The organism is Alloalcanivorax marinus (assembly GCF_016785095.1).
Lineage (GTDB): Bacteria > Pseudomonadota > Gammaproteobacteria > Pseudomonadales > Alcanivoracaceae > Alloalcanivorax > Alloalcanivorax marinus_A.
The window spans coordinates 228,180-284,189 of sequence record NZ_JAEKJB010000015.1 but is presented as its reverse complement, the minus strand read 5'-3'; the positions used below and the strand labels follow the sequence as shown (position 1 = coordinate 284,189).

The 56,010-nt window shown below is 63.3% G+C and carries 60 protein-coding genes (2 of these 60 running past the window's edge); 39 read left to right on the top strand and 21 right to left on the bottom strand.

The window, feature by feature from the left end:
• Nucleotides 1–541, bottom strand: the 5' portion of a protein-coding gene (locus tag JF515_RS18845; RefSeq protein ID WP_203105980.1) for a gamma-glutamylcyclotransferase. It extends 29 nt beyond the left edge of the window; 541 of the gene's 570 nt are visible here — the first part of the coding sequence; its start codon is at nt 539–541; its stop codon lies beyond the left edge, outside the window.
• Between the two features lie 204 nt (nt 542–745).
• Here JF515_RS18845 and pdxH point away from each other — a divergent pair, with 204 nt between their 5' ends.
• The 11 genes from pdxH to JF515_RS18790 all read left to right on the top strand — a co-directional run bounded on the left by pdxH (nt 746) and on the right by JF515_RS18790 (nt 7,953).
• Nucleotides 746–1,375, top strand: a complete 630-nt coding sequence (pdxH, locus tag JF515_RS18840; RefSeq protein WP_203105979.1) for a pyridoxamine 5'-phosphate oxidase — start codon at nt 746–748, stop codon at nt 1,373–1,375.
• Nucleotides 1,376–1,919: 544 nt separating this feature from the next.
• Nucleotides 1,920–2,162 carry a hypothetical protein gene (locus JF515_RS18835; protein WP_203105978.1) on the top strand — a complete coding sequence of 81 codons (243 nt, stop codon included), beginning with the start codon at nt 1,920–1,922 and terminating at the stop codon, nt 2,160–2,162.
• On the top strand, nt 2,155–2,664 hold the full coding sequence (locus tag JF515_RS18830) for a hypothetical protein (protein ID WP_203105977.1): 510 nt from the start codon (nt 2,155–2,157) through the stop codon (nt 2,662–2,664). The genes JF515_RS18835 and JF515_RS18830 overlap by 8 nt, the downstream gene beginning before the upstream one ends.
• Nucleotides 2,664–2,870, top strand: coding sequence for a hypothetical protein (locus tag JF515_RS18825; RefSeq protein WP_203105976.1), 207 nt, complete (start codon nt 2,664–2,666; stop codon nt 2,868–2,870). The genes JF515_RS18830 and JF515_RS18825 overlap by 1 nt, the downstream gene beginning before the upstream one ends.
• A gap of 137 nt (nt 2,871–3,007) precedes the next feature.
• Nucleotides 3,008–4,621, top strand: a complete 1,614-nt coding sequence (locus JF515_RS18820) for an AAA family ATPase (RefSeq protein ID WP_203105975.1) — start codon at nt 3,008–3,010, stop codon at nt 4,619–4,621.
• Nucleotides 4,622–4,780: 159 nt separating this feature from the next.
• Nucleotides 4,781–5,254, top strand: coding sequence for a hypothetical protein (locus tag JF515_RS18815; protein ID WP_203105974.1), 474 nt, complete (start codon nt 4,781–4,783; stop codon nt 5,252–5,254).
• Nucleotides 5,255–5,347: 93 nt separating this feature from the next.
• Complete coding sequence (locus tag JF515_RS18810; RefSeq protein WP_203105973.1) at nt 5,348–5,656, top strand: transposase; 309 nt, start codon at nt 5,348–5,350, stop codon at nt 5,654–5,656.
• A gap of 8 nt (nt 5,657–5,664) precedes the next feature.
• Nucleotides 5,665–6,261: an IS3 family transposase gene (locus JF515_RS18805; protein ID WP_338015253.1), complete on the top strand. Its 597-nt coding sequence runs from the start codon at nt 5,665–5,667 to the stop codon at nt 6,259–6,261.
• Between the two features lie 6 nt (nt 6,262–6,267).
• The gene (locus JF515_RS18800; RefSeq protein ID WP_203105972.1) at nt 6,268–6,510 is read left to right on the top strand and encodes an IS3 family transposase; all 243 of its coding nucleotides are present in this window, start codon (nt 6,268–6,270) and stop codon (nt 6,508–6,510) included.
• A 521-nt stretch (nt 6,511–7,031) separates the two neighbouring features.
• Nucleotides 7,032–7,550, top strand: coding sequence for a hypothetical protein (locus JF515_RS18795; protein ID WP_203105971.1), 519 nt, complete (start codon nt 7,032–7,034; stop codon nt 7,548–7,550).
• A gap of 115 nt (nt 7,551–7,665) precedes the next feature.
• The gene (locus tag JF515_RS18790; RefSeq protein ID WP_203105970.1) at nt 7,666–7,953 is read left to right on the top strand and encodes an antibiotic biosynthesis monooxygenase; all 288 of its coding nucleotides are present in this window, start codon (nt 7,666–7,668) and stop codon (nt 7,951–7,953) included.
• Between the two features lie 110 nt (nt 7,954–8,063).
• Here JF515_RS18790 and JF515_RS18785 read toward each other — a convergent pair whose 3' ends face one another.
• Together JF515_RS18785 and JF515_RS19525 are read right to left on the bottom strand one after the other, a co-directional pair.
• Nucleotides 8,064–8,264, bottom strand: coding sequence for a SymE family type I addiction module toxin (locus JF515_RS18785; protein WP_203105969.1), 201 nt, complete (start codon nt 8,262–8,264; stop codon nt 8,064–8,066).
• Between the two features lie 335 nt (nt 8,265–8,599).
• Nucleotides 8,600–9,061, bottom strand: coding sequence for a helix-turn-helix domain-containing protein (locus JF515_RS19525; RefSeq protein ID WP_203105968.1), 462 nt, complete (start codon nt 9,059–9,061; stop codon nt 8,600–8,602).
• A gap of 174 nt (nt 9,062–9,235) precedes the next feature.
• On the opposite strand from JF515_RS19525, the gene JF515_RS19715 reads away from it, so the two are divergent.
• From JF515_RS19715 to map, 7 genes are all read left to right on the top strand, one after another.
• Entirely contained in the window at nt 9,236–9,532 is a 297-nt protein-coding gene (locus JF515_RS19715) for an antibiotic biosynthesis monooxygenase (RefSeq protein WP_203105967.1), read from the top strand.
• A gap of 85 nt (nt 9,533–9,617) precedes the next feature.
• Nucleotides 9,618–10,100 (top strand): hypothetical protein, encoded by a 483-nt coding sequence (locus tag JF515_RS18770; protein ID WP_203105966.1) that lies wholly within the window; start codon nt 9,618–9,620, stop codon nt 10,098–10,100.
• 10 nt (nt 10,101–10,110) lie between these two features.
• Complete coding sequence (locus JF515_RS18765) at nt 10,111–10,599, top strand: YcxB family protein (RefSeq protein WP_238401208.1); 489 nt, start codon at nt 10,111–10,113, stop codon at nt 10,597–10,599.
• A gap of 44 nt (nt 10,600–10,643) precedes the next feature.
• Nucleotides 10,644–11,177: an AAA family ATPase gene (locus JF515_RS18760; RefSeq protein ID WP_203105964.1), complete on the top strand. Its 534-nt coding sequence runs from the start codon at nt 10,644–10,646 to the stop codon at nt 11,175–11,177.
• Between the two features lie 337 nt (nt 11,178–11,514).
• Nucleotides 11,515–11,991: a GNAT family N-acetyltransferase gene (locus JF515_RS18755; protein WP_203105963.1), complete on the top strand. Its 477-nt coding sequence runs from the start codon at nt 11,515–11,517 to the stop codon at nt 11,989–11,991.
• A gap of 47 nt (nt 11,992–12,038) precedes the next feature.
• The gene (locus JF515_RS18750) at nt 12,039–12,245 is read left to right on the top strand and encodes a ParD-like family protein (RefSeq protein ID WP_194296896.1); all 207 of its coding nucleotides are present in this window, start codon (nt 12,039–12,041) and stop codon (nt 12,243–12,245) included.
• Nucleotides 12,238–13,011 (top strand): type I methionyl aminopeptidase, encoded by a 774-nt coding sequence (gene map, locus JF515_RS18745; RefSeq protein WP_203105962.1) that lies wholly within the window; start codon nt 12,238–12,240, stop codon nt 13,009–13,011. The genes JF515_RS18750 and map overlap by 8 nt, the downstream gene beginning before the upstream one ends.
• Before the next feature lie 18 nt (nt 13,012–13,029).
• Here map and urtE read toward each other — a convergent pair whose 3' ends face one another.
• From urtE to JF515_RS18700, 9 genes are all read right to left on the bottom strand, one after another.
• Entirely contained in the window at nt 13,030–13,725 is a 696-nt protein-coding gene (urtE, locus tag JF515_RS18740; protein ID WP_203105961.1) for an urea ABC transporter ATP-binding subunit UrtE, read from the bottom strand.
• A 128-nt stretch (nt 13,726–13,853) separates the two neighbouring features.
• A complete protein-coding gene (gene urtD, locus JF515_RS18735) occupies nt 13,854–14,714 on the bottom strand; it encodes an urea ABC transporter ATP-binding protein UrtD (RefSeq protein WP_203105960.1) in 861 nt (286 codons plus the stop codon).
• On the bottom strand, nt 14,701–15,831 hold the full coding sequence (gene urtC, locus JF515_RS18730; protein WP_161385454.1) for an urea ABC transporter permease subunit UrtC: 1,131 nt from the start codon (nt 15,829–15,831) through the stop codon (nt 14,701–14,703). Before urtC ends, urtD begins: the two co-directional genes overlap by 14 nt.
• Nucleotides 15,828–17,462, bottom strand: a complete 1,635-nt coding sequence (gene urtB / locus JF515_RS18725; RefSeq protein WP_194865623.1) for an urea ABC transporter permease subunit UrtB — start codon at nt 17,460–17,462, stop codon at nt 15,828–15,830. The genes urtC and urtB overlap by 4 nt, the downstream gene beginning before the upstream one ends.
• Before the next feature lie 77 nt (nt 17,463–17,539).
• Nucleotides 17,540–18,838, bottom strand: a complete 1,299-nt coding sequence (gene urtA / locus JF515_RS18720) for an urea ABC transporter substrate-binding protein (RefSeq protein WP_203105959.1) — start codon at nt 18,836–18,838, stop codon at nt 17,540–17,542.
• A gap of 19 nt (nt 18,839–18,857) precedes the next feature.
• Entirely contained in the window at nt 18,858–19,568 is a 711-nt protein-coding gene (locus tag JF515_RS18715) for a GntR family transcriptional regulator (protein WP_194865642.1), read from the bottom strand.
• Nucleotides 19,569–19,585: 17 nt separating this feature from the next.
• On the bottom strand, nt 19,586–23,236 hold the full coding sequence (uca, locus tag JF515_RS18710; protein ID WP_203105958.1) for an urea carboxylase: 3,651 nt from the start codon (nt 23,234–23,236) through the stop codon (nt 19,586–19,588).
• A gap of 1 nt (nt 23,237) precedes the next feature.
• Complete coding sequence (gene atzF, locus JF515_RS18705; RefSeq protein ID WP_203105957.1) at nt 23,238–25,007, bottom strand: allophanate hydrolase; 1,770 nt, start codon at nt 25,005–25,007, stop codon at nt 23,238–23,240.
• 578 nt (nt 25,008–25,585) lie between these two features.
• Entirely contained in the window at nt 25,586–26,488 is a 903-nt protein-coding gene (locus JF515_RS18700; protein ID WP_194296905.1) for a LysR family transcriptional regulator, read from the bottom strand.
• Nucleotides 26,489–26,638: 150 nt separating this feature from the next.
• Here JF515_RS18700 and JF515_RS18695 point away from each other — a divergent pair, with 150 nt between their 5' ends.
• From JF515_RS18695 to JF515_RS18640, 12 genes are all read left to right on the top strand, one after another.
• Complete coding sequence (locus tag JF515_RS18695; protein ID WP_203105956.1) at nt 26,639–27,697, top strand: ABC transporter substrate-binding protein; 1,059 nt, start codon at nt 26,639–26,641, stop codon at nt 27,695–27,697.
• On the top strand, nt 27,694–28,764 hold the full coding sequence (locus JF515_RS18690; protein WP_203105955.1) for a ring-opening amidohydrolase: 1,071 nt from the start codon (nt 27,694–27,696) through the stop codon (nt 28,762–28,764). The genes JF515_RS18695 and JF515_RS18690 overlap by 4 nt, the downstream gene beginning before the upstream one ends.
• Nucleotides 28,764–29,015 carry a hypothetical protein gene (locus JF515_RS18685; RefSeq protein WP_203105954.1) on the top strand — a complete coding sequence of 84 codons (252 nt, stop codon included), beginning with the start codon at nt 28,764–28,766 and terminating at the stop codon, nt 29,013–29,015. The genes JF515_RS18690 and JF515_RS18685 overlap by 1 nt, the downstream gene beginning before the upstream one ends.
• 220 nt (nt 29,016–29,235) lie before the next feature.
• Nucleotides 29,236–30,348: a BMP family ABC transporter substrate-binding protein gene (locus JF515_RS18680; protein WP_161385446.1), complete on the top strand. Its 1,113-nt coding sequence runs from the start codon at nt 29,236–29,238 to the stop codon at nt 30,346–30,348.
• Between the two features lie 27 nt (nt 30,349–30,375).
• A complete protein-coding gene (locus JF515_RS18675) occupies nt 30,376–31,500 on the top strand; it encodes an ABC transporter permease (protein WP_194296909.1) in 1,125 nt (374 codons plus the stop codon).
• Nucleotides 31,493–32,413, top strand: coding sequence for an ABC transporter permease (locus JF515_RS18670; RefSeq protein WP_203105953.1), 921 nt, complete (start codon nt 31,493–31,495; stop codon nt 32,411–32,413). Before JF515_RS18675 ends, JF515_RS18670 begins: the two co-directional genes overlap by 8 nt.
• A 22-nt stretch (nt 32,414–32,435) precedes the next feature.
• Entirely contained in the window at nt 32,436–33,440 is a 1,005-nt protein-coding gene (locus JF515_RS18665; RefSeq protein ID WP_203105952.1) for a formamidase, read from the top strand.
• A 1-nt stretch (nt 33,441) separates the two neighbouring features.
• Entirely contained in the window at nt 33,442–34,131 is a 690-nt protein-coding gene (locus tag JF515_RS18660; RefSeq protein WP_161385442.1) for a cysteine hydrolase family protein, read from the top strand.
• A 2-nt stretch (nt 34,132–34,133) separates the two neighbouring features.
• Nucleotides 34,134–35,666 (top strand): ABC transporter ATP-binding protein, encoded by a 1,533-nt coding sequence (locus JF515_RS18655; RefSeq protein ID WP_203105951.1) that lies wholly within the window; start codon nt 34,134–34,136, stop codon nt 35,664–35,666.
• The gene (locus JF515_RS18650) at nt 35,663–36,346 is read left to right on the top strand and encodes a cysteine hydrolase family protein (protein ID WP_203105950.1); all 684 of its coding nucleotides are present in this window, start codon (nt 35,663–35,665) and stop codon (nt 36,344–36,346) included. The genes JF515_RS18655 and JF515_RS18650 overlap by 4 nt, the downstream gene beginning before the upstream one ends.
• A 1-nt stretch (nt 36,347) precedes the next feature.
• A complete protein-coding gene (gene hpxZ / locus JF515_RS18645; protein ID WP_203105949.1) occupies nt 36,348–36,743 on the top strand; it encodes an oxalurate catabolism protein HpxZ in 396 nt (131 codons plus the stop codon).
• Between the two features lie 91 nt (nt 36,744–36,834).
• Entirely contained in the window at nt 36,835–38,115 is a 1,281-nt protein-coding gene (locus JF515_RS18640; protein ID WP_203105948.1) for a peptidoglycan DD-metalloendopeptidase family protein, read from the top strand.
• Between the two features lie 32 nt (nt 38,116–38,147).
• On the opposite strand, the gene JF515_RS18635 is transcribed toward JF515_RS18640, so the two are convergent.
• Nucleotides 38,148–39,152, bottom strand: coding sequence for an alpha/beta fold hydrolase (locus JF515_RS18635; RefSeq protein WP_203105947.1), 1,005 nt, complete (start codon nt 39,150–39,152; stop codon nt 38,148–38,150).
• A 93-nt stretch (nt 39,153–39,245) separates the two neighbouring features.
• Between JF515_RS18635 and glnT the strand changes: the two genes are divergently transcribed.
• Together glnT and JF515_RS18625 are read left to right on the top strand one after the other, a co-directional pair.
• Nucleotides 39,246–40,631, top strand: a complete 1,386-nt coding sequence (gene glnT / locus JF515_RS18630) for a type III glutamate--ammonia ligase (protein WP_238401176.1) — start codon at nt 39,246–39,248, stop codon at nt 40,629–40,631.
• A gap of 97 nt (nt 40,632–40,728) precedes the next feature.
• Nucleotides 40,729–41,337, top strand: coding sequence for a TetR family transcriptional regulator (locus tag JF515_RS18625; RefSeq protein WP_203105946.1), 609 nt, complete (start codon nt 40,729–40,731; stop codon nt 41,335–41,337).
• Nucleotides 41,338–41,406: 69 nt separating this feature from the next.
• Here JF515_RS18625 and JF515_RS18620 read toward each other — a convergent pair whose 3' ends face one another.
• The 6 genes from JF515_RS18620 to JF515_RS18595 form a co-directional block, all read right to left on the bottom strand.
• Entirely contained in the window at nt 41,407–42,231 is an 825-nt protein-coding gene (locus tag JF515_RS18620; protein WP_203105945.1) for an ABC transporter ATP-binding protein, read from the bottom strand.
• Between the two features lie 44 nt (nt 42,232–42,275).
• Nucleotides 42,276–43,304, bottom strand: coding sequence for an ABC transporter substrate-binding protein (locus JF515_RS18615; RefSeq protein ID WP_203105944.1), 1,029 nt, complete (start codon nt 43,302–43,304; stop codon nt 42,276–42,278).
• Between the two features lie 31 nt (nt 43,305–43,335).
• The gene (locus JF515_RS18610; RefSeq protein ID WP_203105943.1) at nt 43,336–44,202 is read right to left on the bottom strand and encodes an ABC transporter permease; all 867 of its coding nucleotides are present in this window, start codon (nt 44,200–44,202) and stop codon (nt 43,336–43,338) included.
• Nucleotides 44,203–44,213: 11 nt separating this feature from the next.
• Nucleotides 44,214–45,257, bottom strand: coding sequence for a fatty acid desaturase family protein (locus JF515_RS18605; RefSeq protein WP_203105942.1), 1,044 nt, complete (start codon nt 45,255–45,257; stop codon nt 44,214–44,216).
• Between the two features lie 10 nt (nt 45,258–45,267).
• Nucleotides 45,268–46,134 (bottom strand): sugar phosphate isomerase/epimerase family protein, encoded by an 867-nt coding sequence (locus JF515_RS18600; protein WP_203105941.1) that lies wholly within the window; start codon nt 46,132–46,134, stop codon nt 45,268–45,270.
• Nucleotides 46,135–46,385: 251 nt separating this feature from the next.
• Nucleotides 46,386–46,769 (bottom strand): hypothetical protein, encoded by a 384-nt coding sequence (locus tag JF515_RS18595; RefSeq protein ID WP_203105940.1) that lies wholly within the window; start codon nt 46,767–46,769, stop codon nt 46,386–46,388.
• A gap of 360 nt (nt 46,770–47,129) precedes the next feature.
• On the opposite strand from JF515_RS18595, the gene JF515_RS18590 reads away from it, so the two are divergent.
• The 7 genes from JF515_RS18590 to JF515_RS18560 all read left to right on the top strand — a co-directional run bounded on the left by JF515_RS18590 (nt 47,130) and on the right by JF515_RS18560 (nt 54,834).
• Complete coding sequence (locus JF515_RS18590; protein ID WP_203105939.1) at nt 47,130–48,725, top strand: ShlB/FhaC/HecB family hemolysin secretion/activation protein; 1,596 nt, start codon at nt 47,130–47,132, stop codon at nt 48,723–48,725.
• A gap of 63 nt (nt 48,726–48,788) precedes the next feature.
• Nucleotides 48,789–50,726 (top strand): DUF2341 domain-containing protein, encoded by a 1,938-nt coding sequence (locus JF515_RS18585; protein ID WP_203105938.1) that lies wholly within the window; start codon nt 48,789–48,791, stop codon nt 50,724–50,726.
• A 17-nt stretch (nt 50,727–50,743) separates the two neighbouring features.
• On the top strand, nt 50,744–51,169 hold the full coding sequence (locus tag JF515_RS18580; protein WP_161385425.1) for an ExbD/TolR family protein: 426 nt from the start codon (nt 50,744–50,746) through the stop codon (nt 51,167–51,169).
• A 19-nt stretch (nt 51,170–51,188) separates the two neighbouring features.
• Nucleotides 51,189–51,905: an energy transducer TonB family protein gene (locus JF515_RS18575; RefSeq protein ID WP_203105937.1), complete on the top strand. Its 717-nt coding sequence runs from the start codon at nt 51,189–51,191 to the stop codon at nt 51,903–51,905.
• Between the two features lie 64 nt (nt 51,906–51,969).
• The gene (locus JF515_RS18570; RefSeq protein WP_203105936.1) at nt 51,970–53,658 is read left to right on the top strand and encodes a putative porin; all 1,689 of its coding nucleotides are present in this window, start codon (nt 51,970–51,972) and stop codon (nt 53,656–53,658) included.
• Between the two features lie 20 nt (nt 53,659–53,678).
• Nucleotides 53,679–54,377, top strand: a complete 699-nt coding sequence (locus JF515_RS18565) for a DNA repair protein (protein ID WP_203105935.1) — start codon at nt 53,679–53,681, stop codon at nt 54,375–54,377.
• Nucleotides 54,370–54,834 carry a YbjN domain-containing protein gene (locus tag JF515_RS18560; protein ID WP_203105934.1) on the top strand — a complete coding sequence of 155 codons (465 nt, stop codon included), beginning with the start codon at nt 54,370–54,372 and terminating at the stop codon, nt 54,832–54,834. The genes JF515_RS18565 and JF515_RS18560 overlap by 8 nt, the downstream gene beginning before the upstream one ends.
• On the opposite strand, the gene JF515_RS18555 is transcribed toward JF515_RS18560, so the two are convergent.
• Entirely contained in the window at nt 54,827–55,801 is a 975-nt protein-coding gene (locus tag JF515_RS18555; RefSeq protein WP_203105933.1) for a FecR family protein, read from the bottom strand. The two genes, JF515_RS18560 and JF515_RS18555, sit on opposite strands and share 8 nt — an antisense overlap.
• Nucleotides 55,802–55,803: 2 nt before the next feature.
• On the bottom strand, nt 55,804–56,010 hold the end of the coding sequence (locus tag JF515_RS18550; protein ID WP_256245747.1) for an RNA polymerase sigma factor. It continues 339 nt past the right edge of the window; 207 of the gene's 546 nt are visible here — the last part of the coding sequence; the start codon falls outside the window, past its right edge; its stop codon occupies nt 55,804–55,806.

Genomic DNA, 56,010 nt, shown 5'->3' with positions numbered 1-56,010 from the left:
GCTCCAACGCAAACACATGCTCATCCTCCGCCCCCAACTCCCGCAACGCCTCCGCCAGATTCAACAAATAATCCCGATTCGGCCCACTAGGCCCATGACTCCCCGCAATCTGCCGCGCGATCGCCGCCTCGGACGCCGGCCCCAAAAACGCCGCGTTGTCCTCCGTGGCGATGTACACCAGCCCTTCCTCATGCCCGCCATCGGAAAACGTCATCGGCGTGGAAAACCGCAAATAGCCGTTCTTTTCCCGCACATCCAGATGATCGAACACCGCCGGCGCCACCCGGTACGCCATCCCCGCGCACACCGTCCCCGGGCTCTCCACCAGCGTCAGCACCCGCCCCGGGGACTCAGGCGTCCCCCGGTGATCGTGGGAGCCCTGCCAGAACCGCCGCGCCCACCCGCGAATGCTCGCCGGCCGCCGCTCCAGATACGGAAAATCCGCCTTGAAAATCAGCGACCCGTAACCGAACAACCAAACGCTCTCGCGCCCGCTCAAATCCTGCCGCTGCTTATTGATCTCGATGGTATTGAATGACATGCGCCCAGGATAACGAATCCCACCCCAACCCGCCGCCGCCCAAGCGCGCTTCGTTCACTCCATGCCCAATCGAACCCCCCGTAGGAGCGGCTTCAGCCGCGATCCCCCCGGCACATACCCACCACCCTTGACCCCAAACAACCAAAACCCCCGACCATTTCCGCTACAATCCCCAACACCACGAACAAACCAACAAGGGCCCCCATGAAAGACGTACGCCAGGAATACCACGCCCCCGGCCTCACCGAAGCCGACCTGCTGGCGGACCCGGTCGAGCAGGCCCGCCGCTGGGTCGACGAAGCCATCGACGCCAACCTCCCCCTGGCCAACGCCATGACCCTCGCCACCGTCTCCGCCCACGGCCGCCCCTCCAGCCGCGTGGTCCTGCTCAAAGGCATCGAGGACGGCGGCTTCGTCTTCTTCACCCACTACGACAGCCGCAAAGGCGACGACATCGCCGCCAACCCCAACGTCTCCTTCGTCATGTTCTGGGGCCCCTTCGACCGCCAGCTCATCGTCAACGGCCGCGCCGAAAAACTCGACCCCCAACAATCCCGCGACTACTTCGCCAGCCGCCCCCGCGACAGCCAGCTCAGCGCCGCCATCTCCCCGCAAAGCCGCCCCGCCACCCGCGAACAACTGGAAGCGGACATGGCCAGCCTCGCCCAGCAATACCCGGAAGGCGAGCCCATCCCCATGCCCGAAACCTGGGGCGGCTACCGCATCACCCCCGAGGAAATCCAGTTCTGGCACGGCCGCCCCAGCCGCCTCCACGACCGCTTCCGCTACCTCAAACAAGGCACCACCTGGACCCGAGAACGCCTCGCCCCCTAAGGCGTTCCCCGCCCGGCGGCCCCCGCCCGCACGCCCCCACACGCCCCTGTAGGAGCGGCTTCAGCCGCGATCAGCCCCTAAATCAACCACCAACCTCTCCACTTCAAAGCAGCGGTCCGGCCTTTCGCCTCTGGCCTATAACGACGCCCTAAAACGCCACCACGAACCGACGCCGTAACCCGCAACCCAGCGCCATGGACCAGATCAACGATGACCTTAGGGCCTTCCCGGTCCGCAGGCTGTAATGGCGCACCCGAATGGCATCGCGAAACCGATCACGGAGCCTTGGGCGTCTTTCACTATCCGTGTGCATGGCTACACTCTTGGGGCTGTTTATATGAACGGTGTCATGGCAATTCGGAACTGAAGAAATCAAGCGAACAGGGACAGACAACGCGGCAGCGTTTGTAACCCGTTGAGTTTTCTGGTTTTATTTCATGAAGCTAAAAACTATAACGTGATATGACGCCCGCGCGTTCATTGGATATTCGAGACGGCGTCCTAATACCTGTTATGAATTCATTGGGAGCAAGGATAGGTCCATATGGAAAGATATAAGGTAACGTTCTGCGCGCCGAAAAATGACAAAGAGAAAATTTTCATTGCAAGGGCTGTGGTGGGTGCAGAATCATCTGGCGATGCAGCAAAAACTGCTTACGAATTTTTGAAGGGAAAATACCCAGAGATTAATCGCGGTGACTGGCTTGCTGTTCATTCTGACCAACCCTTGTTGGTGCCTGAAACTCCGGTGGAATCACCCTTTGGCGTGGAGCAGCAGAATGATTGAATGCTATCCTTTAAGAAGATATATAAAGCTAATGATTATAATTTTAATTGTTTTCTTTTTTTCATCCACATTGGCGGCCGAAGTTTACGTTGCTAATAAAAAAATAGGATTAAATGAACGGGTTCTTGTTCGAGGTGGCGATTATATTCGAATGTGTTCAAACACAGTGGTCGGAATTGAATCGGGTGAACTCCCAGAAATTGATGGCTGCCTCCTTTATACTGAGGGCTTGAGAACTGGGTATGGGAAAGCTACGACAGAGGTCATCACTAAGGCTGCCCTTCTAAATATCTCTAAAGATCATGATGATTGGGAAAAAGCTCTTTCTTCTGATTTTTATCAATCTTTAAAAAGTGAGATGGGGCGATGCAACTTAGGTGTGTCTACGCCAAAGACGGCTAGGGCGCTTTCAAAATATATAAAAGCTAATGGTCTGGAGAGCGACTTTCTTGCCTCTATTTTCTTTAATTTTTTAAAAGATAGATACAAGGAGTGTGAGTAATGGCAAAGTTGCTTTCTGTATTGGCAAAGATTCTCTGGGTTCTGCTTTTTCTGTTTATTATGGTTTACGTTCTTAATTTTATTTTTGTGGGGGAGGCGCTTGCAAAGTGGGGGATGTATACCTGGATAGCTCATGCCATTGTTATTGGCGCTTGGAGTGCTTTAGCTTTTGGTATAGGTCGCTTAGCCGTTCGGATCAGGTCATAGATTCATAACAAGTAGTTCAAGTTCGCTACGGCCCTGACGGGCCTCCGCCGGACCGCCTTTCCGTTGCACTCCAAGGCGGCCGCTTAACATTGGCGTTATATGCCGGAACCCGCTGCACTTTAAACTAAGGAATATCTGTGAAGATAAAAGAAGTAAAATTAAATCGATTCAAGCGTTTTACCAACCTTACGTTAACGAACATTCCTGAGACCGCAAAGCTCATAGTGCTTGTTGGACCGAATGGAAGCGGAAAAACCTCTCTTTTTGAGGCTTTGAACCATTGGTATAAATTCAAAGGTTTCAATGATCGAGGTGTCCAGGATTACTTGGAAAAGAACGATGGAGAGATATCAAATCCACAAGCATGGCGACAAACTTCACAGAATAAGGTGGAAATATCCTTCCATAATGACCAGCAGCTTAATCAAGAGCAGATAAAAGGAAAGTTCTATTTTCGTACTGCGTACAGAAATGAACCGGACTTTACGGTTTCTAATCTAAATAAGCAGAACAATCCTGCGGAAACTATCAAACTGCAGAATTTAATGCAGAATGACCAGACTGTTTCTGAAAACTACCAGCGTCTCGTGGCTCAAACGTTAGCGGGTGTTTATGAATCATCTAACAATACCAAAACTGTTGAGCAGCTCAGAGATGAACTGATAGGCAAGATAAAGAATTCTCTATCTAAGATATTTGATGATCTAAATTTAAGTTCCATTGGCGATCCGCTATCAAATGGCAGTTTTTACTTTGAAAAAGGTACGGCAAAAGACTTCCACTACAAAAATCTATCCGCTGGTGAAAAATCAGTATTCGATCTTGTTTTAGATATGATTATCAAGTCTAGCTTTTACTCTGATGCTGTTTTCTGTATTGATGAGCCAGAAGCGCACATGCATACAAGGCTTCAATCTAAAGTTCTCAGAGAGCTTTATGATTTAACCCCTGACAACTCTCAGCTTTGGGTTTCGACTCACTCGATAGGGATGCTTAAAGAAGCTGAGGATATTGAAGAACAAAATCCAGGAACGGTTGTTTTTCTAGATTTTGACAATAGAGATTTCGACTTGGCTGAGATAATCCAACCAACTAAAATTAGCAGGGCTATTTGGGATCGGTTCTTTGACTTGGCGTTTGCCGATTTTTCTAAACTTATATCTCCTCAGAGAATTGTGTTTTGCGAAGGGACTAGCCAGGGAAGAAAGTATCGAGATTTCGACTCGTTGATTTACGGAAAAATATTGGGTGAAAAGCATCATGGCACTACGTTCGTATCTGTCGGGTCATGCTCAGAAATAGAAGATATCGAAAATCAATCTGTCAAAATTATATCCAATATATTGAAGTCTTCGGAAATTATAAAGTTCGTCGATAGGGATGACAAAAGTGATGAAGAGGTTGCTGAACTCTTGGATAAGGGTATAAAGACTTCTGTCAGAAGGCACATTGAATGTTATCTACTTGACGATGAAATTATTAAGAAATTATGTACAGCAACAGGAAAAGAGGGTCTCATAGATCAGTGCCTTCAGGCAAAAATACTGGCTATTCAAGAGAGTGTTGGTAGGGGCAACCCCGAAGACGATATAAAATCAGCAAGCGGAAAAATTTTTACTGAAACAAAAAGAATCCTAGGATTGACGCAATGTGGTAACAATAAGTGCGCCTTTCTTAGGGATACTATGGCGCCACTGGTTACTCAGGAAACGCAGGTATATCAAGAAATCGAAAATGAGATACTCGGTTAGCGATAGGGAAGCATATAGCAAGCGCATGTTGCCGGACTGGTTTTCCGCTGCGCTCCAAACCAGCCGCAAATGCGGGCGTTAGGGCTACAAATGAAATTTCGATCAATATTCATAATAGCAGTAGCGTTTCTACTTTGTGGCTGCCCTCCTAAAGGAGCAATGTTGAAACAAAGAGAGCTTCAGCATATTGATGCGGGCCTAGGAGTAGATGGCACAAAACGAATCATCACCAGCGACGAAGAAGTTGATCTGTTAGCTGGCGAGGTAATAAATTTATTAAAAAATGAAGGTTTTGAATTCCTAGGCTCAAGTATGTCATGGGGGCTTCAGCCATTAACGGGCCACACACAGAATTTGAGTTTTAGATATCCAGGTACAAATGCCTTGCATTGTTATGTGCAAATCTCGAAAAAAGAGTTTCAGGTAAAGTTTGTTGAGCTTGAATCAAAGCCGCAACCAAATGAGTTCGCAACAAACGAGGTTGATCTTCAAGCTATGAAGCAAGCGGCAGAACGTCTAAATGAGTTGGCAAAACACAAAATACCAGGGCGTTCTATACGTATTTCAACCTTTAATCGCGCAGAAAGCCCTAACAAAGTAAATCAGCAAGGGCCTGCGGCCGGGACGCGCTAACGCGCGCCCCTGTTTGCGGCGTTAAGGTGCCGAGTTACCCACAAGGAGTAGACACCCTTTATAGTTAGGGTTGCCCCTACACGGAGGTGTGTCATGGCCAAGAAACAACGCCACGCCTATACGGAGGAATTTTGCAGGGAGGCAGTACGTCGACCGGATCAGCCCGGCAATACGGCAGCATCGGTTGCCAAGGAACTTGGGCTGCATCCCGGCCAGATCTACAACTGGCGCCGCCAGTTCTCCCGGCTTTCGGAAAAGCAGTTCAATAGCCTGTCCGGCGTCGATTATTCGCAACAGGAATCCGAGGAGGAGCGCCGCCTCAAGCGTGAGCTGCATGCAGCCCGGAAGGAGAACGAGTTTTTAAAAAAGGCTGCTGCGTACTTTGCGAAGCTCCAGGAGTGAAGTACGCAGTGATTGCGGAGCATCTGGGGCAGTACACGGTAACGCTGATGTGCCGGGTGCTGGAGGTATCCCGCTCCGGGTTCTACAAGTGGAGGGGGCCCCCACCGTGTGCCGCCCAGCTACGCAGGGAGAGGGTCGAGAACAAGGTGGTCGAGTCGTTCGGCGAGTTCAAGGCGCGCTACGGCGCGCCCAGGTTGGCGCTGGAACTGAAGGCGGCGGGGCTGCCCTGCTCGAAGAACTTTGTGGCCAATATCATGCGTTTACGCGGCATTCGAGCTCGCAATGGCAAAGGCTTCCATTATCGTCCGGCCAGCCCGACGATGATCAACGTCGAAGACAACCTCCTGCGTCGCCGCTTCCGTGCAGAGGGCCCGAACCAGAAGTGGGTCACGGATATCGCCTATATCTGGGTCAATGGGCGCTGGCTGTACCTGGCCACGGTAATGGATCTCTATTCCAGAACCATCGTCGGATGGAAGCTCGACACTTCGACGGCGGAGAAGCTCGCAATGGACGCGCTCAGCATGGCATTCGCAAACCGGAATGTTCAGCCCGGGTTGATCATCCACTCGGATCGCGGGGTCCAGTTCCGCACTGTGAAGTAGCTGGACATGATTCGCTCGCGCGACTTTTTGCCCAGCATGAGCCGACAGGGTAACTGCTGGGATAATGCGGTAATGGAATCATTCTACAGCCGGCTCAAGGTTGAGCTGATCTATGCCGAGCAATATCCTTCCATTGAAGCGGTTCAATCCGGTATCTTCGAATACATTGAAAATTTTTATAACCGCAAACGAAGACACTCTGCCCTCGGCAATATCAGTCCGGCAGAATTTGAGCGCAGATGCGCATAATAGTGTCTACTTTTTGTGGGTAGGACCAGAATCAATGGTTGATGCTCCGGATCTAACAAAGCTATCAATAACACTAGAGATATTCGGATTGGCCCTCGCCTGGGGCGAAACCAGAAAACCTATTTGGTTTATCAATTTCGATAAGAAATTAAGCCAAATCGCAGAAGCCGACCTCGGTGACGCCCTATCATTGATGCCAATGATAATTGAGTACGTGCTTATTGCATTTCTGGTTGGAGGGGGGGCTTATGTTCGGCCTCAACTTTCAGTCCGAGGATTTTAAGTATCTTTATGGAGTCGCATTCCTGTTGGTCTTATGTGCGCCGTTCGCAGTGAAGAGGATGAAAGTGTTCTCAGGCGGTAATGCTATGGCCTCGTTGGGTCTTATAGTTGCAGGAGCAGGTGTGGCGATCCAGGCTGTGCAGTGGCTATAACAAGTAGGGGCAGTTCTTGGCCCCTCTCGCTCGGGGCCGGACGCTCGTACCTCGCGCCGCTGCGTATAGACTTATACGGAGAAAAAAGTGGGTTTAGCTTTAGATGTCATTGTCGCAACAGCAGCACTAATTGGTGCCGCATTGGGTATTTTCAACTATGTCGAAGCCCGAAAATTGGCCAAAGTGCGGCTGAATATCGAACCCAGAGCAATGTTTCCGATGGGCTTCAATGGCGAAAACTCCGGGCACTATCTTTCTCAATCCAAAGAGTTTCTTCGAGAAAATCAGCCACCTGAGACAATCGGATTTAAGATTACAAACCTCAGTTCATTCCCGGTGGTATTGGATGAGCTCGGCTTTCTTCATCACGGAAGTAAGAGGCATGCAGTCATTCCATGTCCGATAACCGATAACGATGTTAAGTGGCCAAACAAACTCAACCCGCGAGAATCCGTTACTGTGCGGACACGTCTGGTTTATATGCTTGAGACAAGTAATTTGCAAAAATTGCGCTGCTGCTATGTTAAAACCGCGTGCGGCAGTACTGCAAAGGTTCAGGGGCCAGTACTTAAGGGCTTGGTGGCGTATGTTCGAGATGCCGTGTAACCAATAGTTCCTGTACGTTACGGGCCCGATGGCTGCTCCACCGGACGCCCTTTTCTCCACTTCTCTGCAAAAATGTCGCCGCTTAACAAAAGGGTTATATGTTGAGGAATACACTGTGCCCAAGGTGATTTTGGAAGGCTACATTGTTGTTCCAGAAGATGATCTCAACGCTGTATCGGCGGCTCTCCAAACACATATTGAGCTAACCCGGGAAGAAAACGGCTGCTTACGGTTTGAGGTCACGCAGAATCCAGAATCGCTAAATATTTTCAACGTGTATGAGGAATTTGTTGACCGCACTGCATTCGAGCTACACCAGTTTCGTGCCATAGCTTCGGTTTGGGGAGCTGTTACTGCCAACGTGGAAAGGTACTACGATGTCTATGAATCACACATACAGTAGTGCGCGGCCCTGTTGTCGAATAAATCATTCGAGACGGCGCCTCTTCGCGGTGCGGCTTGTATCAGACGTTAAGAGGCCCCGAGATATTTCGGGGCCTCTTCTTGTCGGTCTTAGCGGCTGAAATCTCGAACGATAGAAAGCCGGCCATCCTCAACCGTGATGGATACCGGCGTATCCACGGCAAAGCCGGCTTGCTCCAGCCAGATGCCTTTTAGAAGAATGAACGGGGCGACGCGATTTCCGCCGGATGGGGTGCTTTTTAGGATATAGTCCCAGTGGCCTCGGCGGACCTTGAGGGTGCGCTTATTCATGGTGGTGCTCCTGTTGTGCAATTTCTAGGTTGCGTAGGTAGGGCGGTCGGGAGGCTAGAAACAGCAACAGGTACTGCTCCGACTATTTCCTGCAAGCAGGTGTTGTATTCGCCGGACCTCCCGGCCATTACATCCCGGATTTCGGGTACAAAAAAGCCGCAATCGTTCCGGGGTGCGGCTTCGCCCGCCTGTTGGAGTTTCTAGGCTCCAGACAAAAAGTCTACTTGGATTTTGCGTACTGTCAATATGGACAGTGTGGTCCGCGCGGCCTTTGAGAAAGAGCGCGCAGTGAGGGTTGAAAGAAGCGTCGGCGGAGCGGGTAGCACACCCGGTGTTCAATAGGGCGCGGTACTGATCTGCGTCGGGCTGGCTGCCTGGTCGCGCAGGCGCCGTGCGTCGGCGGAGGGGGCTTGGCCGAACAGGCGGCTGTATTCCCGGCTGAGTTGCGACGGGCTTTCGTAGCCCACGGTGTAGGCGGTGTCGCTGACGTCGGCGCCGGAGAGCAGCTTGATGCGGGCTTCCTGCAGGCGCAGGCGTTTCTGGTATTGCAGTGGCGTGATGCCGGTGGCGGATTTGAAGTGCCGGTGCAGGGATGCCTGGCTCATGCCGGCGTATTCCGCCAGGGCCTGCACGGTGAGGCGTTCTGTGTGGTGGTTGCGGATCCAGTTGATGGCCCGGCGTACCCGGGCGATGCGGTTGTCGTTGCCGACCAGCTGCCGGACGATGTCCCGGTGGGGGCCGGTGAGCAGGCGGTACAGGAGCTCCCGCTCGAATGGCTCAATTCCCCAATGCCCCACGCATTCCCCGAGAGATGCATCAAGCTTCGCGCATCCGCCCCCGCTGATCGCTCGACGGAAAGAGGCGAATCGGGCATTTTAGGCCCTGCTGATTCAAAGCGGTTGTCACGCACGCAATGCCGTCATTGCCTTGGTGCAAGAGCGGCGGCTCATCATTGTGATAGGGAGACGGATGTGATTCGGGTGGTATACCGGTGGCGGGTGGCGGAAGAGGACTTCCCGCGCTTTCAGGAAGCGTGGGCTCACACCACGAACAGGATTCATGAAACCATGCCCGGAGCGCTGGGCAGCTTCATGCTCCGCGGCCCCGAGGACAAGACCGAGGTGCTGACGGTCGCCAAGTGGTACGCCATGGAGAGCTGGAAGGCGTTCTGGGGCGCGGAGAACCCGTCGCAGATGGTGGGGATGCGTGAGATCGGCGAGCGGCTTTCCGTCACCGTTTACGACGAAATTGAGGATTTCACGCGCTGAAGCGATAAATCGGTCGCTTACCTTGGTTGATGGCCGGTCCGGTTGGGCACCCTGGCGGGATAAATGCAATGAAAGAGAACCTGGAATGATGGAAGAGCGATACCCCTATAAGCCAAAGCTGCTCGCGGCGATCGTCACCGTTGTCTTTTTCGGCGTGCTTGCCGGCTTCATGGGCTTCTTTTCCTTGGATAACGATCGGGGGCTGGTGTTGAACGGCATCATCCATTTTTCGCGAATGGGCGCGACGATCTTCTACTGGGTGATCACGTTCGTGCTCGCGGCTTTCTCGGTGTTGGGCTTGCTGCTGATCTTCAAGAGCCTCACATCAAAGGGAGAGCTCATCATCACCGATCAGTATGTTCGGGCACCGAAGAGCGGCATTAGCAAAAAGATCATCACGGTGCCGTTTAATGACGTGGAAAAAGTCTCGGTCCAGGAAGTAAAAGGAACGGTCTTCTTCAAGATTATTCACCGCAAAGGGAAGCTCACTATCGTATCCAGCGTACTGCCGAAGCGGGAGGATTTCGAGTACGTGAAGAAACATATCCTGGCCCATGTGAGGTGCTGACAAGGTGACGATGAAGGCGAAATACCGCATCTCGAAAAAGGACTATGTGGCTTCGGGCCGACTGTACGCCAGGCCCACGGTGAAAGTCGTGATTGTCTCGGTAATGGTGTTCGCTGTCCTTCTGGTCGTGGCGGTTTATGCGCCGCCAGCCGTCAGTGCACCCATCGTCGGTGGTTTGATCGGTTGGATTGTCTTTTTCCTGGTGGTCCAGCTTTTCGTATCGCCGTATTTACTTGGGCGGCACTACGATAAATATAAGGCGATGCACGAGGAGTTCACCGTTGAGTTGAGAGAGGAGGGCGTCTCCTTCTCCTCCCGGGATGGCGAGGGGCTGCTTCGCTGGGATGCGATCCATAAGTGGCGCCAGAATGACCGCTACGTGATCATTTTTTCCATGCCAAGACTCTACTATGTGGTGCCGAAATCAATCAGCGAAAGTGGTTTCGACATTCCGGCCCTTGTGGCTGCCTTGAATCAAACAATGCCGGAAAGCAAATAGGCGGAGTGCCTTTGTTTCCCGGCGGAAGGGAGCTTGTCGTTCCTATGAGTAAACGGTTCGTGGTCACCGGTGGTCCTGGTGGCGGCAAAACCACCTTGCTGGATGCTCTCGCGGCGCGGGGCCATCGCGTGGCCCCGGAGGCCGCGCGGCGGATCATAAAGACGAGGTTGGCGGCGGGGCTGTCGCCGCGACCGGATGCCTCCTCCTTCGCCAGGGAGATCCTGGATTCGGACATCGAACAGTATCGGGCCGCGACAGCCCACCACGGCGTGACCTTCTTTGACCGGGGTGTGCTGGACGCGTTGTACATGCTGGACCTGGCGTCCGCTATCACGGAAGACGAAGCGGCCGGTCTGGTTCAGCGGTTCCCGTACCAAAATCCCGTATTTCTGCTGCCGCCCTGGCAGGAAATCTACGGCACGGACTCGGAGCGGGACCAGACCTTCGAGGAGTCCGTGGAGGTATTCGAAGGGATGAAGCGGTGGTATGAGCGGCGGGGCTACCAAACCGTGGAAGTGCCTCGCGTCGGCATTGAGGAGCGGGTTGCCTTCATTATGGCAACGGCGGGATTAGAGTAATAGAAGTGATTGGCTGCGTTGTACAGGAAGAAGTCTCCGGTTTCGGCATTGCCTCCGTGGCCAACATTTTCGGCAAGAGCTACGGGGAGATGAAGGCCATCGCCAACGGCATGGGCATACAGGCGGAGGATGAGCGCCCCTGGCTTTTGACAAAGGCATCGATTTCGACAGCTATACCCTCCGAAAAGACGGCCAGGAACTGGTGATGGAGTGGACCAACTGGTTCGAGTGGGAGATCCGGGGTGATGAGTCGGCGCTGGTGGCCATAGCGGACCACCATGGTTTGACGATCCGTGAGGAGGGTTCCGGAAGCGCTAGCGGAGGTCGATAGTCTGATATGAGCAACCTGGAACTGGTTGATCTTACCCGGGTGGATTCAAAGGACCTTCTGGCGGTATTGAACGAGGCGCCGCTGAGAAAGCACCTGGTGGGTCACGCCTGCTTCGACAAGGACAGCGTCCAGGAGTGGGTAAGGGAGAAGCGTCGGCTGGACACGCTGCCCGGCTGCCGGGTTCGCGGGATTCTCGTGGGTGGGAAGCTGGCGGGGTGGTGCGGGATTCAGCCGGATGATCATGGCTTCGAACTTGCGATCGTGCTGTCACAAAGGGCCTGGGGGCTTGGCATCGCCGTATTCAGAATCCTGATGGGCTGGGCCAGCGAGTTCGGCCATGAGGAAGTTGTCTTCCATCTTCTCGGCAGTCGACCGGAATACCGGTCGCTGGCCAGAATGGCGCGCGAGGTGCACCAGAGCCAGCTGCTGGGCCGGCGTTTCACCACCTACCATTTGCTGGTGGCGCGCCCTGTTGCGAGCTGAGGGCTCAGTATATATGATTCGTATACGTTTCATATATAGGTCGTGCCATGGGCATCGTAAAGATCAACGATGATCTCCACGAGGAGATCCGCAAAGCCAGTTCGGTAATGGTGCGTTCCATCAACGCCCAGGCCGAGTTCTGGATCAAAATCGGTATGTTGGCGGAGGCCAATCCTGAGCTGTCCTTTTCCGAGATCGTGCGCGAGCAGCTGAAGCTGGCCGAGGTGGATATACGGCGGGTGGCCGGTGGCTGAGGCGGTCTTGAAGACGGAGGCGGAGCTGGCGCTGATGCGCGAGTCCGGGCGGCTGCTGGCGTCGGTGTTCGCGTACCTGGATGGTTGGGTGGCGGCCGGTCTTTCCACCCTGGAGATCAACGATCGGGTGGAGCGCTACATCGTCGATGAGCTGGGCTCGCGTCCGGCCAGCAAGGGCCAGTATGGCTTCGAGTATGTGCTCAATACCTCGGTGAACCAGGTGGTGTGCCATGGCGTGCCGTCGGCGAAGAAGATCCTGAAGTCCGGCGATATCATCAATGTGGACATCACCCTGGAGAAAGGCGGCTTTATCGCCGATTCCAGCAAGATGTACATGATCGGCAAGGTGGCTCCCCATGCGCGGCGGTTGGTGGAGAAGACCTACGAGGCCATGTGGGAAGGCATCCGCGTGGTCAAACCGGGCGCTACTTTGGGCGATGTCGGCGCCGCGATTCAGCGCTACGCCGAGCGGCAGGGGTACTCCGTGGTACGCGAATACTGCGGCCACGGCATCGGGCGCGAGATGCACGAAGCCCCGCAGGTGTTGCACTACGGCCAGCCCGGCGCCGGTACCGTGCTGCGCGAGGGCATGACCTTTACCATCGAGCCGATGATCAATCAGGGTAAGGCGGCGGTGCGCACCAAGCCGGACGGCTGGACCGTGGTCACCCGCGACAAGCGCCTTTCCGCCCAGTGGGAGCACACCATCGCGGTTACCCCGGATGGCTTCGAGGTGCTGACGCTGCGAGATGAAGAGCGTGCCTGACCCGGGGCAGACGACGCCTCAAACGGTCAGATACTTCTTCACCAGCTCATCGTCGAGCTCGTTCACGCCGCCTTCCGCCACCTTGCTGCCCCGGTCCAGAATCGCGAAGTGGTCCGCCACGGCGCGGGTGAAGGGCAGCTTCTGTTCCACCAGCAGAATGGTGAGGCCTTCTTCCTGGTTCAGGGTTTTGATGACCCGGGCGATCATGTCGACGATGTTGGGCTGAATGCCTTCGGTGGGCTCGTCCAGGATCAGCAGTTTGGGGTCCAGGGCCAGGGCGCGGCCGATGGCGAGCTGCTGTTGCTGGCCGCCGGAGAGGTCGCCGCCCCGGCGGTGGCGCATGTCGTGGAGCACCGGGAACAGCTCATGGATGCGCTCGGGGATTTTGCGGCTGCGGTCGGCGCGGGCCTGGAGGCCGGTTTCCAGGTTTTCTTCCACGGTGAGCAGGGGGAAGATTTCCCGGCCCTGGGGAACGTAGCCGATGCCGGCGCGGGCCCGTTCCTCGGCGGGCTTTTTGGCCAGGTCGCGGCCTTGGAATTCAATGCTGCCGGAGGCCACGGGGAGCAGCCCCATGATGGCCTTGAGCAGGGTGGTCTTGCCGACACCGTTGCGGCCCATGACGCACAGGCATTCGCCTTCGGCGACGGTGAGGTCGAGATCCCAGAGGGTGTGGGATTCGCCGTAGTATTGGTTGAGGCCTTGTAGTTTCAGCATGTTCCTTTCTCATAAAAGCGGCGCCGGGCGGCCTGTGGCCGCGATACAGGATTCAGGATGCAGGATACAGGTGCGGGGCAAGGGCCTGTCTTTCATCCTGTATCCTGCACCCTGTATCGAGCGTAGCGTCACATGGATTCGCCGAGGTAGACCTCGATCACCCTGGGGTCGTTTTGCACCTGCTGCATGCTGCCCTCGGCGAGGACGCTGCCCTGGTGCAGCACGGTGACGGTGTTGGCGATGGAGCGGATGAACTCCATGTCGTGCTCCACCACCATCACCGAGTGTCCGCCGGCCAGGCCCTGCAGGAGCTCGGTGGTGCGTTCCACTTCCTGGCGGGTCATGCCGGCGATGGGTTCGTCCACCAGCAGCAGCTCCGGTTTCTGCATCAGCACCATGGCGATTTCCAGCCATTGTTTCTGGCCGTGGGAGAGGGCGCCGGCGGGCCGGTCGCGATCATTGAGCAGGCCCACGGTATCCAGAGTGCTCGCCATCCAGTCGCGTTGTTCGCCGGTGACCGGTTTCAGCAGGGCGTGCCAGGTGCCCTTGGGGCCGGCCATGGCCAGCTCCAGGTTTTCCAGGGCGGTGTGTTCCGGGAACACGGTGGGTTTCTGGAACTTGCGGCCGATGCCGGCGGTGGCGATTTCCGTGTCCGACATGCGGGTCAGGTCCAGGGTCTGGCCAAAGTAGCAAACGCCGCTGTCCGGGCGGGTCTTGCCGGTGATCACGTCCATCATGGTGGATTTACCGGCGCCGTTGGGGCCGATGATGCAGCGCAGCTCGCCGGGTTCGATGTAGAGCGTCAGGTCGTTGAGGGCCTTGAAGCCGTCGAAGCTGACGGTGACGTCCTCCATGTAGAGGATGTGCTTGCCGCCGGTGTCCAGGTGGCCCGCCGATACCGGGCGGGTGCCCGGGCGCAGGGGCCCGAACACCTGGTCACGGCGGAAGGTTTCGCGGAGGCTGGTGGCGAAGGAATCAGGCTGGCTCATGGTGGGCCTCCTGGTCCGGTTGTTTCTTCTTGCGGGCCAGGTTCCTGGCCAGACCGACGAGCCCTTGCGGCAGGAATACGGTGACCGCCACGAACAGGCCCCCCAAGGCGAACAGCCAGGCTTCCGGCATCACGCCGGTGAACACGGTCTTGGCGTAGTTCACCAGGATGGCGCCGATCACCGCGCCGTACAGGGTGGCGCGGCCACCCACGGCCACCCACACCACCAGCTCGATGGAGTTGAGCGGCGAGAATTCCCCCGGGTTGATGATGCCCACCTGGGGCACATAAAGGGCCCCGGCGATGCCGGCCAGCACCGCGCTCAAGGTGAATACCCACAGTTTGTAGTGTTCGGTGCGGTAGCCCAGGAAGCGGGCGCGGGATTCCGCGTCGCGTACCGCCATGACGGTGCGGCCCAGGCGGGTGCCGGTGATCCAGCGGCACAGCACGAAGGCACCGCCCAGGGCGAGTGCCGAGGCCAGCAGCAGGGCCACCCGGGTGCCATCCGCCTGCAGCGAGAAGCCGAGCAGGTCCTTGAAGTCGGTGAGGCCGTTGTTGCCGCCAAAGCCCAGCTCGTTGCGGAAGAACGCCAGCATCAGCGCGTAGGTGAGCGCCTGGGTGATGATCGACAGGTAAACGCCGGTGACCCGGGAGCGGAACGCCAGCCAGCCGAACACGAAAGCCAGCACGCCGGGTACCAGACCCACCATCAGCAGGGCGAAGCCGAAATGGTCGAAGCCGTGCCAGTACCAGGGCAATTGATCCCAGTTCAGGAATACCATGAAGTCCGGGAGTTCCGGGTTGCCGTAGACGCCCCGGTCGCCGATCTGGCGCATCAGGTACATGCCCATGGCGTAGCCGCCCAGGGCGAAGAAAGCGCCGTGGCCGAGGCTGAGGATGCCGCAGTAGCCCCACACCAGATCCAGGGCCAGGGCGAGCAGGGCGTAGCACAGGTACTTGCCCAGCAGGGTGACGGTGTAGCTGCTCACGTGCAGGGCGGAGTCCGCCGGTACCAGCAGGTTGAGCAGGGCGACGATGATCACCGCGCCGAACAGCACGCCCAGGAACAGCTTGGCGGCGTGGTCGGTGAGCGCGGTCTTGAAGTCGGAATGTCTCATGAATCCTCCGCGGCCCGACCGCGCTGCGGGAACAGCCCGCGCGGTTTGCGCTGAATGAACAGGATGATGAACACCAGCACCATGATCTTGGCGAGCACGGCGCCGGCCAGCGGTTCGATGAACTTGTTGGCGATGCCCAGGCCGAAGGCGGCGGTGAGCGTGCCCCACAGGTTTCCGACGCCGCCGAACACCACCACCATGAAGGAGTCGATGATGTAGGCCTGGCCCAGGTTGGGGCCCACGTTGGTGAGCTGGGCCAGGGCCACGCCGGCGATACCGGCGATGCCGGAACCGAGGCCGAAGGTGAGGGCGTTGACCCGTTCGCTGCGGATGCCCATGGCCCGGGCGGTGATGCGGTTCTGGCTCACGGCCCGCACCTGCAGGCCGAGTCGGGTTTTCTTGAGCACGGTGAGCAGGGTGAGGAACACCGCCAGGGCGAAGAAGATGATGTAGAGCCGGTTGTAGGTGAGCGAGAACACCGGGTTGATTTGCAGGGCACCGCTCATCCAGTCCGGGGTCACCACGCTGCGGTTCAGCGGCGAGAAGATCAGCCGCACCGCCTGCTGCAGAATCAGGCTGACGCCGAAGGTAGCGAGCAGGGTTTCCAGGGGGCGGCCGTAGAGAAAGCGGATCACGCAGCGTTCGATGACGATGCCGACCAGGGCGGAGACAAGAAAGGCGGCGGGGATCGCTATCAGCAGGGACCATTCATGGCCCTGGGGAAAAACCTGTTGCACCACATAGGTGGTGTAGGCGCCCAACATGATCAGCTCGCCATGGGCCATGTTGATCACGCCCATGACGCCGAAGGTGATGGCCAGGCCGATGGCGGCCAGCAGCAGCACCGAGCCCAGGCTCAGGCCGAAGAAAATGGTATCGGCGGTTTCGTAACGGGCGGCGCGCGCGTCGATGGCCTTGAGCGCTTTCTCCGCCGCGTTGCGTTCGGCGGCGGCGTCGGTTTGCGTGGCGCGGTCGCGCAGCACGTTTTTCACCGCCGGCTCCAGGCTGCCGGCCACCGCGTCGATGGCCGCCAGGCGGGTGTGCAGGTCACTGCCGGGATCGCGCAACAGCGCGATGTTCAAGGCAGTGTCGATGGCTCCGTTGACCAGGGGGTTGCTTTCCTCGGCCTGACGTTCGCGCAGGGCACGCAGCATCGTCGGGTCGGTGGTGCCAACCAGACGCTGCGCCGCTTCCCGGCGCGCCAACGGGTTGGCGTTGGAGAGCGCGGCCACGGCCTGCAGGTTGCGAATCCTCTCGCGCAGCCGGTTGTTGATGATCACCGGGCGGGCGGCACGGGCGTCCACCTGGCCCAGGGATTCACCGGTGAGCGGGTCGGTGAGGGCCCAGCCGCCGTCGGCCTGTTCGCCCAGGACGATACGGTCGTGGGCGCGGTCGTGGACCAGCTTGCGGTCCAGCAGTGCCTGTAGCAGGGCCTCGGCTTGTTCGTGGCCGGAGCGGGCGATGGTTTCAATGGCCCTGCCCTTGACGTCGAAGTCGCGGCTTTTCAGGTCGGCGAGCGCGTCGCTCACCGAGGGCGGGTCCGTCGCCACCGGGTCGTCGGTGGGCGTCTGCGCGCCCGCCACGCCGGTGGCGCCGAGCCACAGCAATACAATCAGCAGAACCCTTCGCATCGTGGTTCCTCGAAATCCGTCCGTTAAAGGCGGGCCGGCCAGCGCCGGCCCGCGGGTCGCGAATCGTGGGCGTTCGCTTATTGGGCGGTCTGGCCGCCGCAGGTCTTGGTCTTGGTGTTGTAGTTGCCGCAGTTGATCGGGGCGGTCCAGTCGGCGATCAGGTTCTTGGAATCCGGCAGGTAGTCGGACCAGGCATCGCCGGCCACCAGGCCGTCGGTTTGCCAGACCACGGCGAACTGGCCGTCGTCCTGGATTTCACCGATCAGCACCGGCTTGGAGAGGTGGTGGTTCTTGTTCATCACCGCGGTGCCGCCGGTCAGGTTCGGAGTCTCCACGCCGATCATGGCCTTGGCGACTTTGTCGGTGTCGGTGGATTTGGCTTTCTCAACCGCTTTCACCCACATGTTGAAGCCGATGTAGGTGGCTTCCATGGGATCGTTGGTGACGCGGCTGTCATCGCCGATGTAGTCGTGCCACTGGTCGATGAACTTGTTGTTCTCCGGCGTGTAAACGCTTTCGAAGTAGTTCCAGGCGGCCAGGTGACCCACCAGCGGACCGGTGTCGATGCCGGACAGCTCCTGCTCGCCCACGGAGAAGGCCACCACCGGGATGTCGGCGGCGTCGATGCCCTGGTTGCCCAGCTCTTTATAGAACGGCACGTTGGCGTCGCCGTTGATGGTGGAGACCACGGCGGTCTTCTTGCCTTCGCTGCCGAATTCCTTGATGCGGGAGACGATGGACTGCCAGTCGGAATGACCGAACGGGGTGTAGTTGATCATGATGTCATCGTCGGCGATGCCCTTGGACTTCAGGTAGGCCTCCAGGATCTTGTTAGTAGTGCGCGGGTACACATAGTCGGTGCCGGCCAGCACGAAGCGCTTCACGCCCAGGTCGTTGATAAGATAGTCAACCGCTGGAATCGCCTGCTGGTTAGGCGCGGCGCCGGTGTAGAAAACGTTCTTGGAGGATTCCTCGCCTTCATACTGAACCGGATAGAACAGCAGGCCGTTGAGCTCTTCCACCACCGGCAGCACGGACTTGCGCGACACCGAGGTCCAGCAACCGAAGATCACGTCGACCTTATCCTGGGTAAGAAGCTGGCGGGCTTTCTCGGCGAACAGCGGCCAGTCCGAGGCCGGGTCCACCACCACGGGTTCGAGCTTCTTGCCCATCACGCCGCCTTTTTCGTTCTGTTGCTCGATCATCATCAGGACGGTGTCCTTGAGCGTGGATTCGCTGATCGCCATGGTGCCGGAGAGCGAATGCAGCACGCCCACCTTGATGGTGTCCGCGGCGCTGACCAGACCACTGTAGGTGATGGCGCCGGCGGCGATCCCTACCTGGGCGATGCGTTTCAGGTTCCGTTTCATGCTCATGATGTTCCCCTTGTTGTAGTTACCGATCCGTACCGAACTCCCGGGCGTCGCCTTGGGCGCGCGCTTCGTGGAGCATATGCAGGGTGATTTTTCTTACTTCATTGCGGCTGGCCTCGATGTGGGCCTTGAGCATCATCTGCGCCTGTTCCACCCGCCGGTGCGCGATCGCCTCGAGAATCGCGGCGTGCTCCTGGTAGGTGGCGTCGATGCGTGGCGGCTTGGTGAAATCGAGCCGACGGATGATGCGCAGCCGTTCCGTGAGGTCATGATGGATACGCGCCATTTCCTGATTACCGGCGGCTTCCACCAGGACTTCATGGAATCGTTCGTCCAGCGCCGACACCGGGCCCACCTGGGTCGGTCGCTGGTCCGGGGGCGTGGTCCACAACCGCGTCAGTGCCTCGAGCTGCGGCGATGGACCTTCCTGTTCGCAAAGGCGACGCACGGCGGCGCATTCCAGCACCGTGCGCACGTCGTAGAGTTCCTCGAAGTATTTGAAGTCGAAGGGTTTGACCTGCCAGCCACTGCGCGCCAGCACTTCCACATAGCCTTCCCGCTCCAGGCGGAACAACGCCTCGCGCACCGGCGTGCGGGAAGCGCCCATGCGCTCGGCGACCTCGTTCTCGCTGAACCGGTCGCCGGGCAGCAGGCGGAAATCGAAGATGTCCTGCTTGAGCTGTCGGTAGATGCGTTCGGCCAGGTTCTCGCGTGGGTTCGGTTTGAGGACCATCTTCATGGGGCGCTCCTTCAGGCCACGTCCGTGTCGATCACCGCCACCGGATCACCGGCGTTGATGATCGCACCGGGTTGGCAGTGCAGGCCGGTGATGGTGCCGGCGGCGCTGGCGGTGATCTCGAACTCCATCTTCATGGCTTCCACGATCACCAGGGTCTGGCCTTCCTGCACGGTGGCGCCTTCCTCCACCAGCAGCTTCCAGACGTTGCCGCTGATCTCGGCGCTCACCAGGTGGCCGTCCACCTCGCCGATGTCGGCGCCGCCGCCGCCCAGGATGGCGGACTCGATTTGCGCGTCCTCGTCCTGCCAACGGGCCACTTCCTGCTGGTAGGCGGCCTGCTGGTTTTCCCGGAAGGCGACCATTTCCGGTTCGATGTCATCCAGGAAGCGGTGGTAATCCGCCAGGGAAAATTGTTCCTCGGTGATCTCCACTTCCAGGCGGCCTTCGCGGAAGGCATCGCGCATGCCCGCCAGCTCGTCTTCGCTGACCGGGTAGTAGCGCACCTGGTCGAAGAAGCGCAGCAGCCAGGGTTCGCCGGTTTTGAACTGGCGGTTCTTGAGGTGCTTGTTCCAGATCGGCACGGTGCGGCCCACCAGTTGGTAGCCGCCGGGGGAGTCCATGCCGTAGATGCACATATAGACGCCGCCGATGCCCACGGTGCCCTCGGCGGTGTAGGTGCGCGCCGGGTTGTACTTGGAGGTCATCAGCCGGTGGCGCGGGTCCACCGGCACCGCGCAGGGGGCGCCCAGGTAAACGTCGCCCAGGCCCAGCACCATGTAGCTGGCCTGGTAGACGATCTCCTTGACCCGCTCGATGGAATCCAGCCCGTTGATGCGGCGGATGAACTCCACGTTGTTGGGGAGCCAGGGTGCGTCGCCGCGAATGGTTTCCTGGTAGCGCTTCACCGCGTCCAGGGTGGCGCTGTCCTCGAACGCCAGCGGCAGGTGCAGCACCCGGGAGGTGACCACCATGTCGGCCACGGAGCCGATGGCGGCTTCCCGAGCCAGCAGGGTGTTCACCAGGTCGGTCTGGTGGATGACCCGGGAATCGTAGTGCACCTGCAGGCTGCGCACGCCCGGGGACAGTTCCAGGATGCCTTCTACTTTGTCGCCCTTGAGGTTTTCCATCAGGGCGTGGACGCGGAAGCGCAGGTCAAGATCCAGCACGTTGTCGCCGTACTCGATCAGAATGTATTTATCGCCGGCCTGCCGGTAGGTGATGCGCGGCGCCTGCTCGGTGGCGTCCAGCTCCGCCAACATCGTCGCCGACGTGGAGTCTTGCTGTAGGAGCGACTTCAGTCGCGATCCTCCCAAGGTAACCGGCTCTTCCCAGGCGCCTTCCGGCTCCAGGGTCTCAATCGCCCGATCCCGCGCCTTCTCCAACGCCAGCGCCTCATCGAACGCCATCGGCACGAAACGGATGCTGTCACCGGGTTTCAACTGCCCCACCTTCCACAGCTCCGCTTTGGCGATGGTCACCGGGCACACGAAGCCGCCCAGGCTGGGGCCGTCCTTGGTAAGGATCACCGGGAAGTCGCCGGTGAAGTTGACGCTGCCCACGGCGTATTCGCAGTCGTGGATGTTGGACGGGTGCAGGCCGGCCTCGCCGCCGTCGGTGCGGGTCCAGGTCGGTTTCGGGCCCACCAGGCGGATGCCCAGGCGGTTGGAGTTGTAGTGCACCTGCCAGTCGGCGCTGAAGAATTCCTCGATGGCCTCTTCGGTGAAAAAGTCCGGCGCGCCGTGGGGGCCGTACAGCACCTTGATTTCCCATTGCTGCGGGTAATCCGGAATCAGCGCGGCGTCCGGCGCCGCCGGCTCATGCTCCGGGGCCGGGGTGGGGCAGCCCGCCAGTTGTGGCTGGCAGATCGAGAGCACGTCGCCCTTGCGCAGGGTGCGCCCGCCGTGGCCGCCGAACTGGCCGAGTACGAAGGTGGATTTGCTGCCCAGGTAGTCGGGCACGTCGATGCCGTTACGCACGGCGATGTAGGTGCGGCAGCCACTGGTGGCCTTGCCGGTGACCAGGGTCTGGCCGGCCTTTACCGCCACCGGTTGCCAGAGTGCCACCGGCTCGCCGTCCAGGGTGGCGTCGCAACCGGCGCCGGTGATCGCGATCACCGTGTCGCTGTGGAAGCGCAGAGACGGCCCCACGAGCGTGGCTTCCAGGCCGGCTGCGCTGGCGTGGTTGCCGACGATGCGGTTGCCGATCCGGAACGCGTAGTCGTCCATGGGGCCGGACGGCGGCACGCCGATGTCCCAGTAGCCGGCGCGGCCCGGGTAGTCCTGCACCGTGGTGTAGGTGCCCGGGTCGACGATCTCGAAAGCGGTGGGGGTGTACTGGAAGCTTTCCAGGTAGCGGGTGGAAACCTTGCCCTCCGCCACCGCCGGATCGCGCAGAATCTGGCGCAGGTAATCCAGGTTGGTGGCGATGCCGGACAGGCGGGTGGCGGCCAGGGCATTGCGCATGTTGTGGAGGGCGGTGGCGCGGTCGGCGCCGTGCACGATCACCTTGGCCAGCATCGGGTCATAGTGCGGGCTCACCTCGGTGCCGGTGTCCACCCAGCCATCCAGGCGGATGTTTTCAGGAAAGGATACTTCGGTGAGTTCGCCCGGACTGGGTTGGAAATCCTTGAGCGCGTCCTCGGCGTAGATGCGCACTTCCATGGCGTGGCCATCGGACCGGTAGTCCTGGTCCAGGGGCACGCTCTCGCCACCGGCCAGTTTCAGCATCCAGGCCACCAGGTCCACGCCGAACACGGCTTCGGTGACGCCGTGTTCGACCTGGAGGCGGGTGTTCACCTCCAGGAAATAGAATTCATCGCGCTCGTCGTCGTAGATGTATTCCACCGTGCCGGCGGATTGGTAGTTCACCGATTCGCCCAGGCGCACCGCGCTGTCATGCAGTTTTTCCCGGGTGGCCTGGGGCAGGTTAGGGGCCGGGGTTTCCTCCACTACTTTCTGGTTGCGCCGTTGCAGGGAACATTCCCGTTCGCCGAGCGCCAGCACCTTGCCTTTGCCGTCGCCGAAGATCTGCACTTCCACATGGCGGGCCCGGGCCACGAACCGTTCGATGAACACGCCGGAGTCGGAGAAGAAACTTTCGCCCAGGCGCTTCACGGATTCGAAGGCGTCCACCAGCTCCGCTTCATCGTCGCAGCGGCTCAGGCCGATGCCGCCGCCGCCGGCGGTGCTCTTCAGCATTACCGGGTAGCCGATGTCGTCGGCGGCCTGTTTGGCGTCATCCAGGCTTTGCAGAAGGTCGGTGCCGGGGGCCAGGGGCACGCCGGCGGCCTCGGCCAGGGCGCGGGCCTCGTGCTTGAGGCCGAAGCGGCGCAGCTGGTCCGGGGTCGGGCCCACGAACACCACGCCCTGGGCGGCGCAGGCCTCCGCGAAGTCGGCGTTCTCGGAGAGAAAGCCGTAGCCGGGGATCACCGCGTCGGCGCCGGTGTCCTTTACCGCTTGCAGAATCAGGTCGGTGCGCAGGTAGCTTTCCGCCGCGGTCTGGCCGCCCAGTGCCACCGCCTCGTCGGCGGCGGCCACGTGCTGGCTGTTGCGGTCGGCGTCGGAGTATACCGCCACCGAGGCAATGCCCATGCTCTTGAGCGTGCGGCAGATGCGCACCGCGATCTCGCCGCGGTTGGCGATCAGGACCTTCTTCAAAGCCATTTCATAACCCCTTTATGTAGTTTCTCCAGCCCCCCAGGGCGGTGATGTCCTTGGCGTCGGGAATTGCCCAGCCTTCGCAGATGAAGCCTTTCACCTGGCGGCCGTCCTCGGTTTCCAGGGTGCCCATGCCGAGCGGGCCGGGGATCAGCGCCACGAAACTTCCGAACTCGGTGACCGGCAGCTTCCACAGCTCGATCTCGATGGCGGCGCCGTCGTCGGCGCGGATCAGGCCGGGCTTGGGCGGCGTGGTGTTGGCCAGGGCGTACAGGCGATAGCAGGGCGCGGTGCGGGTGGTTTCCAGCAGCACGCCGTTGCGTTCGGTGAGTTGGTAATTCAGCGGCATGCCGGACAGATGCGCGCCCACCACCGCCACGGTGACGGTGCCGTCGTCCCGGTCCTTGTCGTCCTCCGCCTGCGGCAGCGGTGGTTGCTGGTCGGTGACGCCGGCCTTCCACGGACGGTGGCGCTGCCAGCGGCGGCCGAACTCCGCCAGGGCGGCGTCGTACCAGGCCGGGCCGATCAGGGTGATGCCGGTGGGCAGGCGGTCCTCGTCGCGCAGCCCGCCGGGCAGCGACAGGGCGCACATGTCGAGCAGATTGACGAAGTTGGTCCAGGTGCCGAGCTGGCTGTTGAGGGTGACCGGGTCGGCGTTCACCGCCGCCCGGGTGTAGATGCCCGGCGTGCTGGGCACCACCAGGGCGTCGATGTCCGCCATCAGCTGGTCCGCCTGGCGGCGCAGGTCGGCCAGTTTGTACTGGGCGCGGAAACCGTCGGCGGCGCTCATGTCCCGGGCCGGCAGAATAATGTCGCGGATCACCGGCAGCAGGGCGTCGGGTTGATCCAGCAACGGCTCGGCCACGGTATAGCGCTCCGCCACCCAGGGGCCCTGGTAGAGCAGGCGGGCGGCCTCGTGGAGCACCTCCAGGTCCATGGGCACCAGCTCGGCGATGGCGTCCAGTTCCTCCAGTTGCCGTTGCCAGGCGGCGGCGGCCTGGTCGTCGCCGAACCAGGGCGTCTCCGTGGGCACGCCCAGGCGGGGTTTTTCCGGCAGGGCGGTGGGCACGCCGGAGGGCGCATGGCGGGCGTAGCCGTCCCGTTCGTCGTAGCCCTTATAAATATCGAACACGGTCTCCGCGTCGTCCACGCTCACCGCGAACACGCTGATGCAATCCAGGGTGCGGCAGGCGGGCACCACGCCCCGGGTGCTCATGCTGCCCTTGGTGGGCTTCAGGCCGACGATGTTGGTGAGCGCCGCCGGCACCCGGCCGGAACCGGCGGTGTCGGTGCCCAGCGCGAAGGGCACCAGCCCCAGGCTGACCACGGCGGCGGAACCGGAACTGGAACCGCCGGTGACATAGTCGCCATTGAACGGGTTGGGCACCTCGCCGTAGGGCGAACGCACCCCCACCAGGCCGGTGGCGAGCTGATCCAGATTGGTCTTGCCCACCAGGATGGCGCCGGCGTCGAGCAGCGCCTGCACCGCCGGGGCGGTTTCCTTGGCGGTATAGGCGTAGGCCGGGCAGGCGGCGGTAGTGGGCAGGCTGCCCACGTCGATGTTGTCCTTCACCGCGAAGGGCACGCCGTACAGAGGCAGGGACGGATCGCTGAGGCGCTCCGCCTGGGCGAGCAGACTGGATTCGTCGAGCAGGTGAATCCAGAGAGCCCGTTCGCTGTCCTGCAGTTGCGCGGACAGCGCCTTCATGGCGGCAACCGGCGTCAGCTTTTTACGCCGGTAGGCGGAGCGCCATTGATCGATGGTCCAGCCAAGCACGTTCGCATACCTCGTTGTATACCAGTAGGTATGCTGGACGGTGCAAGGCCGGTGCCAGCTTGTCGGCGAACGTCCCGGGGCCAGTGTTCACGGGCGATGGCGGTGGCCGGTTAGATTCGCGACCGAGAGCGAAGCTGCTACTTTCTGCTTCATCACGGGGCGCCCGGCACCGTTTTTGTGCGGCCATGGGCGGCGGCCTGACCGGTGATCCTCAACGCGACGGGTTTCTTCGGGCCTGGGATGGAAGTTGTAGGAGCGACCGGGCGGCGTTCCGCTTTAGTCGCGATCCACGCCGTGCCATCTTCATCGCGACTGAAGCGGAACGCCGCCCGGTCGCTCCTACAGCCATATCCAACTGGCGACGGCATCCTACGGAGCCGCGCGGGACGCTACCTCGAAGCGTCTCGGTGTGGGCCCCTTTCCGGGACCCTGTCAAACAGGATGTTTGACCGGGAGTCTCCAGGGACGGATTCACGACGTTCCCGGAAAGGGGCCCACACCGAGACGCGTCCCAGATGGAGGGCCCGCACCAAGACGTCACACCGAGACGTCACACCGGGACGCGCGCACCCCGGCATTCAGCCGACGGCGTCGGCCAGCTCGTTCTTGAGGTGCTCCACGAACCGGGCGGTGGCCACCGGCAGCGCCCGGGAATGCTCCATGCCCAACACCAGCCGCCCCCGGCTCAACCCCCGATCCGCCAGCGGCAGGGCGCGCATGCCGCCGGGCAGATGCGAAGGCGGCATGCCGATCTGAATCTGAAAACACACGCCGCCGCTCTTCACCGCGAAGTTGCGCATCATCTCGAAGGAGTTGGACTCCAGCGCCGCCTCCAGACGCAGCGAACGCCGCGCCAGGAATTCGTCCAGCAAGGCGCGCCCGCCCAGGGTGCGGTCCGGCAGCGCCAGCGGATAGGCCACGCAATCGGACAGCCGCACCTTGTCCCGATCAGTGAGCGGATGGTCCGGCGACACGAAAGCGCACAGCCGCTGCTCCACATCCATCAAGGTGCGTATCTCCGGGTCCGGCGGCGGGTTGAACACCAGGCCGATGTCGGCGCGGAATTCCTTCAGGTACTGATAAACCTCCTCGCGCCCGCAAATAAAGGTGGTGAAGCGGATCTTCGGGTGCGTCTTCTGGAAGGTATGGATGGCCCGGGGCAGCATTTCCGCCGCCATGCCCTCGATGGCGGCGATGCGCACCTCGCCCCGGCGCAGGCTGCGCAGGTCCTCGATTTCCGAGAGGGTGCGTTCCAGCTCCGCCATCTGCTTGCGGGCGTAGGCCACGAACAGCTCGCCGGCGGCGGTGAGCCGCACGCCCCGGGCGCGGCGCTCGAACAGGGGCGTGCCGATCTGTTCCTCGATGTCCAGGATGCGGCGGTTCACCGCCGAGGACACCACGTTCAATTGCTCGGCGGCCTTGCGGATCGAGCCGCTGCGGGCGACCGCGTCGATGTAGCGAAGAAAGCGGATGTTCTGCATGGGGCATGGTCCGGCGTTGTCCGAGGGAGTGATGCCGAAAAGGCAGCGCTATGCGGTAAAAATAACGCTGGTCGGCTTCGCTCCGGGAATTCTATCTTGCCTCGCATTGAACGCCCAGGCATGGGGCCGGGCGCGAGGAGAGAGATTTCCATGCAACCGAGAACCGCTTTGTTACCGTCCGCGGGCCGTCCCCGGCCCGTCTTTTTCTTCCTAGGGCTGCTGGCGGCGCTGAGCCTGTCGCTGGCGTCCGCCGCCCGCGCCGAGCGCGAGGTGCGCTTCACCGCCAACTGGGCCTTCGAAGCCTCCAACGCGCCCTTCGTGCTGGCCGCCCAGCGTGGTTATTTCGAGGAAGAGGGCCTGGACGTCACCGTGGACGCCGGTGAGGGCTCCTCGGCGGTGATCACGCGCATCGCCGGCGGCAGCTACGAGGCCGGCTTCGGCGACATCAACACCCTGATCGAATTCAACGCCCGCCATCCGGATAACCGCCAGCGCATGGTGTACATGATCTACAACCGGCCCCCGCTGGCGATCATTACCCTCAAGGAATCCGGTATCGAGACGCCGAAACAATTGGAAGGCAAGGCGATTGGCGCGCCGGCCAACGATTCCGCCTACCGCATGTTCCCGCTGTTCGCCGAGGCCGCCGACCTGAACAGCGACGCCATCCGCTTCGAGAACGTGGCCCCCAACCTGCGCGAAGCCATGCTGGTGCAGGGCAAGGTGGATGCCATCGCCGGCTTTCCGCCCAGCGCGGTGCCGAACCTGCTCAAGCTCGGCATCGACGAGGATGACATCCGCATCTTCTATTACTCCGACTACGGCGTGCCGCTGTACAGCAATGGCCTGATCGTTACCGAGCGCATGATCGAGGAGGAGCCGGAGGTGGTCCAGGGCCTGGTGCGCGCCAGTCATCGCGGCCTCAAGGCCAGCATCGATGACCCGCTGGCCGCCGCCCAGGCGCTGCGCAAGAAAGACAGCCTGATCAATGTGCAGCTGGAAGAGCAGCGCATGCGCTTTCTGATCGATAACCAGCTGATCACCGAGGAAGTGAAGCAAAACGGCCTGGGCGCCGTGGACCCGGAGCGGCTGGCCGCGTCCATCGATGTGGTGGCGCAAGCCCTGCAATTGGACAACCCGCCGGCGCCGGAGCAGGTGTTCGATGGTGAATTCCTGGACGCCCTGAAAGACCGGAGCGTGGCGCCATGAGAACCCGAGTCCATCGTTTCCCATGCGCCGGCCCGGACGATTTGACGCCGCTGCGCGAGGCCCTGGCCGACGGTCGCCTGCACCCGGAACGGGTGGTGGCGGTGCTCGGCAAGACCGAGGGCAACGGCTGCGTTAACGACTTTACCCGCGCCTTCGCCACCACCGTGCTCAAGCGCTTTTTCGCCGAGCGCCTGGCGCTGCCCGAGAACGCCGTGGCCGAGCGCATTGCCTTCGTCATGTCCGGTGGCACCGAGGGCGGCCTGTCGCCGCACTGGCTGGTGTTCGAGGTGGACGACGCCGCCTCGCCGGCGCCGGGGCAGCCGGGCCTGGCGGCGGGCATCGCCTTCTCCGAGGCGTTCGCCCCGGAGCAAATCGGCCGCATGGACCAGGTGCGCGCCACCGCCGAAGCGGTACGAAGGGCCATGGCCAAGGCCGGCATCGAACGGGCCGGGGACGTGCACTACGTGCAAATCAAATGCCCGCTGCTCACCGCCGCCCGCTGCGAGGACGCCCGCCTGCGCGGCGCCACCGTGGCCACCACCGACACCTACGAATCCATGGGCTATTCCCGGGGCGCCTCGGCCCTGGGCGTGGCCCTGGCCCTGGGCGAGGTGGAGGAGGCGTCGCTCAGCGACGCCGCCATCTGCCATGACCATGCACTGTGGTCCGGTCGCGCCAGCACCTCCGCCGGCATCGAACTGATGCGCAACGAAATCCTGGTACTGGGCAACGCCCCGGGCTGGGACCCGACCCTGCGCATCGGCCACGACGTGATGGCCGACGCTCTGGATGGCGATGCCCTGGATCGTGCCCTGGCGCCCCTGGGCGGCGGCGAGCTGCGCGCTCTTCTGGCCAAGGCGGAGCCGTCGCGCAGCGGTGAAATACGTGGCCACCGCCACACCATGTGGGACGACAGCGACATCAACGCCACCCGTCATGCCCGCGCCCTGGTGGGTGGCGTGCTGGGTGGGCGCACCGGCGACCTGGCGCTGTTCGTGTCCGGCGGCGCCGAACACCAGGGCCCGGACGGCGGCGGCCCGCTGGCGGTGATCGTGGAGAAACCGTAATGAGCGAAGGTTTCATCGAACTGGACAACGCCACCCTGTGTTACGCGCGCAGTGAAACGCCGGCGGTGGTGGACATCTCCCTGACCGTGCCCAGTGGCGGCAGCGTCGCCCTGGAAACCACCACCGGCAGCCGCTTCGAGGTGCCGCTGGTGTTCGCCGGCCTGGTGGTGGTGGGCGCCATGGGCATCGTGCTGTACCAGGCGTTCGAATGGCTGGAGCGGCGGCTTACCTTCTGGGCGGTGCGCGGCTGATTGCCGTGCCCGCCGGTGGTGCGGAAACCGCTTTCTTGCACACAAGCGGTGCCGGCAGTGCCGGGCTGAGTGGGAGGGGGGGCGTCTGAAAGCCCTGTGAAAACAGGGTTTTCATGATTTGGCATGAACACTGCTACTTGTATACCAACATGCATTCCAGGATGCACTCCAACCCTCCCCGCGCCGTTTACCGGCGCGCCCAGCGTTAAAGGACAGCTCAATGTCTCAACTCAAGCGTCGTGATTTCCTCAAGGCCGCCGGCCTCCTCGGTGCCTCCGCCGCCTTGCCCGTGAACCTGCTGCGCGCCGCCGGTGGCGGCGACCTCACCGTGGGCTTTCTGTACGTGGGCGCGCGGGATGACTTCGGCTACAACCAGTCCCACGCGGAAGCCGCCGCGGTGATCAAGCAAATGCCCGGCATCAAGGTGGTGGAGCAGGAGAACGTACCGGAAACCGTGGCCGTGCAACGGGCCATGGAAGCGATGATCCGCCAGGACGGCGCCAGCCTGATCTTCCCCACCTCGTTCGGTTACTTCGACCCGCACGTGCTGAAGGTGGCGCGGCGCTTTTCCGATGTGCGCTTTGCCCACTGCGGCGGTCTCTGGGAAGAGGGCAAGCACCCGATGAACGTGGGCAGCTTCTTCGGTTACATCGATGAAGCTCAGTACCTGAACGGCGTGGTGGCCGGCCATATGAGCAAGTCCGCCAAGCTCGGTTTCATCGCCGCCAAGCCCATTCCCCAGGTGCTGCGCAACCTGAACGCCTTCACCCTGGGTGCGCGCTCGGTGAACCCGGACATCACCACCTCGGTGATCTTCACCGGTGACTGGTCATTGCCGGTGAAGGAAGCGGAAGCCGCCAACAGCCTGATCGACAGCGGCTGCGACGTGCTCACCTGCCATGTGGACGGCCCCAAGGTGCTGGTGGAAACCGCCGAGAAGCGCGGCGTGATGACCTGCGGCTACCACGCCAGCCAGGCGGCGCTGGCTCCGGAAGGCTATCTCACCGGTGCCGAATGGAATTGGGTCACGCCGTACAAGAAACACGTGCAGGCGGCCCAGGCCGGCGAGCCGATGATCAACTTCCTGCGCGGCGGCCTGAAAGAAGGCTTCGTGAAAACCTCTCCCTACGGACCCAAGGTCAGCGCCGAGGCGAAGAAGAACGCCGACGCGGTGAAGGCGGAAATGATGAGCGGCGACTTCGTGATCTTCGGCGGCCCGCTGAAGAACAACGGCGGCGAGATCGTGATCCCGGACGGCACCGACTACAAACAAACCGCCGTGGAACTGGAGCGCATGGACTACCTGGTGGAGGGCGTGCGTGGCCAGATCTGAGCGAGCGCGCGTTAGCGGGAGCCCGTCATGCTGAAACCCTGGCTGGGGCGGGCCGGCGTGCTGCTGCTGCCGGCCCTGCCCACGCTGTGCGCCCTGGTCACCACGGCGGTGCTGTTCATCGCCTTCCTGCTGATCCAGGGCCGGCCCGCCTGGCAGGCCGGGCCGCTGGTGTTCGAAGGCGCTTTCGGTTCGCTGTTCGCCTGGGAAAACACCCTGATGCGGGCCGCGCCGCTGATGCTCACGGCGCTGTGCGTGGCGCTGCCGGCCCGCGCCGGGCTGATCATCATTGGCGGCGAGGGCGCGCTGGTGCTGGGTGGCCTGGCGGCGGCGGTGACGCCGCTGTGGCTGCCGGCGCTGCCGGCCTGGCCGATGCTGATCGCCATGGGCGTGGCCTCGATGCTGGCCGGCGGGCTGTGGATCGGTCTGAGCGGCTGGCTGCGCCAGAAGCGCGGCGTCAACGAGACCATCGGCAGCCTGCTGCTTTCCTACATTGGTCTGGCGATTTTCCGGCATCTGGTGGAAGGGCCGTTGCGTGATCCCAACAGCCTCAACAAACCGTCCACGCCGCCACTGGATAGCAGCTATCAGATCGGCGTGATCAGCGACAGCTTCTATGTGCACTGGGGCCTGGTGGCGGGCATCGTCGCCTGCGTGCTGGCCTGGGTACTGGTGCGCTACAGCGTGATCGGCTTCGCCCTGCGGGTGGTGGGTGGCAACCCGCGCACGCCGCGCATGCTGGGGCTGCCGGTGGACCGGCTGGTGCTGCTTACCTGCGTTCTGGGCGGCGGCGCCGCCGGTCTGGCGGGCATGTTCGAGGTGAGCGCGGTGCAGGGCAGCGCCAACACCGCGCTGATCTCCGGCTACGGCACCGCCGGCATCCTGGTGGCTTTCGCCGCCCGCCACAATCCGCTCGCCATCATCGCCTGCGCGATCCTGCTGGGTGGTCTGGAAGCCAGTGGCGGCCTGCTGCAACGGCGCCTGGGATTGCCCGACGCTACCACCCTGATTCTGCAGGGCATGCTGTTCATCAACCTGCTGGCCTGGGAAACCCTGACCCGCCGCACCGGCGACTGGCGCCTGTGGCTGCGCGGGCACTGGATCGCGGCGCCGCGCGCCGGGCTCGAGGAAAAAGGAGAAACCAGCCATGGTTGAGTCCGACCTGTCGATCTTCCTGCTGGCGCTGCTGGCCGGTGCCATCCGCGTGGGCACGCCCTTTCTGTTCGTCAGCCTGGGGGAATGCCTCACCGAAAAAGGCGGGCGCATCAACCTGGGCCTGGAAGGCATCCTGGTCACCGGCGCCATGACCGGCTACGCGGTGTCCTACCTGTCCGGTTCGCCCTGGCTGGGGGTGCTCGCCGCCGGTGGCGCCGGCCTGTGTCTGGGGCTGGTGCACGGCGTGATCTGCTCGCTACCCCGGGTCAACGACATCGCCTTCGGTATTGCCCTGATTCTGTTCGGCACCGGCCTGGCGTTCTTCCTGGGCAAGGATTTCATTCAACCCAGCGCGCCCATGCTGCCGTCCATTCCCCTGGGCGGCTGGAGCGACGACACCCGGGTGCGCTCGGCGCTCAACGTCAATGTGCTGTTCTTTATCGGCGTGGCGCTGGCGTTGGTGCTGCATTGGGGCCTGCGCGGCACCCGCTGGGGGCTGGTGCTGCGGCTGGTGGGTGACCACGAGGACTCCGCCCAGGCGCTCGGTTACCGGCCCGCCGGGGTGCGCATCGTGGCCACCGGCGTGGGCGGCTTCCTGGCCGGCGTGGGCGGCGCCTATTTGTCGCTGTACTACCCGGGCAGTTGGAACGAGGGCCTGTCCAGCGGCCAGGGCCTGATGGCGGTGGCACTGGTGATCTTCGCCCGCTGGCAACCGATTAACTGTCTGTGGGCGGCGTTGCTGTTCGGTGCCGCCGGCGCCGTGGGCCCGGCCCTGCAGGCCATCGGCATTGGCTGGGGCTACTACCTGTTCAACGCCATTCCTTATGTGCTGACCCTGGCGGTGATGGTGATCACCTGCCGGCCGGACCGAACCCTCAGTGGCGCGCCCGGCGAACTCAGCCTGAACCGATAACCCGACGAGAGAAGGTATTCCCATGTCCAGCGGACTCTCCGGTTTGAACAAAACCCCCAACGGCGTGGTGATGGGGCTGGCGCAACTGGCGCTGCCCGATCCGCGCACCCGGGATCAGCTTTGGCAACAGACGCAGCGCGTCATCGAGATGATCGGCAAGGCCCGGCGCTCCATGCCGGAGATGGATCTGATCGTGTTTCCGGAATATTCCCTGCACGGCCTGTCCATGGACACCTCGCCGGACATCATGTGCGACCTGGACGGCCCGGAAGTGGCGGCGCTCAAGCAGGCCTGCGTCGATCACAAAATCTGGGGCTGCTTCTCGATCATGGAGGCCAACCCCAACGGCAACCCGTTCAATTCCGGTCTGATCATCGACGACACCGGCGCGCTGAAACTCTACTACCGCAAGATGCACCCCTGGGTGCCGGTGGAACCCTGGGAGCCCGGCGACCAGGGCATCCCGGTGTGCGAGGGGCCCAACGGTTCCACCCTGGCGCTGATCATCTGTCACGACGGCATGTTCCCGGAGATGGCCCGGGAGTGCGCCTACAAGGGCGCGGAAATCATGATCCGCACCGCCGGCTACACGGCGCCGATCCGCCACTCCTGGAAGATCACCAACCAGGCCAACGCCTTCACCAACCTGATGCAGACCGCCAGCGTTTGTATGTGCGGCTCAGACGGCACCTTCGATTCCATGGGCGAGGCCATGTTCGTCGATTTCGACGGCGTGCCGCTGGTGGAAGGCGGTGGCCGTGCCGACGAAATCGTGTGCTGCGAGCTGCGTCCGGACCTGGTGCGCGAAGCGCGCGAGCACTGGGGCGTGGAGAACAACATCTACCAGTTCGGTCACCGTGGCTACGTGGCGGTGAAAGGCGGCGCCGGCGATTGCCCCTACACCTATATGCGTGACCTGGCGGCGGGCCGTTACCGGCTGCCCTGGGAAGACAAGGTGAAACACACCGACGGCAGCGCCTTCGGTTTCGAACCGCCGGAACGGACCTACACGCCAGGAGAGCATTGATATGAGCGAGCACTTCATCACCGCCGATCCCTACCCCTGGCCGTACAACGGCGACCTGCGCCCGGACAACACGGCGTTGATCGTCATCGACATGCAGACCGACTTTTGCGGCAAGGGCGGTTACGTGGACAGCATGGGCTACGACCTGTCCCTGACCCGGGCGCCCATCGAGCCGATCAAAAGCGTGCTGGCGGCCCTGCGCGAACGAGGCTTCATGATCATCCATACCCGCGAAGGGCACCGCCCGGATCTGGCCGACCTGCCCGCCAACAAACGCTGGCGCTCGCAACGGATCGGCGCCGGCATCGGTGACGCCGGCCCCTGTGGCCGCATCCTGGTACGCGGCGAACCGGGCTGGGACATCATTCCGGAACTGGCGCCCCTGGACGGCGAGGTGATCATCGACAAGCCCGGCAAGGGCTCGTTCTGCGCCACCGACCTGGAGCTGATTCTGAACACCAGGGGCATCGACAACATTATTCTCACCGGCATCACCACGGACGTATGCGTGCACACCACCATGCGCGAAGCCAACGACCGGGGCTTCGAATGCCTGCTGCTGGAGGACTGCTGCGGCGCCACCGATCAAGGCAACCATGACGCCGCCATCAAGATGGTGAAAATGCAGGGCGGCGTGTTCGGCAGCGTGGCCGATTCCAAGGCCCTGCTGGACGGCCTGGGAGCACTGTGACCATGCGTGCCCTGAAGCTGGAAACCATCGGCGCCAGCAAGACCTTCGGCACGTTCCGGGCCCTGGACAAGGTGTCCCTGACGGTGCGCGCCGGCACCGTGCACGCCCTGCTGGGCGAGAACGGCGCCGGCAAGAGCACCCTGGTGAAGGGGCTGGTGGGCTACTCGCCCCTGGACGAGGGCAACATCCTGGTGGACGACCGGGAGTACGCCGTGCGTTTGCCCCGGGACGCCCACGGCCTGGGCATCGGCATGGTGTACCAGCATTTCACCGTGGCCCCCGGGCTCACCGTGGCCGAGAACCTGGTGCTGGCGCGGGGCGATCTGCCGGCGCGCATTCACTGGAAGGCGGAGCGCGAACGGCTGAGCGCCTTCATGGACGGAATGCCGTTCAAGCTGGACCCGGACCGGCCGGTGGCGGCCCTGGCCGCCGGCGAAAAACAGAAGCTGGAAATCCTCAAGCAGCTGTATCTGGACCGGCGCCTGATCATTCTCGACGAACCCACCTCGGTGCTCACCCCCCAGGAAGCGGATGAAGTCTTGGGGCTGATGCGCGATCTGGCCCACGACGGCCAGGTGTCGGTGCTGATGATCACCCATAAATTCCGCGAGGTAACCGCCTTCGCCGACGACGTCACCGTGCTGCGCAAAGGCGCCCTGGTGGGCAGCTGCAAGGTGGCGGACACCAGCCCGGAGGCGCTGGCCGAATGGATGATGGGGCGCAGCGACGACCGCACCGTGGCCGGCGAACGACCGCCGGTGGACCCGGATCGCGGGCCGGCCCTGGAAGTGGCCGGCCTGGAGGTAAACAACGACAAGGGCGTGCGCGCCGTGCACGGCGCCTCCTTCGTGGTGCGGCCCGGGGAGATCCTGGGCGTGGCCGGCATCTCCGGCAACGGCCAGCGGGAGCTCACCGAGGCCCTGCTGGGCCAGCGCAAACGGGAAGCCGGCGCGGTGCGCGTGCACGGCGAGCCCTACCATGCCAGCCGCCGGGAAATGCTCGACCGGGGCGTGCACAGCCTGCCCGAGGAGCCGCTGCGTAACGCCAGCGTGGCGAGCATGTCGGTGGCGGAGAACCTGGCCCTGCGCAGTTTCGATCAGGCGCCGATCCGCCGCCAGGGCTGGCGGGTCAGCCGCCGGGTGATCCGCGAGCAGGCCCGTGGCCTGATCGAGCGTTTCCAGGTCACGCCGCCGGACCCGGACCGGCCCATCGGCACCCTCTCCGGCGGCAACGTGCAGCGCGCGGTACTGGCCCGGGAGCTCACCGAGGAGGTGCGCGTGCTGATCGTGTCCAACCCGGTGTTCGGTCTCGACTTCGCCTCCGTGGCGATGATCCACCAGCGGCTGATGGACGCCCGCAACCGGGGCGCCGCCGTGCTGCTGCTCAGCGAGGACCTGGACGAACTGCTGGAACTGGCGGACCGCATCCTGGTGATCCACGACGGCGAGCTGGTGTTCGAGGCCCCGGCGGGCCGGGCCGACCGCGCCGAGCTGGGCGCGCACATGGCCGGCGGCGGCGAGCGGGCGGCGTCATGATCGAGGTGGAGGCGCGCCCCGGCGCTTACCGGTTCGAGCCGGCCACCACCGCCCTGGTGGTGATCGACATGCAGCGGGACTTCCTCGACCCGGGCGGTTTCGGCGCCGCCCTGGGCAACGACGTGACGCCTCTGCGCGCCATCATTCCGGCGGTGGCGGAGCTGCTGGCGCTGGCGCGCCGCCACGGTCTCACCGTGATTCACACCCGTGAATCCCACGCCCCGGACCTGTCCGATTGCCCGCCGGCCAAACACCAACAGGGCAAGCCCGGTCTGCGCATCGGTGACCCGGGGCCGATGGGCCGCATCCTGGTGCGCGGCGAGCCGGGCAACCAGATCGTGCCGGAGCTGGCGCCGCTGGACGGCGAATGGGTGATCGACAAGCCGGGCAAGGGCATGTTTTACGCCACCGGCCTGGACCGGCGGCTGCGCGAGGCCGGCATCGAGGCGTTGTTGTTCGCCGGCGTCACCACCGAAGTGTGCGTGCAGACCAGCATGCGCGAAGCCTGCGACCGAGGCTATCGCGGCCTGCTGATCGAGGATGTCACGGAAAGTTATTTCCCCGAATTCAAACGGGCCACCCTGGAAATGGTCACGGCCCAGGGTGGCATCGTCGGCCAGGTGGCCGGTCTGGCCGCCCTGGACGTGGCCCTGACACAGGCCACGAAAAAGGAATCCTGATATGACGGCTTCACCGGAAATCAACCTGCCCCGGATGGTGGCGGAAGTACGCACCGCCTTCGAGGATTACGAGCGGGCGCTACTGGATAACAACCTGGAGGTGCTGGATGGCTACTTCTGGGATCACGCCGCCACGGTACGCTACGGCGTGGCGGAGAACCTGCATGGCGGCGAGCAAATCGCCCGCTACCGGCGCCAGTGCCAGCCGGTGGGCCCGGGCCGCAAACTGTTCAATACCGTGATCACCACCTTCGGTGACGACTACGCCACGGTCAGCACCCAATTCCGTGACGGCGTCACCGAGCGGGTGGGGCGGCAGATGCAGACCTGGGTGCGCTTCGCGGATGGCTGGAAGGTGGTGGCCGCCCATGTGAGCGTGGACCTGAGCACACTCTGAAACGGCGACGGCGCGTTCAAATTGGCGGTGTAATACTATAACATCAGCCGATCCTTACACCGTCTTCCGTCATCGGCCCCGGGGGAATGCCATGTCCCGCTCACCGTTTTCCATTGTGTTGCCACCGCTGTTGATCGCCCTGTCGGTGGCATTCTGGTGGCGTTACCACCCGCGTCCGGAACCGCCGCCGATGACCGACCAGGCGCTGTTGCGGCTGGCCGCCGACACCGATTTCCACAACCTGGACCCGACCCCGGCGCCGCTGCCCTGGGAGCACTACACCATTCAGCAGGGCGATCTGCTGACCCATCTGTGGAAGGAACAATGGCAACTGCCCACGGCCACTCTCTACCGGCTTATCGAGGACGCCGATCAGGGCCAGCGGCTCAACCGTCTGCGCCCGGGCCAGCACCTGGAATGGCGCGCCGACAGTGATGGCCGCCTGTTGGCCCTGCGGCTGTGGGAAAGCGATGCCCGGGGTTACCAATGGGATCTGGACGGCGACGCCATCCACGGCCAGGTGCTGGAAAAAGAGCGTGCCCACCACCGGGTGCGCGTGGCTGGCATCATCCGCACTTCCCTGGCGGCGGCTCTGGCCGGCCAACCGGCCCTCGCTGGCGCCGCCGGATCGGTGAGCGCGCAGCTCGCCGAGTTGCTGCCGCTGTCCCGCCAGGCCCGCCGTGGCGACCGTTTCTCCCTGCTGGTGGACGTGGAACGCCTGGACGGCGGCGAGCGCGCTTACTCCGCCAGGCTGATGGGCTTCGACTATGAGGGCGCCCGCCTTCAAGCCAGCGCCGCCCGTTTCGACGACGACCGTTTCTACCGGCCCGATGGCACCAGCCTGCTGCCCAGCTTCTGGCGCCACCCGTTCGCCGAGTCACACCGCTACCGGATCAGTTCACCGTTCAACCTGCACCGCCACCATCCGATCACCGGCCGCATCAGTCCTCACTATGGCACCGACTTCGCCATGCCCTCCGGTTCGCCGGTGGAAGCGCCGGCGGACGGCGTGGTGCGCCGCGTTACCCGTGGCCTGCTGGCCGGCAACTATGTCGTGCTCGATCACGGCAATGGTTATCAGACCCGCTACATGCACCTGAGCAAGGTGAGCGTGCACCCCGGCGACACCGTCCGCCAGGGCCAGGTGATCGCCCTGAGTGGCAACACCGGGCGCAGTACCGGGCCGCACCTGCACTACGAGCTGCGCATGAACGGCCGGCCGGTGAACGCCATGAAAGTATCGCTGCCCACCAAGGGGCAACTGGCCAGCGACGAGCTTAAACGCTTCCATAACCAATATGCCGCCTACTTCGACTTCCCCGCCGACGCCAACGACGGCACCGAAGTGGCCCACCGCGACCCGGAGCGATAACCCCTCCTGGGGCGTATCCGTATCGATCCGGGTTATGAGGCCGCCGCCAGCAGGCGCGCCATGGCCTGGAACCAGGCGGCGGTGCTGGCGGGGTCGCGGCCCGGGGCGCCGGCGGCGTGGCCCAGGTCCGAGTCCAGGACTTCCAGGCTGGCGCCGGGGATCAGCCCGGCTTCGTGGCGGGCGTCGTCCACGGTGAAATAGAGGTCGCTACGCGACGGCAGGATCAGGGCGCGGGCGCGGATCGCGCCCAGGGCGGTGGCCAGGTCGCCGTCGCACGGGTCCGCCGTCTCCCAGGCGGCGAGTACCGCCAGCAGGTCGTTGGCGTCCTGGGCCAGATGGTCCTCCTCCCAGAAACGCAGCAGCGCCTCGATGCTGTCGAAGCCCAGCTTTCGATACAGGCCGCGCCGGAAGAATGCCTGGCTGTAGGCCCAGCCGGCGTAGACCCGGGCGAAGGCGCGCAGGCCGGCCTCCGGTGGTTGTTGGTAGTCGCCGCCGTTGAAGGTGGCGTCCGCTCTCAGGGCGGCGCGTACGCCGTCCAGGAACACCCGGTTGTGGGGCCAGCAGCGGGCGGTGGCGCACACCGGCAGCAGGCGCCGGACCCGCTCCGGATAGCGAATCGCCCATTGATAGGACTGCATGCCGCCCATGGACCAGCCGCTGGCCAGGGCGATCTCCACCGGGCCGAACCAGGCCTCCAGGGCGGCGGCCTGGGCGGCCACGTTATCCTCCAGGGCCACGAACGGGAAGCGATGGCCGCGCTGGGAAGGATGGGCGTTGCTGGGAGAGGAAGCGACGCCATTGCCGAACAGGTCGAACAACAGCACGCAGTAATCGCCGCTGGCCAGGGGGCTGCCCGCACCAAGAAGGGGCAGGCTGCCCCGGGCGGTGCCCCCGTAGTAGCAGGGAATCAGCACCAGATTGTCGCGCCGCGCGTTGAGGGTGCCGGCCTGCAGGGCGGTGAGGCGGGCGTCGCGCAGCATGCCGCCGCTCTTCAGGGGCCAGTCGCCGAGTTGGATGTGCCGTTCGATCACTGTCACGGGTGGGTCTCCGGATTATATATACAAGCTGGCATGTATATTGAATGCAAAGCCTGTACCTATTTTCCGTGCGGTAACGTCTGGAGAGACATAATGAACGCCAAAGCCAACGGCCCTTCCGTGGCCGCCGTCCCGAGTGCCGACGATCTGGCCCGGGATCTGCTCGACAAGGGCGCCAAGTACGCCATGGCCAGCTATGTGGATATCCACGGCGTGGTGAAGGGCAAGTTCGTGCCGCTGGCCCATCTGGACCGCATGCTGAGTGGCTCGGAACTGTACACCGGCGCGGCCCTGGACGGCGTGCCCCAGGACATCAACGACGATGAAGTGGCGGCCATGCCGGACCCGGCCACCGCCACGCCCTGCGCCTGGAATCCGGAGCTGGTGTGGTTCGCCAGCGACCTGCATCTTAATGGCCAGCCGTTCCAGGCCTGCTCGCGCGGCATTCTCAAGCGCCAGCTCGAAGCGGCGGCGGAACTGGGGCTGGGCTTCAATCTTGGCATCGAAACCGAATTCTTCCTGTTTCGCGACAGTGATGATGGCGGTTTCGCGCCGGTCAGCGACCGGGACGATCTGGAAAAACCCTGCTATGACCCGCGCCCGCTGATGGACAACCTGCCGATCGTCGGCGAAATCGTGGAAGCCATGAACGCCCAAGGCTGGGACGTGTATTCCTTTGACCATGAGGACGCCAACGGCCAGTTTGAAACCGATTTCATGTACACCGATGCCCTGAACATGGCGGACCGGCTGGTGTACTTCCGCATGATGGCCAACGAGATCGCCCGCAAGCACGGCGCCTTCGCCAGCTTCATGCCCAAACCGTTCGCCGACCGCACCGGCAGCGGCGCGCACTTCAATATGTCGCTGGCGGATCTGGAAACCGGTCGCAATCTGTTCGAGGCCGGCGATGATGATCCCCATGGCTGTGGCGTCTCGCCGCTGGCCTATCACTTTATCGCCGGGGTGCTGAAACACGCCCGCGCCATCTGCGCGGTGATCGCGCCCACGGTGAACAGCTACAAGCGGCTGGTACAGCGCGGCGCCATGTCCGGCTCCACCTGGGCGCCGGTGTATTGCTGCTACGGCAACAACAACCGCACCAACATGCTGCGCATTCCCTCCCAGGGTGGCCGCGTGGAATGCCGGGCCGCGGATATTGGCGGCAACCCCTATCTGGGCGCGGCCCTGATGCTCGCCGCCGGCCTGGAAGGTATTCGCGAGAAGCTGGAACCCGGCGCGCCGCACCGGGAGAACATGAACGACTACAGCCGCGCGGAGATTCGCGGGATGGGCATCGAGATGCTGCCGCGCACCCTGGGCGAAGCGGTGGACGCCTTCGAGGCGGACCCGCTGGCCCGGGAAGTGTTCGGTGATTTGATGTTCGACACCTTCGTGGATTTCAAGCGGGATGAATGGGAGCAGTACCACAACCAGGTCTCCGATTGGGAAGTGCGCCGTTATTTGAAAATGTTCTGAACCACGGCAGCCCCCGGCGAGCGCTTGGCGGTGACCGCCAGGCGCTTTACCCTTTCCTGTCGGACCCCCACCGCCCGTACGGAGCGCGATTGCCCGAATGAGACGTACCAAGGAAGAAGCCGAACAAACCCGGCTCAAGATTCTCGATGCCGCTTTGGTGCTGTTCAGCCGCAACGGCTACACCAACACCACTCTGGCCAACATCGCCACCCAGGCGGGCTTCAGCCGGGGGCCGATCTACTGGCATTTCAAGAACAAGGATGAGTTGTTCGAGGCGGTATTGCTGCTGTCCCAGGGCCCTTTGCTGGCGCTCACCAAGGAAACCCACCACGCCGATGGTCCGCCGCTGGAGGTGCTGGGTGCCTTCGCCGACCGCTGGCTGCGGCTGCTGGTCGAGGACACCCGTTACCGCCAATCCTTCGAAATCTTCCTCAACAAAACCGAGCTTACCAACAACCTGGATCACACCCTGCGCCGCGAGCGCAAGCTGACCCGGGATCTGGTGGCCGCGCTTGCCGCCCAGGTGGAACGGGCTCAGCGGGATGGGGACATCCCGCGTCACCACGCTGCCCAGGAACTGGGCCTGCTGTGCTACACCCATCTGATGGGGGTGACGCAGACCTGGTTGTTCTCGCCGCGGTTGTTCAGTCTGGAAGAAGAGATTCCGTTCTTCACCGGACGCTTGATTGAGTTGTTGAAGCTTTAAAGATATCGCGGCTAAAGCGGATCGCCGCCCGGCCGCTCCTACCCCATTCTTTACACCGTAGGAGCGGCTTTAGCCGCGATCCGCCGCTTCCGCCACTGGGCTCGCCCGGGTAGTGCCTTCCTCGCTCATCAGCCGCCGGATGTGCATGTCCAGCCGCCGGTATTCCGGATGGTCGAGCAAGGCCTCGCGGTCTCCGGCGGGCACCTCCTTCTTGAAATCCGGACGGATCACTTCCCGCAACCGGCCCGGATGGCTGGACAGGAAGAACACCACGTCGCCCAGGTAGAGCGCTTCCTCGATGTCGTGGGAGACCAGCAGCACCGTGGTGCGCTCCTTGCGCACGATGCCCAGCAGCAGCTCCTGCATTTGCCAGCGGGTCTCCGGGTCCAGGGCACCGAACGGCTCGTCCATGAGCAGCAGTTCCGGATGGTTGGCCAGGGTGCGGGCAATGGCCACCCGCTGGCGCATGCCGCCGGACAATTCATGGGGGTAGGCGTCGGCCACGTCCTCCAGGCGCACCGCCTGGATGAAATGTTCCACCGCCCCTTCGCGCAGGCTGGAACTGTCGCCGGTGATCTTCAGCCCGTAGGCCACGTTCTGGCGCACCGTCAGCCATGGAAAGGAGGTGTAGCTCTGGAACACCATGCCGCGATCGCGGCCCGGCCCGGTCACCGGTCGGTCGTTGAGCGACAGGGTGCCGGAGGTGGGTTCCTCCAGCCCCGCCACCATGCGCAGCAGGGTGGATTTGCCGCAGCCGGACGGGCCCAGTAGCACGCCCACCTGGCCCGGTGGCAGGCGCAGGGACACAGCCTCCAGCGCCACCCGTGGATCACGACCGCCGGCGCGGAAGGTCTTGCCGACATCCTTGAGGATCAAACCGGAACCGGTGTTCATGGCGGTGCTCCCGTCAGCATGGCTTCAGTGGTTGGTAAAGGCTTTTAATTGCCGCTAATGGCTTTCAGTGGCGCCAGATTCACACCGGCTTCCATGGGGTGGCGCTCGTCCACCAGGCCGAACTTGAGCCACCAGTCGGTGGTGGTTTCCCAATGCTGGCTGATCTGGCCGTTGCTCAGGCCAAGCGGCAGATCACCCGGGGCCACGCCCATGAAGCGAGCGGCCTGTGCGGCGTCGAACACCCAGATGCCGCCCTTGTAAATCTTGCCATCCTTGCCGAGCACTTTTTCCACGTCGGTCAGGGGGAAGCCCAGGTGTTTGGCGATGATCTTGTTGCCCTCGGCGGGATGCTCCTTCCACCAGGCCACCGCCTTGAAGTAGGCGTCCAGGGTCTTGGCGGCCGCCTCCGGGCGTTCCTTCAGAAAGGCATCGCTCATGTACATGGCGTCGCCGAGCAGGGCGGTTTCAATCCAGTCCCCTTCCGAGGAGGTGGCGGCCACGGTAGCGTCGGGCAGGGCTTCCAGGGCATGGGACCCGAACGGTTCCCAGAATTCGGCGGCGGCCACGTTGCCGCCCACCAGGGCGCCAACGGCGTCATCCATGATCAGGTTGGTGTACTCCACGTCATTGAAATTGACACCGTTCTGTTCCAGCCAGATGCCCATGAAAATCTGCGTCAGGCCGCCCACCAGCACCGCCACGGATTTGCCCTTCAGGTCCTCGGCGCTGTTTATCCCCGGGGCCAGCACGATTTTGTCGGTGCCGTAGGAGGGATTGGTGTAGGTGACCATCTTGATGGGCACGTCCTTGTCGGCGGCGATGGGGCCGTACTCGGCGGTGCTGGAGGTGACGTCCAGGCCGCCGGAGGTCATCAGGGAAAAGCTTTCGTAGGGGTCCTCGATGACGCTGATTTCCAGATCCAGGTCCGGCACCAGATTTTTCTCCTGGGCGATGAACCAGAAACCGTAACCGGGCCAGGAAAACAGGGACAGGCGCACCGGCTCGGCGGCGCCGGAGCCCAGGGAAACCAGGCACAGCGAGGTGGTCAGTAACAGCAGCTTGATCAGTCGCATGATGAAAAGCCTCTTGGCAAGGGAAAACGGATCAGCGCTGGTGCTCCCCGCGCAGGTACGGGAAGCGCCAGCGATAAACGAGACGGAACAGGGCGTCGAAGGCCAGCCCCAGCAAACCGATGGTGACGATGCCCGCCATGATGTCGTCCACGTGCACGAAGCGTTTGGCGCGCATCATCATGGCGCCGATGCCGTCGGTGGCAGCGACGATTTCGGCGATCACCAGATAGGTCCAGCTCACCGCCAGCATTTGCCGGCAGGTGTCCAGGTAGCCGGGCAGGGAATGGCGGAACACCACGGTCCACAGCACTACCCGGCGGCCACCGCCCAGGGTCTTGGCGGTTTCGATGAAGGCCGTCGGCACCTGGCGGGTAACGTCGGCGAGCATGATCGCCAAGAAGAACACCACGCCGATCAGCAGCAGGGCGATCTTCTGGCTGTCGCCGGTGCCCAGCCACATCAGCAGCAGTGGAATGAATGCCGGTGCCGGCAGGTAACGGAAGGCGCCCAGTAGCGGATTGAGCAGGCCGTCGATGCGCGCGAAGGCGCCCATTAGCAAACCCAGGGGCAGGGCGATGGCTACCGCCAGGGAGAAGCTGATCAGGATACGGCGAATGCTGGACAACACGTCGCCGAGAAAGCCCTGCTCCATGAACAGATCGATCAGGGCACGCGCCACCGCCACCGGGCCGGGAAACAGTCGCTCGGAGGCCAGCCCGGCGTGGGCGGCCAAATACCAGCCGAACACGAACAGCAGCCAGCCGGTAAGCCCGAGCAACACGCGGCGGCGCCAGTCCAGGTGCTGACCGAAATCCAGCCAGCGGCGTTTCAGGGCCGGTGCCGTGGGTCGGGCCGGCGTGTCGCCGGTGGTGATGGAATTCCGTAGTGACGCGGTCATCGCCGGCCTCCTCAGAACGCGGTCAGGAAACTCAGGCCGTACACCGGCACGGCGCTGCCTTCGCGAATCGCCCGGGTGGCTTCCACCTGGCCGTAGGTCTCCGCGTGGATGCCATCCAGACGATGGCGGTGATAGCTGCGCAATTGGTCCTTGAACGGCAGGGTCCGGGCGAAGTCATCGCCGTACAGTTCACGGTGCGCCGCCGGCAGCTTGTACCAGGGCAGGGTGGGCTTGGTGTGGTGCGCGTTGTGGTAGCAGAAATTCAGCACCAGCAGGTTGAGCGCCGGCCAGCGCCGTGAGATCGGGTTGGTGTAGGTGTTGCTCTCCTCGTACTCCCGGTCGCCCTTGTGCGGCAGCGGCGCTTCCTTGTCGTTGAGCGTGGCGATGATGTCGTAGTTGTGCTGGAAGGCATCGAAAAAACGCAACACCGTAAGCAGCAACGCATAGGCCACGAAGTACAGCAGCACCGCTTTCAGGCTCCACACCGCCAGGGCGGCGAGCAGGCTCAGACGCACCAGCAGCACGGCGGCGGTGCGCTTGCGCTGCGCCGGGTCGCCGTAGCCGATAAAGGGCGCCACCATCAGCACCGCGTGCATCAGATAATCCACCGCCGGCACATAGGCCCATTCCAGGGCGAACACCAGCTTCTCGGTGCGCGGGTGAGCTTTCAGCCAGGCGCGGTAATCGAAGGCGATGGTGTCGGCGTTGTCCACGTGGTGGCGCAGATGCTTGTAGCGCAGATCCTCGTAGGTGCCGTAGCAGCCGCCGGCGATCCAGTTCAGCGCCTTGCCCAGGCGGGTGTTGTAGGCGGTGTTCTTGAACAGGGCGTTGTGGGCGCAGTCGTGAATCAGATAGGCGGCCACCACCATGCCGTGGGCGCAGGCCAATACGCCCAGGGCGGGCAGCAGCCAACCGGGCCGGGCCATCAGCAGCCAGCCGCCCACATAGGTGAGCAGGATGTAGGCCAGCGCCGCCGCGTTCGGCGCCAGGCCGTCGGGGTGGCGCAGGCTGGCGCGTACTTTCTCGATCATTGGCATGGGCTTGATCATTGCCATGGGAACCTCCTCAAACCGCCTGGCGTTTCAGGTCGTGGGGCACGGACCATTGCTGGAAATGCCGGCGCTCGCAGTCAGCGATCCAGCGGTTCAGGTCCCACAGGTCGGCGATCGGCGCGCCGGTGAACGGCAGGGTGTGCAGGTAGCCATCGGGGCCGAACTCCGGGGTCATGGTGGTCTCCGCCAGGCCGCGCCGGCGCTGGGACGACCACACCGCTTCCCAGCAGCGCTGGTGGGCGGCCAGGGCACCGGCGAACTCCGGCGCGCCGGGGTGTGGCACCTGGGGCCCCTGGTCGTAGCCCACCCGGCTGTGCACATGCAGCGCCTGCTCGGCGACCCGCTCGATGCTGTCCCACTCGGTGTCCGGCAGGCGCTCGCACACCACCGCCCAGTGGCTGAAGTCGCAGGTCACCGCCAGCTCCGGCACGCGCTCCAGAATCGCCACCGTGTTCCAGGGGCAGAAGAAGCTGCGCCCGCGATGGGTTTCGAAGCTGGCGGTGACACCCAGACCGGTGGCGATGTCCTGGGCCTCGGAGAAGAAGCGCACGCTGTCGTCGATGGACCAGGCGTCGCAGCCGCCCATCACGTTGGCGAACTCGGCGCCCAGTTCACGACCGGTGGCCAACTGCGCCTCGAAGTCCGCCAGGTGCTCCTCCACCGTGGCCTGGCGGCGCGGCACATAGCTGCCGGCGGTGCAGATTTCCTGAATCCAGCGCAGGCCGTAGGCGGCCAGGGCGCGGCCCAGGGCGTCGCGATCCCCGTCGTCCGTCGGTAATGGTGCCTCCAGGCCCTGGAAGCTGGCGTCCACCGCCAGCCGCGCCGCGTCGGCGGCGTCGCCTGGATGCCCCCACAGGGTTTTGAAATGGCTGAGCTGCATAAAGCCTCCCGTCGTCGCTGTTCCTGGGGACGGGCGGAACCGGAGGGCGGGACGTGCCGGTTCGGTTCTGTCCGTGGTTATACATGTCTAAGCAGCATTTATGCCAAAATTAATGAGGCTAAAAAATGATCACAAGATGTTGATTTTAAAGGATGATTTTTGTTCGGCGGGGTTGGCGTGGTGGGTGGTGCGGTGCACGGATAGGGAGCGGGGCGCACCAGGAGGTTTCAGGGGTATCGATTGGTCGGGGGTTAGCGCGGGAGGGGCGGAGGGGCTTCGCGCCGGGCTGGGCGTTGCGGCCGGACACCCTGTCCGAAGGTGTTGCCCATGCGGTTACGCAGGGTGGAACGGCTGAATTGTCCGCTGCGGTTGGGTGACTGGTTAATTACGGATTCGGCGTTCAGCCGTGGCCGGTTCCTGACCTGCTCGCCGGCCTGGCTCGGCGCCATTTTTTCCTGCAGGCACTCATAGGGCAGGGCGCGTTGGCCGTTTACCTCCACGGTGATGCAGGGCGGGGCGTCGTCGTTTCCGCCGCCATCATTCGGGGCGGCCCCGGCCGGCGTGGCCAGCAGGGCGATGCCCGCCAGTGCCGTCGCCAGGCACCGCGGACCCATGGGTTCGTGGCGTGCCGCCATCCTGGTTCATTCCTTCCTGTTCCGGGTCCGGCCTACCTTGCCGCCATCCCGGTGACGCCACAATGTCGGGCCGCGCAAGCCGGATGAATTTTTTATGAAATGAATGCGGTTTCGCCACGTTGAAACAGTCTTGTTCTGTGTTGATCGGAGCATTCCATTCATAACAAAGACGGAACACGGTCGGCAATCAGGTGACCGCCGCCCTTCGCAGGGCGGCGGCTTTTTTCGCGTCCGCCGTTGGAATCCTCTAACCGGCGTTATGAATTTTTGGTGACAAAAGTTCGGTCATGGTGGGCGGGCCACGTCTTAAAACTGTTAACTGAATCACTGCCTCTTTTTTTAGTGCCGAGTCCTTTGCCCATGTTTGATGCGCACGGAAGAACGTCATGTTTTATCACCAAGGGGGGCGCGTGGCTTTTTATTCTGCTGTTGCTGAGCCCGCCGCTGGCCGCCCAGGAGGCGGCCACCACCACCGTTACCATTCGGGAGTACATCGTTCGCGGCAACACCGTGCTGGATAACCGCGCCATCGAAAAAGCGGTGTATCCGTATCTCGGGCCGGACCGGACACTGAGCGACATTCAGAGCGCCCGCGCCGCCCTGCAGAAAGCCTACCAGGAACGGGGCTATCAATCGGTGTACGTGGAGCTCCCGGAGCAGAAGGTGTCCGGCGGGGTGGTCTATCTGCTGGTTTCCGAAGTCACCGTGGGACGGGTGCGGGTGGTGGGCGCCAAGTACCATTCGCCGCTGGCGATCCGCCAGGAAGTGCCGGCGCTTAGCCGGGGCGTGGTGCCGGATTTCGAGCTGGTCCAGGAACAGCTCACCAAGGTCAACCGCTCCGGCAAGCGTCAGGTCATGCCGCTGGTCAAGGAAGGCCGAGTACCCGGTACCATGGACGTGGACCTGTCGGTGGAGGATCAGCGTCCCTGGAACGCCAGCCTGACCTTGAACAACGATTACAGCGCCGACACCGAGAAGCTGCGCACGGTCGCCACCTTGTCCCATTCCAACCTTTGGCAACGTGGCCACAGTGCCTCCCTGACCTTTTTCACCGCGCCGGAAAATACCGACAACGCCGAGGTCTGGTCCTTCAGCTACGAAGCGCCGTTGAGCGATCGCTGGTCCACCCGGCTCAGCGGCTATACCTCGGACAGCGACGTGGCCACGGTGGGCGGCACCAATGTGCTGGGCCGGGGCCACTCCTATGGCGTCGCGGCGGTGTACAGCCTGCCTTTCGACGGGACCTGGGGGCATTCCTTCACCGCCGGCATCGACTTCAAGGATTTCGAGGAGGCGCTGCGCTTCGGCGGTGACGAGGACCAGGTGCCGTTGGAATACGCGCCCTTTACCTTCTCCTACGACGGTTACTTCTTCACCGACGACTACCAGGGTTTTCTGAACCTCAGTCTGGTGACCGCCTCCGACGAGATCCCCTCCGGTGGCAGTGGCTGGCGGGAATTCGATTACAAGCGCTACAAGGCGAGCCCGGACTTCGCCGTGCTCAAGGCGGACGCCAACCTGGAGTGGCAGCTCAAGGACTGGGTGCTGGCGGGCAAGGTACGGGGCCAGGCGGCCTCCGGGCCGCTGATCTCCAACGAGCAATTCGCCGTGGGCGGCGCCGGCTCGGTGCGCGGGTACCTGGCCGCCGAGCAGGCCGCCGACGACGGCTACCTGGCCAGCCTGGAGTTGCGTACCCCTTCCCTGGACGGCTGGTTCGGCAACCCCTGGCGCCTGCTGCGCTTCCATGTGTTCGGGGAAGGGGCCCAGTTGCAGTTGCGTGATCCGCTGCCGGAACAGGAGGCCCGCTTCGACCTGGCCAGTGTTGGCATCGGCGCCCGCGCCGAGCTTTGGGATTACGTCAGCGGCTCCGTGGATCTGGGCTACCCGCTGGCGGAAACCGGCGACACCGAGAAGTACGACCCCAGGGTGCATTTCAGCGTTACCGCGCGCTTTTGAACGCCGTGCCATGAAGACCTTAACGACAACGGACCCAATTGCTTTTTTTCGGAGTGCCTGACCATGCGACAACGTCTACTCATACTCATTCTCTCCTGCCTGGGGGCGCTGGCGCCGGCTCTGGCCCAGGCCTGGTGGCAGGAAGACTGGAGCTACCGCAAGCAGATCACCGTGGATACCACCCAGGAAGGCGCCGCTATCACCGAGCGGGTGGGGCGGATGCCAGTGCTGGTCCGCCTGCACACGGGCAACTTCAGCTTCGACGGCGTCAAGGAAAACGGCGCTGACCTGCGCTTCGTGCTCGGTGACGATGAAACGGTGCTCAACCATCGCATCGAGAGTTTCGATGCCCTGCTCGGGGTGGCTTACATCTGGGTGGACGTGCCGGAGATCCAGGGCGGAGCCCGCCAGGACATCTGGATGTATTACGGCAATCCGCAGGCGCCCCTGCCGGACAGCAATCAGGTATTCGACGCCGACTACGCCGGCGTTTATCACTTCGACGGCGCGCCGGGCGGCAGCGCCGATGACGCCACCGCCTACAACAACGATTCCACCAACCCGGTGTCCGGCACCACCACCGGCGTGATCGCCCAGGCCGCGCAATTCAGCGGTGAGCCGCTGATGCTGCCGGCTTCTCCGTCCCTGGCGGTGGCCGCCGGCGGCGCCTTCAGCTTCAGCGCCTGGATCAAGGCGCCCCAGGCCGCCGGCGAGCAGCTTCTCTACGCCCGCCGCCAGGGCGGCAATGCCCTGCTGATCGGCATCGCCAACGGCGTGCCCTTCGTGGAAGTGAATGGCCAGCGCAGCGAGCGGGGCCAGCCGCTGGCCGCCGACCAATGGCAGCACCTGGCGGTGACCACTGGCGCCCAGGGTGTAACGCTGTATCTCAATGGCCGTCAGGCGGGCCAGATGGCGGTGGCGCTGCCGGCCTTCAACGGCGTCGCCGCCCTGGGCGGTGACGTGCCTGGTTACCGGACGGGCGTGGCAGGTGGCGCTGAAGGCGCTAATGACAGTACCGGGGAAAATACCGGGGAAGGCAACGGCGAAGGTGCGACCGACGCCGCCTTGGCGGAGGCGGGGGGAGGTGAAACCCCGGCCGTCCCGGCGCCCGCCGCCGGCTTCACCGGCGCCATGGACGAGGTGCGCTTGTCGCGGGTGGAGCGGTCCCCCGCCCTGCTGCGCGCCAGCGCCCTGTCCCAGGGACCGGAGTCGCGGCTGCTGGTGTTCGGCGTGGACGAAGAGCAATCCGGGTTTGGCTTCGGCGCCCTGGGGTTCCTGCTCTCCTCGGTGCCGGTGGATGCCTGGGTGATCATCGGTGTGCTGGCGCTGATGATGGTGCAGACCTGGGTGGTCATGTTCCAGAAATTCCGCCAGGCCCGTCGTACCGACGAGGCCAACGCCGAGTTCCGCGACGCCTTCGCCGGTGTTGGCACCCGCCTGGAAATACTGGCTGATGACCGGGATCTGGGCGAGCGTCTGGCGCACTCGTCCCTGTGGCGGCTCTATCAGGTGGCGGTGCGCGAGCTGCGCGTGCGCCGCGAGCAGGGCGCCGACACCGGCCGCATTTCCTCGGAAACCCTGGAAGCCATCCGCGCCTCCATGGACGCGGTGCGTACCAATGAAAACCGCGCCCTGGGCCACCGCCTGGGCGTGCTCTCCAACGCCATCGCCGGCGGCCCCTACATCGGCCTGCTGGGTACCGTGCTGGGCATCATGGTGGTGTTCCTGGGTACCGCCATGGCCGGCAACGTGAACATCAACGCGGTGGCCCCGGGCATGGCCGCGGCCCTGCTGGCCACGGCGGCGGGTCTGTTCGTCGCCATCCCGGCGCTGTTTGCCTACAACCGCCTGAACGGCCGCAATCGGGAAATCAGCTCCGACATGCGCGTGTTCCTGGACGAGTTCGTGACCCGGCTGGCGGAACTGCGTGGCGCCGGCTCCCCTCACTCCCCCTCCGTGGCGGACGACCTGCCGGTCGGCCGCCGGGACGCCCTGGCATAAGGAATAAGGAGAACCGCATGGCTTCCGTTAAGGCTTCCATGGACGACGACGAACAGGACGGCCCGGTGGATGGCATCAACATCACGCCGTTGGTGGATGTGCTGATGGTGGTGCTGGTGATGTTCATCCTCACCGCCACCGCCCAGGTGGCCGGCATTCAGGTGGACCTGCCCAAGGCCAGTGCCTCGGTGTCCCTGTCCGAGCCCAAGACCAAGGCGGTGTCGGTGAACAACGATGGCCAGATTTTCCTGGACGCCTACCCGGTGACGCTGGACGAGCTGGAAGACCGGCTGCGCACGGAAAAGGCCACCAATCCGGATTTCCCGGTGGTGGTACGCGGCGACGCGGCGGTGCAGTACCAGAAGGTGGTGGAGGTGCTCGACGTCCTGCGCCGCCTGGAGCTGGCCCAGGTCGGCCTGGTTACCGGCAAACCCAAGAACTGATCGGACGGACCGGAACGAGATGCCACAGCAAGCACCGAAATCGAGCCGCCGGGACGCCGCGCGCAACCGCCGCGTCACCGCCGTGGCCACCACCCTGGGCGTGGTGCTGGCGGTGGCCCTGGTAGGCGCGTTGATCTGGTACTGGGCCAATCAGACCGCCGGAGTGCGCCGTCAGGTGCCCAAGCAGGACATGATCGTGCCATTGCCGCCACCGCCGCCGCCGGAGGAACAGCCGGAGCCGGAACCGGAGCCCGAACCGGAGGAGAAGGTGGAACCGGAGCCGGTGCTCGAGGAGCCGACGCCGGTGGAGGAACCCACCCCGGAAGAGCCGCCTTCGCCGTCCCAGGACCTGTCCGAGGCGATGCAGATCGACGGCGAGGCCCAGGCCGGCAACGACGCCTTCAACATCGGCGCCGGCAGCGGCGGTGGCATGGGCGGCTCCGGCGCCGGTGCGGCGGGCAACGCCACCTACGGCCAGTACCTGTCCTACGCCTTCCAGCGGAAGCTGCGCGAAAACCGGGACATTCGCCACCTCAGCTATCGGGTGGAGGTGAATCTCTGGCTGGACCCGGACGGCCGGGTCACGCGGGTGGAGATGCTGTCCTCCAGCGGCGACCAGGACGTGGACCGGCGGATTGTGAACGCCCTGCGCGACATGGACGCGCTGGATCAGAAACCGCCGCGGTCACTGACCTTGCCGGTGCGCATGTCACTGCAGGGACGGCGGCCGGGATGAACGACGACCTCGCGGCCAGCAACACGGCAGCCCCAAACACGATCTTTTTCAGGAGCCCTTAAGCATGAACAGGCAATTCAACCGCTGGGCGCTGGCCCTGGCGGTCGCGGTCGCCCTGGCCGGACCCGCCCAGGCGCAGACCGGCGACCAGGCGCAAGCGTCGCCGGCCGTGTCCGGCAACACCACCGTGCATCTGATCCGCCTGCTGGTGGAACAGGGCGTGATCACCGAGGAGCAGGCCGGGGCCTTGATGGAACAGGCGCGCCGGGACGCCCGGGCCGAACAGGAAGCCCGGGAACCGGACGTGCGTGAAGGGGACGTGCGCGTGCCCTATATTCCGGAAACCGTGCGCGACGGGATCCGCGCCGAGGTCAAGGAAGAGGTGATCACCCAGGCCAAGGAGGAGAACTGGGCGGCGCCCAACACTTTCCCGGAATGGGTGTCCCGGGTGGAATGGTTTGGTGACGTGCGGGTGCGCAACGAGTCCCGCTTCCGCGCCAACGACAACAGCGACCTGGTGGCCGATTATCAGGAATGGAACGACACCGAGTACGACATTTCCGTCCCGAACGTCTTTCCACCCTTGTTGAATACCCGTCAGGACCGGGAGAACCTGCTGCGCGTCCGTGCGCGCTTCGGCCTGGAAGCGGACCTGGGCAAGCACTGGCGCACCGGCCTGCGCCTGGCCACCGGCAGTAGCGACAGCCCTGTGTCCACCACCCAGACCCTGGGCGGCGGCCTGAGCAAGAAGGAAATCTGGCTGGACCGGGCCTGGATCAGCTGGCACCCGGGGATCTGGACCTTCACCGCCGGCCGCGCCAAGAGCCCCTTCGTGTCCACGGACATTCTTTACTCCGGGGAACTGGGCTTCGACGGCGTCTCGGCGGGCTGGAACGGTGTGTCCGTGGGGGAGCACGGCGCCTTCTTCGGCACCCTGGGGGCCTTCCCGCTGGGCTACATCTCCGATGACTTCCCGTCCGACGAACAGAACAAGAAAGCCAGCGAGGACAAATGGCTGCTCGGTGCCCAGCTTGGCATCGACTGGCGCTTCCAGGAGGACCAGCGGTTCCTGGCCGCCCTGGCCTACTACGATTTCAACAATATCGAGGGCCAGCGTTCGTCCCCGTGCCCCCTCTACGCCGGCTACCAAAGCTGTCGCTCGGACTGGTCGGCGCCGGCCTTCATGCAGAAGGGCAACAGCGTTTTCCTGCTGCGCGACATCGTTCTCGAACCCGGCAACGAGGCGGACACCGCCATGCCGCAACTGGTGGGCCTGGCGTCGGAGTTCCAGCTCCTCGACATCAACCTGCGCTGGCGCACGCCCCTGTTCAACGACTATGAGCTGAGTCTGGCGGGTAACTACATCCACAACCTGGCCTACGACGAGGACGAGATGTTCGAGCGTTCGGACGGCCTGATTCTCAACAACTTCGACACCAACGGCGAACTGGAAAGCGGCGCCGATGCCTGGATGGTGCACGCCGCCTTTGGTGATGATCTGGACCTGGCCCGGGCCGGCAACTGGCAGGTGTTCTTCGGCTATAAGTACATCGAGCCGGACGCCCTGCCGGACGCCTTCAATGACTCTTCCTTCCATCTCGGTGGTACCAACGCCAAGGGCTACTTCCTGGGCGGCAGCTATGCGTTCACCCCGGACCTGTCCGCCCGTGGCCGCTGGCTGAGCGCGGAAGAGGTGTACGGGCAACCGCTGGCCATCGATGTCCTGCAACTGGAACTCAACGCGCGCTTCTGAGAGTGCGCGGGAGGAATGTCATGAACAAAACACAAGAGCCGTCGAAAGCGTTGAAAGCGCCACGCCGTGGCGGCGCCCTGATGCTGGCCGGCCTGTTGTTGGCGCTCAGCGTGCCGGCCATCGCGCAGACCGACCAGAGCCTGGAACAGCGGCTGCGCGCGGAACTGCGCAACACCCGCCAGGAGCTGCAGACGCTGCGTTCCAACCAGGCGCGACTTGAGAACCGGGTGAGCCAGGCGGAAGCGGAACGTCAGGCGGCGCTGGATCAAGTGGCGGCCCTGCGCGGGCGCCTCGAGGCCAGCCAGGGCCGGCTGGAGAGCCAGCAACGGGCCAGCCGTGGCCGTCTCGCCGAAAGCCGCCAGCAGAACCAGAAGGTGCGCGCCGCCTACGATGAACTGCTGGAAATGGCCCGCGACAAGGAGGCGCAACGGCGGCAACTGGCCCAACGCGCCCAGGCCCAGGCGGACGCCCTGGAAACCTGCGTGGCGCGCAACGACGCCCTGTTCAAGGCCGGCCGGGAAATCCTGGACGCTTACGAAAGCCTGGGCGCCGGCAGCCTGTTCCGCATGCGCCAGCCGCTGGCGGCGTCGGCGCGGGTGGAGTTCGAAAACCGGGCCCAGGACTTTGGCGACCGCCTCTACAACAACCAGGTAGAGGTGACGGCGCCGGAGGATCAGACGACCCCGACCCAATCCGAGGAGCGAGATTCCAATGAGTGATGCAACCCCGATGATCGACAGCGTGACCCTCGGCGACCTGGCAGAGTTGCTTCAGGAAGCCGGCTACCGCACCAACGAAAGCGAACAGAACGGCCTGCGCCAGCTGCTCAGCGCCAGCCAGGGCGTGGGTTTCGCGGTGCGCCCCGGGAACCCCCATGTGGAGGACGGCGAGCGCCTGCTGGACGTTACCCTCAGCTGCGCGCTGCGCATCGATGGTGTACTCCCGGAGGGCATGGTGGCCACCTGGAACCGCAGCAAACGGTTCGGCCGTCTCAGTCAGCAGGGCGATTTCCTGGTGCTGGAGATGGACGTGCTGGTGGCCGGCGGCGTCAGCCGGGGGCACCTGCGCACCAGCGTGGAGCTGTGGGACCGGTTGATGCGCGAACTGCTGCTGTATCTGCGCAATTACCGGGTCCCGGAACAGGAAGCCGAGGCCGGAGAGCCCGCCGCTAGCTGATGATCAACACGCCGCCGGGCAGGTCGCGCACGGTGGCGCCCCGGACTTCGCGGACCAGCGCCGCGAAGTCCTCCAGCCGGTCCAGGGACAGATAGGCCTGCACCGGAGTGCGGCCCAGGGCCTCGTCCAGCAGCAGGATGCGGCCCGGACGATAGCGATTCACTTCCTCCACCACCGACGCCAGCGGCGTGCCATCGAACACCAGAATGCGCTGGCGCCAGGCGCTCACCCTTTGCGGGTCCACCGCCGTGACCCCGGTCAGACGGGTTTCGTTATAGACCACCTGCTGGGCCGGCCGCAGCCGCGAGCGGTCGCGGCCATGGGCCACGGTGATTTCCCCCATCAGGCAGGTTACCCGCACCCGGTCGTCGGTGTAGCGCACATTGAAGCGCGCGCCGCGGGCTTCAACGTGGCCGTTGCCGGCGCTTACCGTGAAGCGGGCCGGCGTGTACGGCAGCGTGGTCACCTCGGTTTCGCCGCCGCGCAGCACCAGGCCGGTGACGGCGCCGTCCCGGCGCTGCAGATCCACCCGGGTGCGGGTGTTGAGTTGCACGGTGGCGGTGTCCGGCAACACCACCTCGCGTTGCTCGCCGGTGGCGGTCCACAGATCGGCGGTGAGCACCTCGGCGCCGGGCCACAGGTCCAGGGGCGAGCGCATCACTACCCAGCCGGCGCAGGCCGCCGCGGCGCCGCCGAGAAAGGCGCGCCGGCTGAGCCCCGGCCGTTGCCGCTCTTCCAGGCGCGTGACGTTGTCGGGCCGCGATCGCGCCGCCTCGCCCATGCCGCTCCAGACCCGCCGGCAGTGGGAGAAGGCGCGGGCGTGTTCCGCACTGCGCGCGCACCATTCCCGGAAGGCATCGCCGTCGGCGGCGGTGGCGCGACCGGATTCGAGAAGAATCAGCCATTCCCGGGCTTCACGCTGGATCCGGTCGCGGTCCCTGGCGCCGGCGCGGGAGGAATCATGCATGATCACGGGGACTCTTTCCGTTTCGGGCCGAACCGCTGAATGTACTCGCGGTCCAGACGCTGACAACAATACTCCAGGCCGGCGCGCAATTCCTTTTCCACGGTCCGCAGGGACACGCCATGACGCCGGGCGATGTCCGCGTGGGGAGTATCCTCCAGCCGCGCGGCGGTAACGATGGCGCGCCGCCGCCGGGGCAGTTCCGCCAGAGC

Coding starts and splice junctions, on each gene's coding strand:
- JF515_RS18830 (WP_203105977.1), top strand. CDS start 2,155: ATGATTGAATGCTATCCTTTAAGAAGATATATAAAGCTAATGATTATA.
- JF515_RS18590 (WP_203105939.1), top strand. CDS start 47,130: ATGTTTGATGCGCACGGAAGAACGTCATGTTTTATCACCAAGGGGGGC.
- JF515_RS18640 (WP_203105948.1), top strand. CDS start 36,835: ATGTCCCGCTCACCGTTTTCCATTGTGTTGCCACCGCTGTTGATCGCC.
- hpxZ (WP_203105949.1), top strand. CDS start 36,348: ATGACGGCTTCACCGGAAATCAACCTGCCCCGGATGGTGGCGGAAGTA.
- JF515_RS18625 (WP_203105946.1), top strand. CDS start 40,729: ATGAGACGTACCAAGGAAGAAGCCGAACAAACCCGGCTCAAGATTCTC.
- JF515_RS18580 (WP_161385425.1), top strand. CDS start 50,744: ATGGCTTCCGTTAAGGCTTCCATGGACGACGACGAACAGGACGGCCCG.
- JF515_RS18680 (WP_161385446.1), top strand. CDS start 29,236: ATGTCTCAACTCAAGCGTCGTGATTTCCTCAAGGCCGCCGGCCTCCTC.
- urtA (WP_203105959.1), bottom strand. CDS start 18,838: ATGAGCATGAAACGGAACCTGAAACGCATCGCCCAGGTAGGGATCGCC.
- JF515_RS18555 (WP_203105933.1), bottom strand. CDS start 55,801: ATGCATGATTCCTCCCGCGCCGGCGCCAGGGACCGCGACCGGATCCAG.
- JF515_RS18615 (WP_203105944.1), bottom strand. CDS start 43,304: ATGCGACTGATCAAGCTGCTGTTACTGACCACCTCGCTGTGCCTGGTT.
- urtC (WP_161385454.1), bottom strand. CDS start 15,831: ATGAGACATTCCGACTTCAAGACCGCGCTCACCGACCACGCCGCCAAG.
- JF515_RS18715 (WP_194865642.1), bottom strand. CDS start 19,568: ATGGTCCTCAAACCGAACCCACGCGAGAACCTGGCCGAACGCATCTAC.
- JF515_RS18785 (WP_203105969.1), bottom strand. CDS start 8,264: ATGAATAAGCGCACCCTCAAGGTCCGCCGAGGCCACTGGGACTATATC.
- JF515_RS18610 (WP_203105943.1), bottom strand. CDS start 44,202: ATGACCGCGTCACTACGGAATTCCATCACCACCGGCGACACGCCGGCC.
- JF515_RS18700 (WP_194296905.1), bottom strand. CDS start 26,488: ATGCAGAACATCCGCTTTCTTCGCTACATCGACGCGGTCGCCCGCAGC.
- uca (WP_203105958.1), bottom strand. CDS start 23,236: ATGGCTTTGAAGAAGGTCCTGATCGCCAACCGCGGCGAGATCGCGGTG.
- JF515_RS18565 (WP_203105935.1), top strand. CDS start 53,679: ATGAACAAAACACAAGAGCCGTCGAAAGCGTTGAAAGCGCCACGCCGT.
- JF515_RS18660 (WP_161385442.1), top strand. CDS start 33,442: ATGAGCGAGCACTTCATCACCGCCGATCCCTACCCCTGGCCGTACAAC.
- JF515_RS18560 (WP_203105934.1), top strand. CDS start 54,370: ATGAGTGATGCAACCCCGATGATCGACAGCGTGACCCTCGGCGACCTG.
- JF515_RS18665 (WP_203105952.1), top strand. CDS start 32,436: ATGTCCAGCGGACTCTCCGGTTTGAACAAAACCCCCAACGGCGTGGTG.
- JF515_RS18750 (WP_194296896.1), top strand. CDS start 12,039: ATGGGCATCGTAAAGATCAACGATGATCTCCACGAGGAGATCCGCAAA.
- JF515_RS18690 (WP_203105955.1), top strand. CDS start 27,694: ATGAGAACCCGAGTCCATCGTTTCCCATGCGCCGGCCCGGACGATTTG.
- JF515_RS18755 (WP_203105963.1), top strand. CDS start 11,515: ATGAGCAACCTGGAACTGGTTGATCTTACCCGGGTGGATTCAAAGGAC.
- JF515_RS18810 (WP_203105973.1), top strand. CDS start 5,348: ATGGCCAAGAAACAACGCCACGCCTATACGGAGGAATTTTGCAGGGAG.
- JF515_RS18695 (WP_203105956.1), top strand. CDS start 26,639: ATGCAACCGAGAACCGCTTTGTTACCGTCCGCGGGCCGTCCCCGGCCC.
- urtE (WP_203105961.1), bottom strand. CDS start 13,725: ATGCTGAAACTACAAGGCCTCAACCAATACTACGGCGAATCCCACACC.
- JF515_RS18585 (WP_203105938.1), top strand. CDS start 48,789: ATGCGACAACGTCTACTCATACTCATTCTCTCCTGCCTGGGGGCGCTG.
- JF515_RS18605 (WP_203105942.1), bottom strand. CDS start 45,257: ATGGCAATGATCAAGCCCATGCCAATGATCGAGAAAGTACGCGCCAGC.
- JF515_RS18570 (WP_203105936.1), top strand. CDS start 51,970: ATGAACAGGCAATTCAACCGCTGGGCGCTGGCCCTGGCGGTCGCGGTC.
- urtB (WP_194865623.1), bottom strand. CDS start 17,462: ATGCGAAGGGTTCTGCTGATTGTATTGCTGTGGCTCGGCGCCACCGGC.
- JF515_RS18595 (WP_203105940.1), bottom strand. CDS start 46,769: ATGGCGGCACGCCACGAACCCATGGGTCCGCGGTGCCTGGCGACGGCA.
- JF515_RS18825 (WP_203105976.1), top strand. CDS start 2,664: ATGGCAAAGTTGCTTTCTGTATTGGCAAAGATTCTCTGGGTTCTGCTT.
- JF515_RS18655 (WP_203105951.1), top strand. CDS start 34,134: ATGCGTGCCCTGAAGCTGGAAACCATCGGCGCCAGCAAGACCTTCGGC.
- JF515_RS18835 (WP_203105978.1), top strand. CDS start 1,920: ATGGAAAGATATAAGGTAACGTTCTGCGCGCCGAAAAATGACAAAGAG.
- glnT (WP_238401176.1), top strand. CDS start 39,246: ATGAACGCCAAAGCCAACGGCCCTTCCGTGGCCGCCGTCCCGAGTGCC.
- JF515_RS18575 (WP_203105937.1), top strand. CDS start 51,189: ATGCCACAGCAAGCACCGAAATCGAGCCGCCGGGACGCCGCGCGCAAC.
- JF515_RS18770 (WP_203105966.1), top strand. CDS start 9,618: ATGATGGAAGAGCGATACCCCTATAAGCCAAAGCTGCTCGCGGCGATC.
- JF515_RS18670 (WP_203105953.1), top strand. CDS start 31,493: ATGGTTGAGTCCGACCTGTCGATCTTCCTGCTGGCGCTGCTGGCCGGT.
- JF515_RS18650 (WP_203105950.1), top strand. CDS start 35,663: ATGATCGAGGTGGAGGCGCGCCCCGGCGCTTACCGGTTCGAGCCGGCC.
- JF515_RS18675 (WP_194296909.1), top strand. CDS start 30,376: ATGCTGAAACCCTGGCTGGGGCGGGCCGGCGTGCTGCTGCTGCCGGCC.
- JF515_RS18815 (WP_203105974.1), top strand. CDS start 4,781: ATGTTGAAACAAAGAGAGCTTCAGCATATTGATGCGGGCCTAGGAGTA.
- pdxH (WP_203105979.1), top strand. CDS start 746: ATGAAAGACGTACGCCAGGAATACCACGCCCCCGGCCTCACCGAAGCC.
- JF515_RS18620 (WP_203105945.1), bottom strand. CDS start 42,231: ATGAACACCGGTTCCGGTTTGATCCTCAAGGATGTCGGCAAGACCTTC.
- JF515_RS18760 (WP_203105964.1), top strand. CDS start 10,644: ATGAGTAAACGGTTCGTGGTCACCGGTGGTCCTGGTGGCGGCAAAACC.
- JF515_RS18765 (WP_238401208.1), top strand. CDS start 10,111: ATGAAGGCGAAATACCGCATCTCGAAAAAGGACTATGTGGCTTCGGGC.
- JF515_RS18800 (WP_203105972.1), top strand. CDS start 6,268: ATGATTCGCTCGCGCGACTTTTTGCCCAGCATGAGCCGACAGGGTAAC.
- urtD (WP_203105960.1), bottom strand. CDS start 14,714: ATGAGCCAGCCTGATTCCTTCGCCACCAGCCTCCGCGAAACCTTCCGC.
- JF515_RS18600 (WP_203105941.1), bottom strand. CDS start 46,134: ATGCAGCTCAGCCATTTCAAAACCCTGTGGGGGCATCCAGGCGACGCC.
- JF515_RS18685 (WP_203105954.1), top strand. CDS start 28,764: ATGAGCGAAGGTTTCATCGAACTGGACAACGCCACCCTGTGTTACGCG.